This is a genomic window from Kineococcus sp. R86509, assembly GCF_042466365.1.
Taxonomy (GTDB): Bacteria; Actinomycetota; Actinomycetes; order Actinomycetales; family Kineococcaceae; genus Kineococcus.
Genome location: NZ_JAXHCE010000001.1, coordinates 4,805,752 through 4,862,662, shown reverse-complemented (window position 1 = coordinate 4,862,662; position 56,911 = coordinate 4,805,752). Strand labels below are relative to the sequence as shown.

The following is a 56,911-nucleotide window of genomic DNA, read 5'->3' as shown; positions in this document are numbered from 1 at the left end:
CTCTCCGCCGCCCAGCTGGGCATGGAGACCACCGGTCAGAACATCGCGAACGTCAACACCGACGGGTACTCCCGCCAGCGGGTGGACCAGTCCGCGAGCATCCTGAACCAGACCGGCCAGTTCTCGCAGAAGAACATCCCGGGCGACGGCGTCGTCGTCAACGGGATCACCCGCATCAACGACGCGCTCGCCACAGCGACGGCCCGCCAGGACTCGGCCGCCGCCAAGGAACAGGCGACCGCCAGCACCGTCTGGTCCGGCGTCGAGAACGCGCTGGGCGACACCGGTGCGTCCGGGCTGAGCCAGAACCTCGCCGACCTGTCCTCGGCCTGGAACGACCTCGCGTCCAAGAGCGGCACCGACGGCCTGGCCAGTGCTCAGTCGCTGGTCATCACCCGCAGCCAGACCGTCGTCGAGCAGCTGGGCGGCATGGACGACCAGCTCCAGGACCAGTACGACCAGCTGGGTCTCCAGGCCCAGACCCAGGTCTCGCAGGCGAACACGATCGCCACGAACATCGCGAAGCTGAACACCTCGATCCGCGAGACCCTGGGCACCGGGGCCTCCGCGAACGAGCTGATGGACCAGCGGGACCAGTTCCTGAACCAGTTGTCCGACCTGACGGGGTCGCGCGTCGTGAACCGGGACAACGGCACCGTGGACGTCTTCGTCGGCAACGCGACGATCGTCACCGGTGACTTCTCCTACGAGCTCGAGGTCAACGCCACCGACAGCACCGGCGCCGCCGTGAGCAAGGCCGACATCGGCAACCAGCTGGTGGCGTCCATCGGCGGCCAGACCGCCGGCCCGGTCGCGGGTTCGCTGAAGGCGACCCTCGACGGCGCGAACAAGACGCTCGTCGCCCAGAAGGCCAACCTCGACACCTTCGCCGACACCCTGGCGACCAAGGTCAACGCGGCCTACGGCGGCCAGTTCTTCAAGAACGCCGACACCAGCGCCACGGCCGGTGCCGCCATCCCCGCCTCCCAGCTGGCCGTGGGCGTCAACACGACGACCTTCCGGGACAGCACCGCCACCACCGGCGCCGGCTCCGCCGACCGCGTCTACGCCAAGGCCGTCTCCTCCACGTTCGCCGACGTGAAGTCGAACTGGCGCACCAACGTCACGAACCTCGCGGCGTCCACTCAGTCCGCGTCGAACCGTGCCGATCTGGCATCGCAGGTGTCGTTGAAGTCCGGCGCGGTCCGCGACGGGGTCTCCGGCGTCAACCTCGACGAGGAGATGACCAACCTCGTCGCCTACCAGCACGCGTACTCCGCAGCGGCCAAGGTCCTCACCACCATGGACGAGGCGCTCGACGCGCTCCTCAACATGGTCCGCTGACACCACTGACTGACGGGAGACACCACCATGCTCGGCCGAGTGACCCAACGCAGCATCGCCACCAACGCCCTCACCAACCTGCAGAACACGCAGGCCCGGACCGCGAAGCTGCAGGAACAGATCACCAGCGGGACCTCGCTCTCCAAGGGCTCCGACGACTCCGTGCGTGCCGCCGCGGCGCTGCGCCTGAACGACCAGATCGCGGTCAACACCGAGAACGGTCGCAACCTCACCGAAGCCCGCGGTTGGATGACGACGCAGGAACCTGCGCTGCAGAGCACCACGGACGCCCTGCAGAAGGTCCGGGACCTGACCGTCCAGGCCGCCAACGGCAGTCTCGACTCCAACGGCCTCAAGGCCATCGCCGCTCAGATCTCCGAGATCAAGAAGACCGTCATGGGTGACGCGAACACCCAGTACCAGGGCCGCGCGGTCTTCGCGGGCACGTCGGCCACCACCACGGCCTTCGACCCCACCACCTACGCCTCCAACGACGACGGGGGTGCGGTCATCCGCACCATCTCCGCCGGCACCAACATGACGGTGAACGCCTCCGGCAACGCGGTGTACGGAGCGCAGACCGCCGGTGGATCGACGCTCTTCGCCGAGCTCGACCAGCTCGCGACCGACATCGCCGCCGGCAACGTCAACAGCAGCACCGTGACACTGTCGACGATCGACAGCCGGATCAACCTGGCGACCAACGCGACGGCGGTCATCGGCGCCCGGACCAACCAGCTCGACCACGCCGAGGACGTCAACACCAACCAGCTGCAGTACCTGACCGCGCAGCTGGACGACGTCCAGGGCGTCGACCCGGCCAAGGCGTACCTCGAGTTCACCCAGCAGCAGGTCGCCTACCAGGCGGCCCTGCAGGTGACCGCGAAGTCGGTCCAGACCACGCTGCTCGACTTCCTCCGCTGACGCGGCGGACTCCACACCGCAGTGCGAGAACGTTTCAACCGACCCTCGTCCCCCGGAGTTCCTAGAGTGACCCTCATGACCGACGCGCCCGTGAACGCCCCCACGATCGAGTTCGTCTCGCCCATCATGGGTTTTGCCGATCACACCGCCTTCCACCTCGTCCCGTTGGACGAGGAGGGAACGTTGTACTCGTTGCGTGCCGCTGACGGCACGGGCGTCCGGCTCGTGGTCGTCGTCCCGGGGAAGTTCTTCCCGGGCTACGCCCCGGAGATCGACGACGACACGGTCGCGAAACTCGATCTGCGGGACGCCACGGAGGCTGCGGTCCTGAACGTGGTGAACGTCGGGGACGACCCGGCCAGGGCGACGGTCAACCTGCTCGCTCCCATCGTGATCAACCACCGCACGATGCAGGCCGCGCAGGCCGTTCTCGTGGGAACCGACCTCCCGCTGCGGGCACCCCTCCTGGTCGGCTGAGCTGCACGGATGCACGAACGCCCCGCCGGTTCTCCGGCGGGGCGTTCCTGCGTTTCCGGACGCCACGGACACCGAGACGGATTGCAACTTCTCCGCTACTGTCGGTAGTGGTCGAGACGCCGCCAGGAGTACTCGCGGCGACCAGGCGACGCCCGGGATCCGAGCCCGGGGACCTGACAGATGAAGGGATCCGTTGTGAGCATCGCTTCCGACACCAAGCCCAAGATCGAGTTCGTCGCACCCCTCATGGGGTTCGACAAGAACACGACGTTCGAGCTCGACGCCCTCGACGACGACGGCATGTTCTACACCATGCAGTCGACGTCGGACCCCAGCCTCCGGCTGGTGCTCGCCGACCCCACGCCGTTCTACCCCGACTACGACGTGATCATCAACGACGAGACGGCTCAGGCCCTGGACATCGAGTCCGAGGGTGACGGCGCCATCCTCACCATCGTGAACATGGCCATGGGCATGGAGAAGGCGACGATCAACCTGTTCGCCCCGATCGTGGTCAACCCCAAGTCCCACAAGGCGCTGCAGACCCTGCAGTACGGGACGGACGACAGCCCGCTCGACGCACCGCTCACGCCGCCCGCGGCCTGAGCACCGCTCCGCAACGGGTCGTTGCCTCCACGGTGTCGGTCATCGACACCGTGGAGCCGACGAGCCGAAACCGGCCCGCCTCGTAGAGTCGTGCCATGAACCTCGAACGACCGATCGCCCCGGAGCCGTACTCCCTGCTCCCCTCCATCCCCAGCTTCGCCCTGCACTCCTCCGACGTCACGTCGGGCACGCAGCTGGACGAGCAGCACGCGAGCGGCAACGTCTCGCCGCAGCTGGACTGGGACGGTTTCCCGGACGGCACCAAGAGCTTCCTGGTCAACTGCTTCGACCCGGACGCTCCGACCCCGGCCGGCTTCTGGCACTGGACGATCGTCGACGTGCCACTCTCCGTGACGAGCCTGCCCACCGGCGCGGGCTCGCAACCCGCTCCGCAGGGGGCGACCGTGCTCAAGAACGACATGGGTACCGCCGACTTCACCGGCGCCGCTCCCCCGCCCGGTGACCACCCGCACCGCTACGTCTTCGCCGTGCACGCTCTCGACGTCGAGAGCCTCGGCCTTCCGGAGGGTGCGACGCCGACCGTCGCGGCCTTCATGTCCCTCGGTCACGTCCTGGCCCGCGCGACGCTCAGCCCGGTCTACTCCCGGTGAGCGTCCCGGCGGAGGCTCAGCGCGTCGCCGGGGACCTCGAGCTCGTGCCGGCCGGGGAGAACGCCGACCTCGTGCTGGACGCCGTCCGGACGGCCCTCCCCGAGGGTTCGTGGGCGCTCAGCATCGACCCGGACCTCGCCGACACCCAGGCCCTCGTCGACGCGGCGCACGTCCCCCTCGACGGGTCCGCGAACTGCGTCGTCGTCGCCGGCAAGCGCGACGGGGCGGAGCGGGTCGCGGCGTGCGTGGTCCTCGCGACCACCCGCGCCGATGTGAACGGCGCGGTCAAGCGGCTCCTCGACGTCCGCAAGGCGTCGTTCCTCCCCGTGGACCGCGCCGTCGAGGAGTCGGGCATGGAGTACGGCGGCATCACGCCGCTCGGCCTACCCGGCGACTGGCGCGTCCTGGTCGATTCCGCCGTCGCGGCCCGCGACTGGGTCCTCATCGGCTCCGGGGTGCGGACGTCGAAGCTCGTCGTCCGCGGGTCCGACCTCGCCGCGCTGCCGAACGCCGAGGTCCTGGACATCGCGCTACCCGCCCGGTGATCGTGCGGGGGCCGAGGTCGGCCGCGGACGTCTGGGAGGACTACGCCCGGATCGAACGCTGGCCGACCTGGTCCCCGCAGATCACCTCGGTGACCGCGTCAGCGGACCGCATCGCCACCGGGGTCACCGGCACCGTCCGCTCGGGTCCGCTGAAGATCCCCTTCACCGTCCTCGCCGTCGACGAGGACGCCCGCACGTGGACGTGGCGCGCTGCGGGCATGACCCTCGACCACGGGGTCCTTGACCTCCCGGGCGGGTGCGGCACGACACTGCGGGCTCCCGCCCCCTACCGGCCGGTCGCGTGGCCGGCGCTGTGGCGGCTAACTCACCGACAACAACCGGGACACCGTCTCCACCGGTGACCGCCGACCCTCCAGCACCGCCACCACGTCCCGCACGAACGGCAGGTCCGGGTCGCGCCGCAGCAGCGCGGGCGCCGTGGCCACCCCCTCGGCGGTCCCGCCGGCCCGCCCCACTGCCTCCGCCAGCGGCAGACCCTGCCCCAACGCGACGCCCACCCGGTGGTTGCGGGACAACGTCGACGTGCTGGTCGCCACCAGGTCCCCGGCGCCGGCCAGTCCCAGGAACGTCTCCAACCGCCCACCCAAGCGACTCCCCAGCGACGCGGTCTCGGTCAACCCCAATGTCGTCACCGCGGCCCGAGCGTTCGCGCCCAGCCCGGCCCCCTCGACCATCCCGACGGCCAGCGCGACGACGTTCTTGAACGCGCCCGCCACGTCGACACCGATGACGTCGGTCAGCGGGTGGGCGTGGAAGGCGGGTGTGCTGCACCAGCCGGCCACCCGCGCTGCGACGGCCGGATCGGCGCAGGCCACGACCGTCGCGGCGGGTTGCCCGCGGGCGATCTCGAGGGCCAGGTTCGGACCGGACAACGCCAGGACGTGCACCGGGTCCAGGACGTCGGCGACGACCTCGGAACCGAACAACCCGGTCGCCGTCTCGACGCCCTTGGCGAGGTTCACGACGGGAACCCGGGGCAACTCCGGGAGCCACTCGAGGAGCCAGGACCGCAACTGCTGCAACGGAACCGCCAGCACCACCAACGACGCCCCGGCGACGACCTCGGCGACGGAGGAACTCGCCCGGATCCGGGGGGACAGCGCGATCCCCGGCAGGTACTCCTGGTTGGCCCCCGACCTGCGGATCCGCTCGGCGAGTTCCGGCCGCCGGCACCACAACCCCACGCTGGTGGCGTTAGTCGCGAGGATCCCGGCGACGGTCGTCCCCCACGCTCCGGACCCGAGGACGGCGACATGCATCCGCGTCACGCTACGCGGGGTGGATCAGCGGCGACGCAACAGGGCGTTCGGCACGACGGAGAAGGCGGCGTGACCACCCGGCCGCGCGGGGACGACCAGGGGCGACTCACCCTCGCTGGCCACCACCGTCGACCAGTGCGATCCGACGTTCACCATCCAGCTGAGGTGGACATCGCCGGAGTCGCTCAGGAAAGCCTCGAGGAGAACGGGCAGACCGGCTTCGCGGTACTCCCCCCGCTTCTCGTTCATCTCTCGCAGGGTGTTCCCGGGAGACCAGACCTCGACGGCCGCAGCCGGGACACCGACGTACACGTCGACCGACCGCAGTTCGTCGCCGTCGACGAGGACGTCCGGGATCCTCCCCCGGACCACGCTGCCGTCGGGGGCGAGCTCGACGGCCCAGTTGCCGGGCGCCGTCGCCACGACCCCCCACTGCCGCTCGAACTCGATCAGCAGACTGGTGGCGATGAAGTGGTGGGGATTGCCGCCGACCTTCTTGATCACGAACGCTCCGTCGACGACCTCGACCATCTCCAGGAAGCCGAAGGGCGCACTGAGCCAGGCGTCGACCGAGACGCCGAGCTGAGGCACACCGAGGCTCACCTGCTCAGGATATGGGGCAAGCCGGAAGGGGGTCTACGACCGCCGCGTCTCCCACAACGCCACCGCGCTCGCGGCCGCCACGTTGAGGCTGTCCACCCGCGGGTCCATCGGGATCCGCACCACCAGGTCGGCCCCGGACACCGCCCGCCGGCTCAGCCCGTCGCCCTCCGTCCCCAGCAGCAACGCCAACCGGTCCGGCGCGGCGAAGGAGCCGAGGTCGACGGAGTCGTCCGACAGCGCCAGCGCCGCGACGGTGAACCCCGCCCCGCGCAGCAGCGCCAGGTCCCCCGGCCAGGAACCGGCCCGGGCCCACGGCAGGTGCAGGACGGTGCCCATCGACACCCGCACGCTGCGCCGATACAACGGGTCGGCGCAGCGCGGGCTGACGACCACCCCGTCGACGCCGAACGCGGCCACGGACCGGAAGATCGCGCCGATGTTGGTGTGGTCGACGATGTCCTCGAGCACCACGAGCCGCGACGGCCCGGGCGGCAGGGACGCCAGCAGGGAAGCCACCGACCGGACCGGGGGCCGTTGCATGGACGCGATGGCCCCGCGGTGCAGGTCCACCCCGGTCAGCTCGGCGAACGCCTCGACGGGGGCCACGAACACCGTCGCGTCCTCCGGCAGCACGTTCACGAGGTCGGAGTAGCGGGCCTGCGAGAGCAGGAACGAGCGCGGCACGTGTCCCGCAGCCAGCGCCCGGCGGATCACCTCGACGCCCTCGGCGAGGAACAACCCCTCCGCCGGTTCACGGCGCGCGCGCAGCTGCACGTCCTTGAGGTGGGTGTAGTCACGCAGGAAGCCCGTGTGCTGCGGATCGGTGAGGTCTTCCAGGTCGATCTGTCGCATCAGGCTTGTTCACGAGGAGGGTAGACGCCAGAGGTACCGGCTTGAGCGTGCCTGACCAAGTGGTTCAGCGCCCGCTCCAGGCGACGGAACGAGGGGAGGTCAGCCGCCCGCAGGTCCGCCGGTTGCATGAGACGCGTCAAAGGCAACTGGTGGAGGGTGGGTTTGTAGCTTCGACCACCCATGAGATTCTTTCCGACCCACCCCTTCGCGTCCCTGGGCACTTCGGGGTCAGGAAGAGGCTTGGCGTCAGCCAGGGTCACCGGTCGAGTCTTGGCCACCTGCAATTCCTTACCGGAAAGCTTGTCGGCCACGGAGATCGCCAGTGTCTCGTACTCCCGGAAGAACAAGACGATGGCCGCAGGAAACGGCAGGTCCAGGCCGCGGATACGCGCAGCCAATCTCGGAGCGTCGTGACAGGGCTCCCCATCCTCCCAGTCGCTCGTGATGAGCAAGCCGGCAGGTCGCTTCGATCTGGCGTATTCGCAAGCAGTCTCCAGTTGCCCTGGCGCGTCGATCTTGAACCGGACAGGTGTCGGAACCGAGGGAAACACGGCTGCGCTGCCCTGAGCCTTCAGGACCCGGGACACCAGACTGGCGGCCGCAGCCACCTCGCCGTGCCCTTCGACGGTCACGATCAGTTCACCGCTCATGCGGGGGGACCGATGACGACGACGTCGTCCAGATCATCGATCGCTACCCCAGCCGGCGATGATCCACGCAGGCCACCCGCTCGCAACAAGCCGCCTGGCCCGAGCAACTGCCGACGGATCAGATCCTGCTCGCCAAGTCCAAGAGCAGATACAGACGTCACCAGGTCGTGTCGCTCGACAACGCGCACTTCATCAGCCTCAACCAGGTCGAGCAACTCAGGGCTGTGGCTGGTGACAACGACCGGCGTACTCATGGCCGCCTCTCTCAGGAAGTCCATGAGAAGCGGCAACAATCCGGGATTGATCGTCAACTCCGGCTCCTCGACTCCGATCAAGGATGGACGATCGTTTTGCAGCAGCGCGGTCAAGAGCGATGCGATGCGAAGAGTCCCGTCACTCTCCTGAGCGGCGTTGAACCTCCGCAGGCGACCCGGAGCGACTTCATGTACGAACTCAACCGTGTCGAAGCCGCCAGAAGTCACAACTTTGAGGTCGACGACATCAGGTAAGACCCGACTCAGGGCCGACACGAGTTGATCATGCCGCTCAGCACTCAACGACCGGATGACGGCAGCCCAGTTGCTGCCGTTGTCGTCCATGGGCGGCGTCTTCCCGACAGGCTGAGGACTCGCAAGCTCCCGAGGGAAGATGCTGTGAACTCGCACCTGGCGGAGAGCGTCGATGACACCGCGAACCTGCTGATGTGCGGAGATGCTCGGCATGATGAGCTCGTCAGCGACCACCGCAGGATCAAGGCCCGCCGGCACCCGTACAGCCCGCCCTTTGGACACCTCGAAGATCGGTGTCTCTACGCCGGCCGCGTCCCACTGGGACAGGTACTCACGTGCCACCCGATACGTTCCCCCTGTCGAGGCCGCGAGGGAGAAGCCGTAAGTACTCGACTGTCCATCGACCACGACTTCCACGTCGACGGACAAATTTCTTGGGCGCGAATACGTCGCGACGCGTCGCAAACGCTCGATCCCGAGCCGGCGGGCCACCGCGACGTCAAGCCCATCGGTCAAGGCATCACGCACAAAACGCAATGCGTCCAGAATGTTGCTCTTACCTGAGCCGTTGATGCCTACGAGGGCTGTCAGCGGCGTGAGACGAACATGCACGTTATCGCCGAGGCTGCGAAAGTTGGATACCCAAAGTTGCCTGATGTGACCACGGCCGTTGTCAATGGCCACGTCTCCTCCGTTCCCCGCCTGCTCAAGCATCGCCCCACCCTACTCAAGCAGCCGCTCGAGAACGCAAAAGCCCGCACACTGCGAATCGATGGGTACTTCTCGACTCGCTGTGCGCGGGCGTCGTACTCGACCTCGACTCAGAGGCGGAAACGGCCCACCAGCGCGCGGAGCTGCTCGGACACGCCCGACACCTCGTCGGCGGCGGTCCGGGTCGCGACGACCGAGCGGTCCGTGGCGTCCGTCGCCGCCGACACCCCGTCGATGCCGGAGGTGATGCGCTCCGCGCCGTGGGCGGCGTCACCGATGGAACGCGACATCTCCGACGTCGTCGCGGTCTGCTCCTCCACCGCGGACGCGATGGTCGTCTGCAGGTCGTTGATGCGCGCGATGACCTCGCTGATCGAGGAGATCGCGGTCACCGCACCGGTCGTGTCGGACTGGATCGTCGCGACCCGCTTGGAGATGTCCTCCGTCGCGCGGGCCGTCTGCTGGGCGAGTTCCTTGACCTCACCGGCGACGACGGCGAACCCCTTGCCCATCTCCCCCGCCCGGGCCGCCTCGATCGTCGCGTTGAGCGCCAGCAGGTTGGTCTGCTCCGCGATCGCGGTGATGACCTTCACGACGTTGCCGATCTCCGCGGAACTCTCCCCGAGCCGGGCGACGGTCGCGGTGGTGTCCTCGGCGACCTGGACCGCGTGCGCCGCAACGCCGGTGGCCTCAGCGGCGGAGGCGGAGATCTCGCGGATCGCCGCACCCATCTGCTCGGAACCGGCCGAGACGGCCTGCAGGTTCGTCGACACCGAGGAGATGTCACCCGAGACCGAGCGCACCTCGGACCCGGCCCGGTCGGAGGCCACGGCGGATTCCGACGACGCCTGGGCCAGGGCCCGCGAGGAACGTCCCAGGCTCTCGGCGCCGGCGGCGACGGAGGAGAACTCCTGACGCAGCCGGGCGATGGCGTGGTCGAGGGCGGCGGCCATGCGACCGAGCTCGTCGCCCCGCTCGATGCCGGAGGAGACGGTCAGGTCGCCCTGGTCCAGGGCCTCGGCGACCGCAGCGATCCGGTTGGCGTCACCGCGCACCCGGCGCACGACGCGCGCCGTGACGGCGATGCAGACGGCGAACCCGCCCGCGAGCAGAAGCAGGGTGGTCAGCAACGCGGTACGGGCCCGGTGCTGGCTCTCGGTCACGACGGCCTCGACGGAGGCGGAGGCGTGCTCGAGCAGCACCTTGGCGTCCTTGCGGAACGCCGTCTGCGCGGTGTTGTAGGCCGCCGCCGCCGCCGCACGGCTCGCGTCGTCCTTCGCGGTGAGGAGCGCACCGCCCTGCGTCGTCATCGTCGACAGCTGGGTCGCGAGGTCGGCGGACAGTTCGGCGTCGGAGCCGCTGGTGAGTCCCTGGAGCTTCGTCACCGCGGCGGCGCGGTCGGTGGTGGCCGTCTGCAGGTCCGGGGCCAACGTCGAGGCGCCGGGCAGGAACTGGACGCTCAGGGCGAGCGTGCTGACCTGCTCGTTGAGCAGTTCCACGGAGTGGACGGTGTCCAGACGGACGAGCGCGTCGTCACGCAACCGCTGGAACTGGTCGGCCTGTCCCTGCGCGGTCACCGCCCCGGTCACCCCGAGGGCGAGGGCCACCACGCCCATGCACCCTGCCGCCCCGACGATGCCAGAGGTCAGGGAACCACCCTTGCGCGGGGAACCCGCCATCACAACCGCCCACCTTCACCTGGCGCCCACCTGACGCCTCCACCGGGTTCATCGGCGGTTCGGGCGTTCGGGTGAAGCGTTTCGGCTCAGCCCGCGACGGGCGTCGGGACGACGCCGTCGGCGCTGGCGCCCAGCCCGCGCCGCGGCGACGGCGGCAGGTCGATGACGGCCCGCACCTCCGGGTTCGGGCGACCCAGCAGGAAGCCCTGCGCGGCGTCGCACCCCAGCCGGCGCAGCGCTTCCAGCTGTTCGTGCGATTCCACTCCCTCGGCGACGACGCCGACGCCCATGTTCTTGGCCATGCCGATGATGCCGGCGACGACGGCCTCGTCCTGACGGTGCCGGCCGAGGCCGGCGATGAAGTGCCGGTCGACCTTCACGTGGTCGATGGGCATCGACTGCAGGTGCTTCAGCGACGACACCCCGGCGCCGAAGTCGTCGACGGCGATGCGGACCCCCATCATCCGCAGCGCGTGCAGCGTCGAGAAACCCGCGTTCGCGTCGGCGACGAGGAGGTCCTCGCTCACCTCGACGAGCAGCGCGTTGCCCGCCGGACCAGTCGGTTGGTTCGCGGCCACGGCGTCGAGGAGTTCCGCGTTCGCCAGCTGCCGACGGGACACGTTCACTGCGATCGTCAACTGGCAGTCCTCGATCGTGGAGTACCACTCCTCGAGGGTCCGCCACGCCTCGGCGATGACCCACTTCCCGATCTCGATGATCAGCCCGCTGCGTTCCGCCACGGGAACGAAGTCGATGGGCTGCAACAGACCTCGTCGCGGGTGCTGCCAGCGCAGCAACGCCTCGACGCCCTGCACGTGGCCGTCGCGCAGGTCGATGATCGGCTGGTAGTGCAGCCGCAGCTGTCCCTGTTCGACGGCGAGGGCGAGGTCGTCCTCGGTCTGCATGGCGTCGACGGCCTGGGCCTGCATGCGTTCGTCGAAGAGTTCCGACCGCGCCTTGCCGCCCTCCTTCGCCCGGTACAGCGCGGCGTCGGCGCGGCGCAGCAGCTTCGACGCGTCGGCCTCGTCGCGGGCCAGGGCGATCCCGACGCTGGGCGTGATGTTGAGCTTGTGGCCCTCGCCGAAGTCGATCGGGCGGTCGGAGATGGAACTCACGACGCGGTCGGCGATGCGGCTCGCGTTGAGCTCGTCGGTCAGGTCTTCGCAGAGGACGGCGAACTCGTCCCCGCCGAACCGGGCGACGGTGTCCTCGGGGCGGACGGCGGTCCGCAACCGCTGCGACACCTCGACGAGGACGATGTCCCCGACGGCGTGGCCGTGGGTGTCGTTGACCGTCTTGAACCCGTCGAGGTCGAGGTATAGGACGGCGCAGGCCTTGGAACCACGACGGGCCAGCGCGTGCTGCAGCCGGTCGGTGAACAACTGCCGGTTGCCGAGGTCGGTCAGCGGGTCGTGCAGGGCCTGGCGCATGGCGGCGTCGAGCTCCACCTGCCGGCTGCGTCCCTCGGTGTCGAGGCGATTCGCGGTCTGCAGGGAGAGCACGAGCAGCAGGGCTGCGGCCACGATCCCGCCGGCGAGCGCCGTGAGGAGTCCGGAGAGGGTGGGTAGTCCGTCGACGGCGACCTGCACGAGGGCGACGACGCCGACGACGACGAGGGGGGAGACGACGGCCCACGGGACGACGCGGGTGCGTACGTCGTCTCCGGCCAGGTGCCGGGCCGACCAGGGCCAACGGCTCATCCTGCGTTCCTCCCCTTGTCCGGGCTTGAGGCACTTAACTGCACATCGTCACGGGTCGAACACGTTCTGTCTACTTCACCCGGTTGGCCGCGTCCTGTCGAGCCAGCCCGATCGGCCCTGCAGTCACCCGTACGGGTGCAGTTCAGGAGGGCAGAGGGGCGTAGCGCTGCTCGGGTCGGCCCGTCGCTCCGTAGCGCAGCCGCAGCGCGAGCCGGCCCTCGCCGTCGAGGGCGGCGAGGTGGCGCTGGGCGGTGGCGCGAGAGATGCCGGTGGCGGCGGCGACCTCGGCGGCCGAGAGGGGTTCAGCGGCCTCGGCCAGGGCCCGCAGCACGAGGTCGCGGGTCGCGCCCGCGGCGACGCTGGCGTTCTTGGCCGCGCCGGCCTCGGCGTGCAGGGCGCGCAGGGCGGCGTCGGCGAGGTCCTGGTCCAGCGGCTGGGCGTGCTCCACGGCAGTGGCGAGCACCCGCCGGTAGCGGGCGTAGGAGCGCAGCCGGCCGTGCAGCAGCGCCTCACCGAAGGGCTTCACCAGGTAGCCGAGCGCTCCGGAGCGCAGGGCCTGGCGGAACGTCTCGGCCTCCCCCGCGGCGGTGAGGACGAAGGCGTCGCAGTCGGGGGCGAGGTCGGGCAGCAGGTCGAGGCCGGACCCGTCGGGGAGGTAGACGTCGACGAGGGCGAGGTCGACGGGGGTCCCGGCAGCGCGGTGGTGCTCCAGCAGGACGCGGGCCTGGGCCAGCGATCCCGCGGTCCCGGCGACGTGGAACCCGGCGACGGCCTCGACGTAGCCGGCGTGCAGGGAGGCGACGCGGAAGTCGTCGTCGACGACGAGGACGCCGGGCATCAGCGGATCTCCTCGCTCGTCCGGGTGCGCGGGGCGAGGGTCAGGGCGCCGGGGAGGCGGACGACGAACACCGCTCCCCCCATCGCGGGGGCTGGGTCGGCCGGGGCGAGCCAGGCGTCCCCACCGCGGGTCCGGGCGACCTGGCGGACCAGTCCCAGCCCGATCCCCTGCCCCCCGTCCCCGGTCGTCACACCGGTCTCGAACACGCTGTCCCGCAGCGCTTCCGGAACTCCCGGGCCGGAGTCCGAGACGGCGAGCACGAGGTCGGTCCCGTCCTGGACGAGGTCGACCTCCACCCGGGCCTGCAGGCTACCGGCGGCGGCGCGGACGGCGTTGTCGACGAGGTTGCCCAGCACGGTCGTGACGTCGACGGGGTCGGCGACCCGGCCGGCGACCGCGACGTCGCCGAGGGCGAGCACGACCTGCCGTTCGCGGGCGTGCGCGGCCTTCGCCGCGAGGAACGCCTGCAGGTAGGGGTCGACGACGGTGTCGAGGCCTTCGACCCGTGAGCCGAGGGGCCCGGTCGCGAGCAGGGTCCGGACGTAGCCGGCGGCCTCCTCGGTGCGGCCGGTCTCGAGGAGGCCGGAGACCAGGTGCAGCCGGTTGGCGAACTCGTGACGCTGGGCGCGCAGGACCTCCCCGACGGCGCGCACGGCGTCGAGCTGACGGGTGAGCAGTTCGACGTCGGTGCGGTCGGCGACGGTGACGACGTGGCCGAGGAACCGGCCTTCCCGTTCGACGCGGCGGGCCGAGAGCAGCAGGGCCCGCTCGCCCACGACGGCGAGGCGCGGCAGCTGGGCGGGTGCGTCGAGGGTGGCGCGGACGGGACCGGGGAGTTCGGCGACGTCGCGGCCGGTGGGCAGCCCGCACCCCAGCAGCCGGACGGCCTCGTCGTTGGCGAGGACGACGCGACCGGCGGGGTCGACGGAGACGACCCCTTCCGCGATGCCGTGCAGGACGGCGTCGTGGCCCTGGAGCAGTCCGCCGATCTCCTCCGGTTGCAGACCGAGGGTCAGCCGGCGCAGCCGCCGGGCGAGGAACCCGGCGCCGAGCAGGCCGACGACGAGCGCGCCCGCGGCGACGGCGAGAGCGGGCAGGACCGCGTCGCGGGCCCGGTCGGCGACGGCCGCGGCCCCCACGCCCACGCTCACCTCCCCGACGACGCGGTCGGAGTCGAGGGCGTAGACGGGCACCTTGGCCCGGGCGGAGGACCCGAGGGTTCCGACCTCGTCGGTGACGACCTCGTTCCCCGCCAGCGCCTGGGTGGGGTCGGTGCTGACCCGCGCCCCGAGCAGACCGGGGTCGGGATGGGCGAGGCGCAGCCCACGGTCGTCGGTGACGACGACGAACAACGCCCCGGTGCGCCGCCGCACGTCCTCGGCCTCGCGCTGCACGGTGCCCGCGGCGAGGTCGGCGGCGGTGGCCGGCGGGACGTCGCTGGCGGCGGTCACGGCGGCGCGGACGGCGTCGTCCTCGGCCAGCGTCCGGGCGACGTCGAGGCTGCGGGAGCGGGACTCCTCCACCGCCTGCTGGCGCAGCAGGAGGAGGGACCCGCCGCAGCCGATGGCGAGGACGACCGCGACGAGGAGGAGCAGGACGGCCAGGACCTGGCGGCTGAACGGCCATCGTCGGGGGTCCACACCGCAGACCGTAGCCCCGGTCCGGGTCCGGGTCGAGCACAACGAGCACAACACGCGCAAGACGCACTCCGTGAGCGCAAGGCGCGCAACCCGCCCCGGGCGGCGTGCTCCCCCTAGCGTGGCCCGGGTCACACCAACCCCTGAAGACGGAGCAACGATGCTTGTCGCCCTCGGTTTCGGCATGGTCGCCGTGTTCATGGCGCTCATCCTCACCAAACGACTGACCCCGGTCGTCGCCCTGATCCTCGTCCCGCTGTTCTTCGCGGTCCTCGCGGGCAGCGGGGTCGGCGTCGGCGACGCGGTGATGGACCAGCTCAAGGAGTTCGCCCCCACGGCGGCCCTGCTGTTCTTCGCGATCGTCTACTTCGGCCTGATGATCGACGTCGGGTTGTTCGACCCGCTGATCCGGCTGATCCTGCGGATCTGCGGGAACTCCCCGGTGCGCGTCGTCATCGGTTCCGCCGTCCTCGCGGCGCTGGTGTCGCTCGACGGCGACGGGTCGACGACGTTCATCATCACCGTCTCGGCGATGCTGCCGCTCTACCTGCGCCTGAAGCTCTCCCCCGTCGTCCTGACCGTCGTGGCGAACCTGTCGGCCGGCGTCATGAACATCGTCCCCTGGGGCGGACCGACCGTCCGCGCCGCGACGGCGCTGGGGGTCTCGCCCTCGGAACTGTTCAACCCGATGGTCCCCAGCATGCTCGCGGGGATGGTCGCGGTGATCCTCATGGCCTGGGCCCTGGGCGTCGGCGAGAAGCGTCGCCTCGCCAAGGCCGGCCTCGAGCTGACCTTGGAGGAGACCGAGACGGTGGAGTCCCGGGAACTGGCGATGGCCGGGGGTGACGGCCGTCCCCGCACGGGTGGTGGCGGTTCGGCCGGTGGGTCCGCGGACGACGACGGGATGACCAGCGGAGCCCTGGACCCGAACCGTCCCACCCTGCGGCCCAAGCTCATCTGGTTCAACGCCGTCCTCACCGTCGCCCTGCTGGTCCTGCTGGGCATGGACGTCCTGCCGTTGCCGTTCCTGTTCATGGTGGCGGCCGCGCTGGCCCTGCTGGTGAACTTCCCCAACCCCGCCCAGCAGGTCGAGCGCGTCAAGGAACACTCCTCGAGCATCGTCTCGGTCGTCTCGATGGTCTTCGCCGCGGCGGTCCTGACGGCGGTGCTGTCGGAGTCGAAGATGGACACCGCGATGGCCACCTGGCTCGTCGACGTGGTGCCCGACGCGTGGGGTTCGCACCTGGCGGCGATCACCGCGGTGCTGAGCATGCCGCTGACGTTCTTCCTGTCCAACGACGGGTTCTACTTCGGGGTGCTGCCGATCCTGTCCCAGGCCGCGGCCGAGTTCGGCATCAGCCCCGTGGAGATGGCCCGGGCCTCCATCGTCGGCCAGCCCGTGCACTTCACCTCCCCGCTCGTCCCGGCGATGCTGCTGCTGATCTCGCTCGCCAAGGTCGACCTCGCCGACCACCACAAGAAGGTGATCTGGCGGGCCGTCGTCCTGTCCCTCGTCATGCTCGCCACGGCCGTCGCCTTCGGCGTCGTCCCGCTCGGCTGAAACCAGGAGAAACCCGTGGACCCCGTGGAGAACGAGATCGTGAAGAACGTCGTCGTCGCCGTCACCGACCGTCCGGAAGGGGCCGCCGCCCTGGCCTGGGCCCTGGAACGCGCCCGCGCTCTCGGCCTGGAACTGGAGGCGGTGCCGATCACCTCCGACGCGCCCTCCACCCCTGTGCACGCCTCGCAGGCGTTGCGCCGCAGCGTCGAGGCCGACGCGGCCGCGGCCGGGGTGTCCGCGCGCCTGCACGACCCGGACCCCGACGTCGCCGACCAGCTGATCGCCCTCAGCGCCGCCGGCGCCGACGTCGTCGTGCTCCCGGTGCGCCGGCGCTCGGCCACGATGAAGTTCCTGCTCGGCAGCATCGCGCAGCGGGTCATCGGGGAGGCGTCCTGCCCGGTGGTGACGATCAAGTCGTGAGGTCGAGCCGGGTGGGCCAGGCGGGGTGCGCGGTCAGCACCGGCCAGCCCGCCCGGCCCGGGGTCAGCTGCCCCAGGACCCGGGGGCCGCTCGCGCCGGTGCAGGTGGGCACGTTCCCCGGTAGGCCGTGCAGGGTGGCCCAGCCGAGCAGGGCGAAGGCCACGGCCTCCTTGTCGTCGGGCGGGCAGCCCAGCGCGTCGGAGGTCACGAGTTCCACGTCGTCGAGTTCGACGGCGAGCCGGCGCATCAGCTCGGGGTTGCGCACGCCGCCACCACTGGCGACGACGACGTCCACCCCGCGGAGGGCGTCCGCCACGGTCCGGGCCGTCAGCGTGGTGAGCGTCGCGACGAGGTCGGCGGTATCGAGCGGCCGCCGGCGGAACCCCTCGACGTAGCCCGGGTGGAACAGTTCCTTGCCCGTCGTCTTGGGCGGTTCCCGGCGGTAGTAGGGCTCGGCGAGGAGTTCCGCGAGCAGGTCCGGGTCGACGGTGCCCGCCGCGGCCAGCGCCCCGTCGCGGTCCATCCCGCCCGCCGCGGCGTCGACGAGGGCGTTGGCCGGACCGGTGTCCCACGCCCGGGTCGGCTCCCCCGGGGCGCAGACGGTGACGTTCGCGATGCCACCGAGGTTCAGCGCCGCCGCCGTCCGTCCCTGCTCGACGAACGGTGCCAGCAGCAACTCCTCCAGCAGCGGCACCAGCGGCGCCCCCTGCCCACCCGCCGCGACGTCGGCGGTCCGCAGGTCGGAGACCACCGGAACCCCGGTCGCCTCGGAGATCCACGACGGTTGCCCGAGCTGCAGCGTCCCCAGCACCGAACCGTCCTGCACCCAGTGGAACACCGTCTGCCCGTGGCTGCAGACGACGTCGAACTCCTCCACGACCCCGGCCGCGGCGGCGGCGAACTCCTGACCGATCCGCACGTCGAGGGCACAGACCTCCGCCATCCCAATCCGTCCCGGCGGCAGCGCCGACACGAGGTCGGCGCGCAACGCGTCGGAGTACGGCACGCTGCGCGACTCCCCCAGCCGGGCGTGCAGCACGTCCCCAGTGAGTGTGAACTCGACGACGGCGAGGTCGATCCCGTCGTGGGAGGTCCCGGACATCATCCCCAGGACACGCACTACGGCTTCCCCTCCAGCCGCCGCCGGTCGTCCGCGCCCCGGACAGTCCGCCCTGCCGCGTCGAGGGACTCGAGCACCGGCACCGCCACCCGACGCGAGGTGCCCAGCGCCCGCCGGGCGTCGCTCATCGAGAACGGTTGCGGCAACGCCCGCAGCGCCCCGACGGCCCGGTCCCGGAACCCCGGGGCCAGCACGATCCCCTCGGCGACCCGTTCCAGGCGACCCGCCCGGACGGCCGCGGCGAGTTCCGAGCGGCCCAACCGGAGTTCCCGCAGCCGCTCGACGTCGGGGGCCGCGAAGGGTTCCCGCGCCAGGTCGGCGAGGACGAGCTGGACCGAGCGCTCGACCGCGGGAGGCAGGTCCGAGGTCCGCTCCACCACGCGCCCGTCGTGGACCCGCAACGGCGACGACACGAGCGCCTCGACGAGTTCCAGGGCCGGAAGCCCCAGCAGCCGCCGGGCCTGCTCCAGCGTCGGGCCGGGCTGCAGGGGGTTCGCCGTCGCGACCTCGGTCACGACGGTGCGCAACCGGCGCCCGAGGTCCGCCCAGTACCCTGCGTCGACGTACCAGTCCCCGGTCACCGGCGCACCGGTCGGCGCGACCCCCAGGGAGCGCAGGTGCTCACCCCGCACCACCCGCCGCCGGCGCAGTTCCCCGGCTGCGTCCGGTCCCCGGACCCCGGCGAGGTCGGCGGCGCGCGCGGCGGCCGCCCCCCGGCGGTTCAGCGGCGGCGGGTCGACGTCCAGCGCCGTCCCCGCCCCGAGGACGGTGTGCCGGGCCGGGTCACGCAGCAGCAACCGGTCGCCGACCCGCAGCGGCAACGCCGTGCGCAACTGCAACCGCACCAGCACGTCCTCGCCGTCCCCGCTGCCGTCGACGCCCAGCGGCCGGGTCCGTACCGGGACGGCCGCGGACCCCACGTGCGCGACCAGCTGCGCGGGCAGGTCGGTGGGCGACTCGGTGCCCGGCAGCCGAACGTCGACGACGTCGGTGAGCCGGTGCGTCCCCGGGGTCAGTAGGGCGTCCCCGCGACCCACGTCGTGGCGGTCCACCCCCCGCAGGTTCAGCGCCACCCGCGCGAGCGCGTCGACCTGATCGACGTCGTGGTCCATGGACTGCACCCCGCGGACGTGCACGCGGCGCTCGCCGAGCTGGAGCTCGTCGCCCACCGCGATCCGACCGGCCGACAACGTCCCGGTCACGACCGTCCCCGCCCCGGTGATGGAGAAGCTGCGGTCCACCCAGAACCGCACGGGCGCCGCGAGGTCCGGCGCCGGCACCCGCGACAGCACGTCGGCGAGGACCCGGCGCACGTCGTCCAACCCGGCCCCCGTCACCACGCTGCACGCGACGGAGGGGACCTCCCCCAGGCTGGAGGCGCGCAGTTCGGCCAGGGCCCGGGCCCGCGCGGGTTCCGGGTCGGCGAGGTCGGCGCGGGTGACGACGAGCATCCCGTGCCGGACGCCCAGGGCGTCGAGCGCCGCGAGGTGCTCGGCCGACTGCGGCATCCACCCGCCGTCGGCGGCGACGACGAACACCACGACCGGGACGGGACCGACCCCGGCGAGCATGGTGGGGACGAACTTCTCGTGCCCGGGGACGTCCACGAACGCCACGGCCCCCGCCCCGGGCAGGTCGCTCCAGGCGAAACCCAGGTCGATGGTCAGACCGCGGCGCTTCTCCTCCGCGTAGCGGTCCGGGTCCCGTCCGGTCAGCGCCCGGACGAGGCTGGACTTCCCGTGGTCGACGTGCCCCGCGGTCGCGACGACGTGCATCGCTTGAGACATCACGTCAGCGCCAGGACGGCGGCCACCACGGCGTCGTCGGACTCCGGCGGTACGCACCGCAGGTCCAGCAACGTCCGCCCGCCCTCGACGCGCCCGACGACCGCGGGTTCCCCGAGTCGCAGGGGTTCCACGAACTGCGGGGGCAGCGACACCACCCACGACGGGAGTTCCACCCCGGGGGCGCCACCGCCGCCGACGACGGCGACCGAGGGGTCGGGACGGGCGTCGATCCCCTTGCCGGACAGCGTCTCCGCGACGGCGGTGCAGCGTCGTCGCAGGTCGTCGGCGTCGGCGTGCACAGCCCCCACGGTCGGGTTCCCGACCGAGCGCAGCGTCGCCTCGAGGGCCGCGAGGGTCAGTTTGTCGACCCGCAACGCGCGGGCCAGGGGGTGTCGTCGCAACCGCTCCACGAGCTCGGCGTCGCCCAGCAGCAGACCGGCCTGCGGTCCCCCGAGGAGCTTGTCCCCGGACGCCGTGACCAGGTCGGCACCGGCGGTGAGGACGGACTGCGCGTCCGGTTCGCGGGGCAGCAGCGGGTCCGGGGTGAGCAACCCCGACCCGATGTCCACGACCACGGGAACTCCCAGTTCGGCGAGCTCGGCCGCCTCGACACCCGCGGTGAACCCGGTGACGACGAAGTTCGACGGGTGGACCTTGAGGACGAACCCCGTGCGTTCCCCGATCACGGCCCGGTAGTCGGCGAGCGAGGTGCGGTTCGTCGTCCCGACCTCCCGCAACCGGGCGCCGGTGGACTCCAGCAGGTCCGGCAACCGGAAACCGTCCCCGATCTCGACGAGTTCGCCCCGGCTGACGACGATCTCCTTGCCCGCAGCCAGGGCCGTCGCGACCAGCGCGAGCGCCGCCGCGCCGTTGTTCACGACGTGCACGTCACCGGCGGCGGGGACCGCAGCCTGCAGCGCCGCCATCGTGCCCCGGCCCCGCCGGGCGCGGCGGCCGGTCGCGAGGTCCATCTCGACGTCGGTGGCCCCGGCCGCGGCGACGACGGCCTGCACCGCGGCGTCGGAGAGCTGCGCGCGGCCCAGGTTGGTGTGCAGGACCGCGCCGGTCGCGTTGAGGACGCGGCGCAGGGTCGTCCCCGCCGCGGGCAACCCCGCCAGCACGAGCCGGACGACGTCCTCGGCCGGCGCTTCCCCGGTGCGGACCCGCTGCTGCACCTCCCGCACGACGTCCTTGACGACGTCGCGCCCCAGGGTGCGCACGGCCGCGTCGACCCGCGGATCGGCGAGGACGGCGTCGGTGCGGGGGACGGTCCGGCGGTGATCGGGCAGCACGAGGCAGAACCTACCCCGGGGCTGCGTGGCGGAGGCGGATGGGAATCGAACCCACCTGACCGAGGTGCTCGGTCACGTCGGTGTTGAAGACCGCGGGGGCCACCAGGCACCCGTACGCCTCCCCGGCAGCACGCGAGCACACCCTGTCATACCGTGGGCCGCGTGACGACGACGGACGCGGCGGTTCGGCTCACCCAGTACGCCCACGGCGGGGGGTGCGCGTGCAAGATCCCGCCCGGCGAGCTGGAACGGATGGTCGAGGGCCTCACCGGGCCCGCGACCGGTGACCTCCTCGTGGGGGTCGGCGACGACGCGGCCGTCGTGCGCATCGCGGGTGGGCAGGCGGTCATCGCGACCGCCGACTTCTTCACCCCCGTCGTCGACGACGCCTACACCTTCGGCCGGATCGCGGCGACGAACGCGCTGTCCGACGTCTACGCGATGGGCGGGACACCGCTGGTCGGGGTCAACCTCCTCGGCTGGCCCCGCGACGTCCTGCCGCCCGAACTGGCCCGGGAAGTCCTGCGCGGCGGGGCCGACGTGGCCGCGGCCGCCGGCTGCCACCTCGGCGGCGGCCACAGCATCGACAACCCCGAGCCCCTCTACGGGATGAGCGTCACCGGCCTCGGCGACCCCGAGCGGCTCCTCCGGGGCGACGCGGCCGTGGCCGGTCTCCCCCTCACCCTGACGAAACCCCTCGGCCTCGGGGTGCTGAACAACCGCCACAAGGCGACCGGCGAGGTCTTCGAGGAGGCGGTCGCGGTGATGACGACGCTGAACGCGGACGCGTCCCGGGCGGCGCTCGCCACCGGCGCCCGCTGCGCGACCGACATCACCGGTTTCGGCCTGCTGGGCCACCTGCACGAGGTCGCGCGCGCCAGCGGGGTCACCGCCGTCGTCGACGCCGCCGCCGTGCCCTACGTCGACGGGGCCCGCCGGTCGTTGGCCGACGGCTTCGTGCCCGGCGGCAGCCGCCGCAACCTCGACTGGGTCCGCCCGTTCCTCTCGGCCGAGGGTTTCGACGAGGAGGAGCTCATCCTGCTCGCCGACGCCCAGACCTCCGGAGGTCTGCTGGTGGCCGGTGAGGTGCCCGGCTACCCGGTGGTCGGTGAACTGGTCCCCGCCCGGGCGGGGACCACGCTCGTGGTCCGCTGATCAGCGCGGTGCGCTCGTGGGAACGTCGTCCTTGCCCTTGAGGTAGAGGAACCAGTAGGCGGCGCCGACGAACACACCTCCGCCGATGGCGTTGCCCAGTCCCGCGAAGATCCAGTTCCGGACGATGCTGCCCCACCCGATGCCGGGAACCCCGGCCCAGTGGGCCGCGGGGAGGAAGAACATGTTCGCGACGACGTGGTCGAAGCCGAGCGCCACGAACGCGGTGATGGGGAAGAAGATGGCCAGGACCTTGCCGGCGACGTCCTCGGCGGCCATGGCCATCCACACCCCGAGGCAGACCAGCCAGTTGCAGCCGATGGCCCGCAGGAAGATCGTGAGGTCGTCCTCGGTGACGGCCTTGCCGGTCGCGATGGCGGCGAGCCGGGTGAAGGACGCCGTCCCCTCGGCGCCGATGACCCCCGTCTGCACGGCCAGCACATAGGCCACGAAGAGGGACCCGAGGAGGTTGGCGAAGAGCACGACGCCCCAGTTCAACCCGAGCCGCCCGAGGCTGACGCGGCGGCTGAGCAGGGCGATCGGGACCAGGGCCATGTTGCCGGTGAGCAGTTCGGAACCGGCGACGACCACGAGGATGAGCCCGAGGCTGAACACCGCCCCCGTGAGCAGGGTCGTCACCCCGCCCCAGATCTTCGGGTCGAGGCCGGCGGTCACGTCCACGGCCAGCAACCCCGCGAAGGCGATGTAGGCCCCCGCGAGGAAACCGCCCACGAGCATCTTCGAGACGGGGAGGTGAGCTTTCTTCTCGCCGCTGGCGACCGCCGCGACGGCGATCTGGTCGGGTGTCTTGAACGCCATGCGAAGCTCCTCGAGGTTTCAGGAGGCGCGCTGACGTGCCTCCAGGCGTTCCCGCTGGGGAACGACGACGTACTTGGGGTCCTTGGTCGAGGCGACGCCCGCCTCGAACACGGCCATGCGGGTCAGGAACGAACCGGCGAGCAGGCTCGCGCCCGCGGCGGCGGACACGATCCGGGACCGGCGACCGAGCACCGCGCCGACTGCTCCAGCGGCGGTCAGGATGCGGGCGGCCCGGAGGAACTTCCCGGGCCGGCCCAGGTGGAACGGTTCGCTGACGAGCCCGTGAGCGGTCTCCATCCGGTGCGCGGCAGCGAGTTCCACGGTGGCACCGATCACCGCGACGCGCGCGGCAGGACCGGACTGGCTCAGCGGGGCGAGCAGCAGTCCCGCCCCGGCACCCGCGCCGAGGGCACTGCCACCGAAGACGAAGGGGAGTTCGCGGAACGGTTCGTGCCAGCTCGGCACGGCGGTGTCGGCGAAGAGCACCGCCGTGTAGGTGGCCAGCAACGGGGCGGTGAGGGCCGCCCCGACCCCGAGGACGTGACCTGCGGGCGGGGCGAGCCTGCGTGCCAGGCCGAGGACGCCGCGTGGGGGCAGGAGCGGGGCCGCCTCGAAGACGGCGGCGGCTCCGGCCAGCGGGCCGTAGGCGGTGAGGATCCACGTCCCCACCGACATCGGCGACGTCGGCTTGGCGACCCGCAGCATGTTGTAGAAGCGCTCGGGACGACCGAGGTCGGAGATGAGGAAGTAGGCACTGGCCCCGACGGCGCCGAGGGCGGTGAACCGGTAGGCGCGTCGGGCCGCGAGGTCGCCCCGTGCGGTGGCCACCGCACCCAGCATCGAACTGCTCGCCGCGAGACCCCCCGCGAACAGGTAGTAGGCGATCTCGTGGGTCCACACCGGGGGTTTGAGCACCGCGCGGCCGTAGTAGGAGCGGAACTCCGCGTCGGGGACGACGGCGTTGACGTCACCGCGCCGACCCTTGCGCTTCTCCCGCTTTCCCATCTCGGCCCCGAACATGCGCGCCGCCTGACCGCCGATGGGGTCGGTACCGGGCACGTGCTCGAACCCCGGCTGACCCGGTTGGTGCGGCGTCTCCTGCGACGGTTTCGGGTTCACCCGCGCCGCCCCACCGAGGCGGCGAGGACACCGAGCACCATGAACCCCGCGGCCGCAGCCATGTGCTTGTACATGGAGGGCAGGTCGCGGGTGGTGACGACCGGGTCCGGCGGCAGGCCGTAGACCTCGGGTTCGTCGAGGAGGAGGAAGAACGCGCCGTCCCCGCCCACCCCGTCCTCGGCGTTCTCGCCGTACAACCGGGCCTCGGTCACCCCGACGTCGTGCAGTTGCTGACGACGACGCTCGGCGCGTTCCCGGAGTTCGTCGAGGTCACCGAACTGGATCGACTCCGTGGGACAGGCCTGCGCGCAGGCGGGCGTCTGGTCCTCACCGAGGCGGTCGTAGCACAGCGTGCACTTCCAGGCCCGGCCGTCGCTCTCCCGCTTGTCGATGACGCCGTAGGGGCAGGCCGAGACGCAGTAGCCGCACCCGTTGCAGACGTCCTCCTGGACGACGACGGTCCCGAACTCCGTGCGGAACAGCGCGCCCGTGGGGCAGACGTCCAGGCACGCGGCGTGCGTGCAGTGCTTGCAGACGTTGGACATCATCAGCCACCGGACGTCCTGGCGGCCGTCCCGGTCCGGCAGCGGCGCGGGCGCCAGCATCCCCGGCATCCCCAGGAACTGACCCGTGCTCTTCTCGGCCGGAGCCGCGGGTGCAGCGTTCGTCGGCGCAGCGGAGGACCCGCAGGAACCTCCGCAGCCGCCACCACCTCCGCCGTGGGAGGAGTTCTGGTAGGCCCGGTCCGCGAGCGGCTGACCCCCGGGGACCCCGGTCCCCAGCCGCGCCGCCTCGGCGAAGGCGTCGAACCCGGCGGCCACGGTCTCCTGCTGCAGCGCGTCGACGACCGGTCGGGACTGCTCGATGAACGCCACCGCCCGCCAGGAGTCCGCGCCGAGCCCGCCGGTGTTGTCGTAGGACATGCCGAGGAGGTCGAGGCCGTCCTCGGGGACGGCGTTCCACTCCTTGCACGCCACTTCGCACGCCTTGCAGCCGATGCAGACCGAGGTGTCGGTGAAGAACCCCTTCCGCGGCGGCGGCGCCTCGTGGCCGGCGTCGCGCGCCGGGTCGTCCAGGCGGCCGTACAGGCTGCCGGCGAGATCGTCCAGGGCGGTCATCGGTCCTCGTTCCCGGGGTCGAGCCCCTCGGCGGGGTCTGGATCGAGCACCCTCGGCTCGCTGCCGTCGTGGCGCACGCTCAACACCCGTTCCACTTCCCGGTCGTCGTGCCCGACGCCGACGTTGTCAGCACCCGTCTGGGCCAGGTCGGCGACACCCCGTCCGCCGCGGGCGATGAGGTCGGAGGTCCGCGCCACCGAACCCGACGCCATCGTCACCCCGCCCCGGACGCGGTAGGTGTCGATGAGGTCGAGCACCGCCGGACCCCGCGGACGGCGACCCGGGACGACGTCGCAGGTGCCGGCCTTGAACTCCTGGATGTGCACGTTCGGGTCCAGGGTGAGGTGCATCAGGTCGTTCACGACGTCTCCCGTCGTCAGGCCACCCTGGCCCCAGTGGTAGGGCAACCAGATCTGGTGCACGAGCTGGTTCTGCACCTTCAGCGGGGTCAGCCGGTCGGTCACCAGGACACGGGCCTCGACGACCGCGCGGGCGGTGACGACGTGGGCCCAGCCGAGGTGCTCCAACCCGCGCAGGCGGGCCAGTTCCGGGGAGACCTCCATGAACAGCGCCGGCTGCAGCTCCGCGAGGTAGGGGAGGTAGCGGCTCATGCCGCCGGCGGTGTGGTGCTCGGTGAGGCGGGAGGTGATCCAGACGAACGGGAACACCTGACTGCCCAGTTCCGGCGGCGAGGGGTGCACCTCGTTGAGGTGGTTGGTGTAGATCTCCCGCGCGGGGTTCGCCTGCTGGGTGTAGACGGCGTTGCGGAAGGGCGACTCGGCCGGTTCGTAGTGCGCCGGCAACGGGCCGTCGACGACGCCCTTGGGCGCGTAGAGCCAGGCCTTGCCGTCGCTCTGCATGATGAACGGGTCGTCACCGGCGATGGCCTCCACCCCGGTCGCCCCCTGGGGGGGACGGTAGGACGGCGGTTTCGTCGCCTCGAAGTCGGGGACGTCGTCCCCGACCCAGCGCCCGGCGTCCGCGTCCCACCACACCAGGGCCTTGCGCTCGCTCCACGGCTTCCCGTCCGGGTCGGCGGAGGCGCGGTTGTAGAGGACGCGACGGTTCATCGGCCAGGCCCAGCCCCACTCGGGGGCGTGCAGCGACTGCTCGCGTCCGGGCTTGCGGCGGGCGGCCTGGTTGACGTCGTCGGCGTAGACCCCGGAGTAGATCCAGCACCCGCTGGACGTCGACCCGTCCGCCTTCAGCGCCGTGTAGCCGGGGAGCAGGCCGTCCGGCCCGTACCCGTTGATCTCCTTCAGCACGTCCGCGGAACTGGGTTCCTGTTCCTCCCCGTGGGTGGGGTAGTCCCACGCGACGTTCAGGAGCAGCTGGTCGCGGGGGTCGGTGGAGTTCGCGAGCTTCTCCCGCATCCGGCGGCCCAGGTGGTAGAAGAACCAGAGTTCGCTCGTCGCGTCGCCCGGTGGGTTGACCGCCTTCTCCCGCCACTGCAGCAGCCGCTGCGTCTGGGTGAAGGTGCCCTCCTTCTCCACGTGCGAGGCCGCGGGGAGGAAGAACACCTCGGTGCGGCACTGCTCGGTGACGATCTCCCCGGTCTCGACCTCGGGCGCGTCCTTCCAGAACGTCGCGCTCTCGATCATGACCAGGTCGCGCACGACCATCCAGTCGAGGTTCGCCATCCCCAGGCGCTGGGCCCGACCGTTGGCGGAGCCGACGGCGGGGTTCTGCCCGAGCAGGAAGTACCCGAAGATCTTCCCGCCCTCGATCATGTCCATGACCTGGCTGTAGGTGCCGTGGTCGCCGGAGATGCGGGGCAGCTCGTCGAAGAGGTAGTCGTTCTCGGCCGTCGCCGCGTCACCGAAGTACGCCTTCAGCAGGCTGACGGTGTAGGCGTCGGCGTTGGCCCAGAAACCCTTCTGGTTGTCGCCCTTGATGGCGTCGACGTACTCCGCCAGGCTCGGGTGCCGTTCGGCGTGCGGCATCTGCAGGTAGCCGGGCAGCAGGTTGTAGAGCGTGGGGATGTCCGTGGACCCCTGGATCGACGCGTGGCCCCGCAGCGCCATGACGCCACCGCCGGGGCGGCCCATGTTCCCCAGCAGCAGCTGCAGGATCGCGCCGGCCCGGATGTACTGCACGCCCGTCCCGCGCTGGGTCCAGCCGACGCTGTAGACCAGCACGCCCGTCTTCTCCCGGCCCGAGTTCGAGATCCACGCCTCGGCGAGCTCCTCGAAGAGGTCGGTGGGGATGCCGCAGACGTCGGCCACCATCTCCGGGGTGTAGCGCGCGAAGTGCCGCTTCATGACCTGCCACACGCAACGCGGGTCCTGCAACGTCGGGTCGCGCTGGATGCTCTCGTGGTCCACGGCCGCGCCGCCGGCGCCCAGGGAGTGCCCCGACTCGCTGTCCTGCGACTCGGCGGTCTCCTCCTGCTCGTCCCCGTGCTCCTCCGCTCCCGCGTACTGCCAGGACTTGGTGTCGTAGGAGCGGGTCTCGGGGTCGAACCCGGAGAACAGCCCGTCGAGCTCCTCGGTGTCCTGGAAGTCCTCGCTGACCAGGTGCGAGGCGTTGGTGTAGGCCAGGACGTACTCGCGGAAGTCGCGCTCCTGCACCAGGACGCGATTGATGATCGCCCCGAGCAGGACGATGTCGGTGCCCGAGCGGATGGGCAGGTAGGTGTCCGCGAGCGCGCTCGTGCGCGTGAAGCGGGGGTCGATGTGGAACACCTTGGCCCCGCGCGCCTTGGCCTCCATCACCCACTGGAACCCGACCGGGTGGCACTCGGCCATGTTCGAGCCCTGGATGACGATGACGTCGGCGTTGCTCAGATCCTGCAGGTCACCGGTGGCTCCACCGCGACCGAACGAGGCACCCAGACCGGGCACCGTGGCGGAGTGTCAAATGCGAGCCTGGTTCTCGACCTGGATCGCACCCATGGCCGTGAACAACTTCTTGATGAGGTAGTTCTCCTCGTTGTCCAGCGTGGCACCACCGAGGCTGGCGATCCCCATCGTCCGGTTCAGCCGGCGGCCCTGCTCGTCACGGTCCTGCCAGCCGCGGCGACGGGCGTCGATCACCCGGTCGGTGATCATGTCCATGGCGGTGTCGAGGTCGAGGTCGGACCACTCGCTCGCGTAGGGCGCGCGGTAGCGGATCCTCGTCTGGCGGGAGTCGCCGTTCACGAGCTGCTCGCTGGCCGAGCCCTTGGGGCAGAGGCGACCGCGCGAGTGGGGGCTGTCGGGGTCGCCCTCGATCTGGACGACCTTCTCGTCCTTCACGTAGACGCGCTGACCGCAGCCGACGGCGCAGTAGGGGCAAACGGACTTGGCGACCCGGTCGGCCGTGACCGTCCGGGGGGTCAGTGACTTCGAGCGGTTCGACTGCGACGCCGCACCGCGCCCCAACGGGTCGTCACCGGTCAGCTGGCGGTAGACCGGCCAGCCCTCGAGGAACGTCTTGATGCCCACGAACGGGAGGTTACGCCCGCGATCTCGAGATGCGCACCCCGACGCGTCGTACCAGCGTGTCCGCCATGTCCGTACCCACCATCATGCTCAACGACGGCCGCGAGATCCCCCAGCTCGGGTTCGGCGTCTTCCAGATCGACCCGACCGAGACCGCGCAGGCCGTCAAGACCGCGCTCGACCTCGGCTACCGCCACCTCGACACCGCGCAGATGTACGGCAACGAGGCCGAGACCCTCCAGGGCGTGCTCGACTCCGGCGTACCCCGCGACGAGGTGTGGATCACCAGCAAGCTGAACAACGGCTTCCACGAACCCGACGAGGCGCGCCAGGCCATCGACGACTCCGTCGCCAAGCTCGGCGGACCGATCGACCTCTACCTCATCCACTGGCCGCTGCCCACGCTCTACGGCGGCGACTTCGTCTCCACGTGGAAGGTGCTCGAGGAGGCCCGGGCCGACGGCCGGCTGAAGTCGATCGGCGTCTCGAACTTCCAGGTCAACCACCTGCAGCGCCTCGCCCAGGAGACCACCGTCGTCCCGGCGGTGAACCAGATCGAGGTGCACCCCTACTTCGGCAACGAAGCGGTGCGCCGCTACTGCGGTGAGCACCAGATCGGGGTCGAGGCGTGGTCGCCCATCGCCCAGGGCAAGGTCCTGGACGACCCGACCATCACCGACGTCGCCCGGCGCCTCGGGAAGTCCCCGGCCCAGGTCGTGCTGCGCTGGCACATCGAGCGCGGCGACATCGTCTTCCCCAAGTCGGTGACGCCGTCGCGGATGGAGGAGAACTTCTCGCTGTTCGACTTCGAGCTGGCCGAGGAGGACCTCGCCCTGATCTCCGCCCTGGACCAGGGCGACGCCGGCCGCACCGGTGGCCACCCCGACACCATGGACTACGTCCCCAGCTGACCCCGTGGAGGGATCTCGATGACCGTCCAGTCGTCCCCGCCGGTGCTCCGGCGCGTGGCCCTGCCGGGGTTCCTGGCGTTCCTCGGGCTGACGGCCGTCCTGCTCCTCTGGGCGAAGTGGTCCCCGTACACGGCGAGGACGGAGGAACTGCTCGGTACCCGTGACTGGAGCGGTTCCTCCGTCCTGGCCGGGGCCGGCATCGAACCCGGCACCGGCCCGAGCCTCCGCGCGGGCTGGGAGTTCACCGAGGTCTACGCCCTCGCCGTGTGGAAGGCCGTCGTGGCCGGGCTCGTCGTCGCGGCGGGGGTGCAGACGCTCGTGCCCCGGAGGTGGCTGCTCTCGCTGCTGCAGCGCCGGCGGGACACCTCCAGCGCCGTCGTCGGCGGGTTGCTGGCGACGCCGTCGATGATGTGCTCCTGCTGCACCGCCCCGGTGGCGAACTCCCTGCGGCGCAGCGGGGTACCGACCGCAGGCGTGGTGGCGTACTGGCTGGGCAACCCGCTGCTGAACCCGGCGGTCCTGGTGTTCCTCGCTCTGGTCGCGCCCTGGCAGTGGGTGGTGACCCGGCTGGTCGTCGGCCTGCTGGTCGTGACCGGGGGCTCCGTCCTGGTGGCCCGCCTCGCCGGGGAACGCGTCGCGGCGCAGGCCGGCGAGGCCGTCACCGAGCACGACGGTGGGCCCCGGCGCTTCCTGCCCGTCCTGGCGCGGATGGCTCTCGTCCTCGTCCCGGAGTACCTCCTCGTCGTCTTCGCCGTGGGCACCTTCGCCGGCTGGCTCTTCCCGCTCGGGGAGTCCGCCCGCTCGTGGGGGGTGTTGCCCGTCCTGCTCGCCGTCGTGCTCGGCACCCTGCTCGTCATCCCCACCGCGGGCGAGGTGCCCATCACCCAGGGCCTGGCCGCGGCGGGTCTCGGACCCGCGGTCGTCGGCGCGCTGCTGATCACCCTCCCCGCGATCAGCCTCCCCTCGGCCGTCATGGTCCTGGGGGTGCTGCGGCGCCGCGTCGTCCTCTGGACCGCGGCGACGGTCGCTGCCGGCGGTCTCCTGGGGGCCGGGCTCCTCTCCCTCACCACCTGAGCGCTCGACGGCGGGCGCATCAGGCAGGATCGAGCCGTGCCGACCGACGACGACCGTCCCCTGCCGCTCTCGGGCCTGCGGGTCCTGGAGCTCGGCAACTACATCGCCGCCCCCACGGCGGGGAGGTTGCTGGCCGACTTCGGGGCCGAGGTCGTCAAGGTCGAGCGCCCCCGCACCGGTGACGAACTGCGGAACTGGCGCCTCTACGCCGGGGACACGTCGATGCTCTACCGGACGGTGAACCGCGGGAAGAAGTCGATCGTCGTCGACCTGCGGACCCCCGAGGGCCGCGACGTCGTCCGTGAACTGGTCCGCGCCTCCGACGCGCTGATCGAGAACTTCCGGCCGGGGACCCTGGACCGGTGGGGGCTCTCGGCGGCGGACCTGCACGCGGAGAACTCCGACCTCGTCGTGGCCAGGATCTCTGCCTTCGGGCAGACCGGTCCGATGGCGGCCCGCCCGGGATTCGCGGCCGTCGCCGAGGCGTTCGGCGGACTCCGCGCGCTGGTCGGCGAGGCCGACCGCCCGCCGTCGCGCACCGGGGTCTCCATCGGGGACTCCATCGCCGGTCTCTACGCCGCCTTCGGGGTCGTCATGTCGCTGCTGCAACGGGACCGGCGCTCCGCCGCGGGCGCACCACCGCTCGGTCCGGTGGACCAGCACGTCGACGTCGCCCTCAACGAGGCCGTCCTGTCGATGATGGAGTCCCTCGTGCCCGACCACTCCGCCTACGGGGTGACGCGGCAGCGGGTCGGCGGGCGCATGGAGGGGATCGCGCCGACGAACGCCTACGAGTGCCTCGACGGCAGCGTCGTGATCGCCGGGAACGGCGACTCGATCTTCACCCGGTTCATGACCGCCATCGCCCGTCCCGACCTCGCCGACGACGCGGACCTGGGGAGCAACGCGGCCCGGTGGCAGCGTCGGGACGAGCTCGACGAGGCCATCACGGCGTGGACCTCGACCCGCACCCGGGCGGTGGTCCTCGACGTCCTCGACGTCGCCGGCGTCCCGGCCGGCCCCATCTACGAGGCCGCCGACATCCGCGCCGATCCGCAGTACCGCGTCCGGGGCATGGTGCAGGAACTCCGCGTGGACGCCGGACGGGGTCCGCAGCCGGTGGACTTCCCGGGGATCGTGCCGCTGCTCGGGGCCACGTCCTTGCCGGTGCGCAGCGTCGGCCCCGACCTCGGCGAACACACCGTCGAGGTCCTGACGGGCGTCCTGGGGTGGTCCGCGGAGCGTGCGCAGCAGTTCGCGGCGACGGGGGAACTCTCGTGAGCACGGTGGAACTGCGTGACGTGACGTTGCGGGACGGCCTGCAACTGGTCGGCCGTGCACCGAGCACCGCGCGCAAGGTGGAGATCGTCCGGGCCCTGCTCGCCCTGGGGGTCCCGAGCCTGGAGATCGGCTCGATGGCGCGCGGCGACCTCGTCCCCACGCTGGCCGACACCCTCGAGGTCGTCGACGCCCTGACCCCGGAGGAGTTGCGGCGGTGCTGGGTGTGGGTCGCCACCCCGGGTCACGTGCGTCGCGCGGCCGAACGCGGCGTCGTGAACTTCCAGTACTGCCTCTCGGTGTCGGACGCCCACAACCGCGCGAACCTCGGACGCAGCACCGAGCAGAGCCTGGACACCGTGCCGGACGGGATCGCAGCCGCCGGGAGCGGGCGGATCCAGTTGTGCCTGGCCACGAGCTTCACCTGCCCGTTCGACGGTCCCGTCGACCCCGACGAGGTCATCCGCATCGCCAACGACCCGCGGACCGCCGGCACCCAGGACATCGTCGTCTGCGACACCCTGGGTCAGGCGACCCCGGCGGAGGTCGGCTCGCTGATCTCCCGGGTGCGGACCGAGACCCCGGAGCGGCGGATCGGTTTCCACGGCCACGACACCTGGGGCCAGGGGGTCGCGAACGCGCACGCGGCCGTCGCAGCCGGCGCCGGTTTCGTCGACGCCACCCTGGGGGGCCTCGGCGGCTGCCCGTTCGCGCCCGGGGCGAGCGGCAACACGGCCACCGAGGACCTCGTGTTCGGTCTGCGGCCGGACTGGCTCACCCCGCAGACGTTCGCGGAACTCGTGCAGTTGTCCGAGTCGGTCCTGGCCGAGCTCGGCGAACCCGGCGCCTCGAAGTCGGCGCAGGGTGCGCGCTCGACCGCCGGAGCCTTCCCGTGGACGCTCAGCCCCAGGCCGTAGCGGGCACGAAGGGCGTCCGGTGCCAGCGGACCTCCTCGACGGTGGCACCCCGGCGCGGCCCGCCGTGGGCGACGACCCGGGCGTCCACGAGGCTCCGGTCGGAACCCAGCAGGACGACGGCCAACGCGGCCGCCTGGCCAGGGCAGGCGAAACTCCCCCACCGCGAGGCGACCTGACCGGACTCGTCGACGAGTTCCACGTCGCACGCCTCCCCCGCCCCCGGGCTGTCCAGGTGCGCCCGCACGTCCCGCACGGAGTCGACGTGCACCGGCAGGACCATCACCAGTCCACTGCCGTCCCGCACGTACAGGCGGGGGTGCGAGGTGGTCGTGTCCTCGAGAACCACGTCGAGGGGCCCGCGTCCGATGCGCTGCTTCGCCATCATCGTCCTCCTGGAAGCTGGTGCGCCCGCGACGTCGCAGGCGCAGTCACGACGATGGCACCGGGGGCCGGGGACTTCCCGTGCAGAACCTGACAAGTCCCTGATCGTCCTGGCTCGGCAGGAGGGGTTCCTGACGGTTCACCGAACCCGTACCGACACACCCTGCAGTGCACCCACATCCACTGCACTGCAGGCAATACGAACTTGTTCGAACCGCTCGAACACGGTAGACTCAGGACATGACAGCGGCACTCGCGGAGCGAACGGAAGAGACCCCCACCGGGGTCGCCTTCGGCCTCCCCGGCAAGTACCGCCGCTTCGCCGACGCCGCCCACGCCCTCTTCTACCTCGGCGTCGCCGAAGCCGTCACCATGGTCCACGACTCCCCCCACCCCGACCTCGACCAACTCCAAGACCGCGGGGTCACCATCACCGGAACCGGGTTCGACCGCTGGGAGGCCGCCGTCGACCTCGTCGCCGAGGAGTACTCCCGCGACGAAGGCATGGACGTCGACCGCGCCCGCGCCACCATCCACAACGCCTGGCGCCGAGGCCACGACCACGCCACCCTCTGGCAAGCCGTCGCCGACGCAACCGTCACCCGCTACCAGGCCCGCACCATCGAAGACCACGCCGAACGCCTCAGCGCCCGCACCGCCACCCTCACCGAAGAGATCGACCCCGACGGTCGCGTCATCGACACCACCGCCGAGGAGGGCGAGAAGCTCCTGAAGGGCGAGGAGTACGTCACCGCTCTGCAGGACTACCTCACCGACGCCGTCCACCACGCCCAAGCAGGACTGACCGGACGGAAGCTCAGCATCAAGTGCTCCCGGAAAGTCCGGGCTCTCACCCCTGGCTACGAATCCGTCGTCCTGGAGAAGAACGACGACCCCCGCGGACTGGGACACACCCCCTGCGAGGACGGTCTCCACAGCCACCTCGGATTCGTCGCACCCACCGCCTTCGCCCTGCGACTGGTCGCCCACACCAACGCCGCCGCCGATCAGGCCGCCGACGCGGCCAAGAAGGCCGGCCTCCTCGACACCCGCTCCCACGGGCAGCGCGTCCGCGACGTCATCATCGACATGCTCACCGACGCCATGAACCGCGCCGTCCCCGCCCTCTCGGATCCCAGCGCACCTGCCACCGCTGATTCACCCGCAGTGATCGGGCGTACCCACCGGCCGGCGACGTCCGTCCAGGTCCACGTCCGCATCGACGCCACCACCCTTCTCCGCCTCGACGACGACGAAGCCACCATCGACGGCCTCGGATCGGTCCCCGCCCACGTCGCCCGCGAACTCGCCACCACCACCGGCGCGATGTGGCGCAAGGTCATCGAATCCCCCGGCACCCGAGACGTCATCGACATCGGCGCCAAGGCCTACGCCATCACCGACACCATGCGCCGCTTCATCACCGCACGCGACGAGTACTGCACCGCGCCCGGCTGCCACGTCCCCGCCGTCAACTGCGACCTCGACCACGCCATCCCCTGGCCGGAAGGCCAGACCACCGCGAACAACCTCCGCGCGTACTGCCGAGGCCACCACCGCTTCAAGACCCAGTACGTCTTCGAAGCCACCAAGGCCCACCACGCCAGGATCAACGCAAGGCTCGGGAAGCCGGGAGAACTCTGGCCCGGGCTTCCAGACGAACCACCGTTCTGACCCCCACCACGAGTCACCCCCGCAGCCGGCAGGCTGCGGGGGCGCAGAGTTGCGTGCCCTGGCTGCGACGTCCCTCAGGGCAGGACGAGGAGATCCTCGTGCGGCACCACGGCGGAGGTCACGGCCGGCGCCTCGATCCCGGCGGCACCGAACCACCCCCGCGCCCACTCCTGCAGCAGCGGCGAATCCGCCAGCCGCCAGGGGGTCGGTTCCCGCTCGACGGTCCACCCCCGGGCGGCGAAACCTGCCACGCAGAACTCGACCGCGTCGGGGCCGAGACCGTGCGAGCGCTGGTCTGCGTCGAAACCGGCGGCAGCCTCGGGGGCGGGGGGTTCCGTGGTGGCCCCGCCGGTGACGGTCAGCACGAACAGGACCGCGGGGCGGGGTGCGAGGGCGGACAACCCGTCGAGGAGGGTGTCGGCCACCGCCGCGGACAGCACGTCCAGCAGGGCGGAACCCACGACCAGGTCGGCACCGGTGAGCACCGACCGCAGCGCGTCCGGGTCGCCGAGGTCCGCCCGCGCCGTCCGCACGGACGTCGCGGCGGGGACGGGGGTCGCGAGCGCCCGCTGCAGGAGTTCCTCGTCGTGGTCGACGAGGAGCCAGTGCTGTTCGGCGTCCACCCCGAGTTCCGCCAGCCGCGGGGCGAGGTGGCGCAGGGTGGAGCCCGAACCCGCACCGAGGTCGACGATGCGCAGGGCTGGGCGGTCGGCGAGCGCCGGGACGAGCAGTTCCTCCAGGCGGGCGGACCGGGTCGCGTGGTCGAGAGGTTCCCGCAGGGCCAGCCAGTCCGGGTCGAAGTTCTCCAGGTCGCTCACAGGACACCTTCCACGATCCGTGCGGTCTCGTCCCAGGTCGGGAGCGAGCGGGTTCGTGCCGCTGAGCGCAGCCGGTACCGCAGCGACGCATCGGAAGCCCACTGCTGCAGGGTCTCCGCGACGTCCGCGGGCCGCCGGGGCACGACGATCCCGGCGTCTCCCACGAGTTCGGGGAGTTCCCCGGCGTCGGCGACCAGCGACGGCACCCCGCGCCGGAGACCTTCGGCGACGGCCATCCCGTAGGGTTCCGCGCTCGAGAGCAGGACGTGCAGGTCGGCCCGGTCCCACTCCGCCTGCAGGGCGTCGCCGCGCAGCGGGCCGAGCAGGGTCGTTCCGGGGAGGGAGAAGTCCTCGACCACGGTTCCGGCGCAGCGCAGCGACCAGGGTGGGCCGAGGGCCGCGACGGCCTCGGCGACCACCCGCTGCCCCTTGCGCTCGCCCACGGTCCCGACGCAGAGGAGCCGGTGCGCGCCGAGGGCCGCGGACGTCGGTGCGGGCGAGGTTCCCGGTTCGGCGACGACCGCGTACACTCCCGCGACCTCCAGGGCCCGGGCGTGGGAACTGCGGCTGGTCACCACGACGGCGTCGACCAGGCGCAGGGCGCGGACCTCCTCGCCCAGGTGGGAACCCGCGGGTCGATCGTCGGCACGCAGCAGGTGGAGGAGCAGGACCAGCCGCAGCCGCCGCGCGTGCGCGGCGAGGACGTCGGGCTGCTCCGTGGCGACCAGCCCGTCCAGCAGCGCCGTGGACCCGTCGGGGAGACCGGCCAGGGAGGCGTGCAGGTCCCCGACGACCACGTGCTCCAGGGTCCCGCGCGCCAGGAGTTCACGGTCGTAGCGGTTCCCGCCGGTCGGCGCCGAGAGGTCGGGCGCGAGCAGGAACCTCATGACGACATCAGAGGGTTCGCTCGTAGGAACCCCACGCGACGTCGGACTCGCGCAGCAGTACCTCGATGCTGTCCAGACCCGTCCCGAGCCGGTCCGCGAGCCGGTCGGCGACCCAGGCGCAGAGGAACTCCGTCGTCGTGTTCTTGCCCGCGAACTCCGCGACGTCGTCGAGGTTGCGGTACTCCACCGACGCGAGGACCGATCGCAGGGCCCCCGCGGCGATCCCGATGTCCACCACGAGGCCGTCGGCGTCGAGGACGGCCCGTCGGAACGTCGCCTCCACGACGAACGTCGCCCCGTGCAACCGCTGGGCCGGGCCGAACACCGCCCCGGTGAAGCTGTGGGCGATCATCATCCGGTCGCGGACGGTCAACGAGTACACGGTCAGGGGCTCCTCAGTAGCGGAAACGGTGGCAGAGGGCGTCGCCGCCGGGGGCGGCGAGGGCGGGCAGCACGGTGGCGGCCTCGTCGAAAGGGGTCTCGCCGTCCAGCAGCACGTCGAACCGGTCGTCCGTCAGCAGGTCGAGGGCCAGCGCGAGCCGGCGACGCGTCGTCCAGCGCGGCGCGCGGGCGGGGGGTACCCGACCGACCTGGCTGGCCCGGATCGTCAGTCGCCGGGAGTGGAAACCCTCCCCCAGCCCGACCTCGACGGAGCGGTCTCCGTACCAGCTGAGTTCGGCCAGCAGCCCCTCCGAGCCGAGCAGGCCGAGACCGGTGGTCAGGCCCGCCCCGGTCCCGCTGGTGTGCAGGACGACGTCGCGTTCCCGGCGGGCGTCGTCGGGGGCGACGAGGCGGAAACCCAGGTCGTCGGCGGTGCGTGAGCGGTCGGTGCGGACGTCGACGGCTTCGACGTCGGTGCCCGGAACCCGGGCCGCGAGCGCCGCGACGAGCAGGCCGAGGACGCCCGCACCGACGACGCTGACCCGGTCACCGATGCCGACGCCGGCGTCCCACACGCCGTTCACGGCGGTCTCCAGCATCCCCGCGAGGACGGCCCGGCCGGTGGGGACGCCCGCGGGGACGGGCAGGACGGCCGAGGCCGGGACGACGTAGCGGTCCTGGTGGGGGTGCAGGCAGAACACGCTGCGCCCCAGCAGGTCCTGCGCGCGGGACCCGGCGTGCACGACGGTCCCGACCGAGAGGTAGCCGTACTTCACGGGGTAGGGGAACTCCCCGGCCTGGAACGGCGCGCGCATGACGTCGTGCTGGCTCTCGGGGACCCCGCCCGCGAGCACGAGGGCCTCGGTCCCGCGGCTGACGGCCGAGAACTCGGCGCGGACCTCGACGTCGGCGACACCGAGGACGGGCAGGAGCTCGTCGCGCAGTTCCGCCCGGCCCGGACCGGTGACCCACAACGCGCGGGCGACGCTCACGGGACCTCCTCCAGCTTCGCGGTGACGAAGTCCCGCACGGCGCTCTCCCAGCGCGGGGGGTCGACGTTCCACTCCTTGGTGTGGCGGGCGGTGGAACTCGCGACGTAGGTGATGAGGTCGGGCCGCGCCGCCGCCAGGCGTTCCGAGGGGCCGTGGGGCACGTAGTCGTCGGCGTCGGAGTGCAGCAGCAGCACGGGTAGCACGAGTTCCTCGGCGCGACGCACCCAGTCCATGGCGCGGAGGTCGACCGGTCCCCGGACCCCCACGAGCCGCCGACCGACGGGATGCGCGAGCAGGCGCAACCCGTAGCGCCCCAACCGGACCGGGATCCCCCGTTGCCGCGCCTGGTTGTCCAGCACGTCGTACCAGTCGACCACCGGCCCGTCGAGGACGAGCGCGCAGACCTTCTCGGCCAACGGCGAGCGGGCGACGAACTGCAGCAGGATCGCCCCGCCCATCGACCAGCCCACGACGAGCAGACGCCGGGCGCCGGAGTCGATCGCGTGCTGTGCCACCGCCTCCACGTCGTTCCACTCGGTGTCGCCGAGGCCGTAGAGGCCCGGTTTCGCGGCCGGGGCGTCGGCGTCGTTGCGGTAGCTGGGGACCAGGCACGGGATGCCCAGTTCGTGCAGGACGGGGAGGGCCCGCAACGCCTCTTCGCGGGTGGCGCCGCGGCCGTGGACGAGGACCGCCCAGACGTCGCTCTCGCCCCGCGAGGCGGTGGGGACGAACCAGCACGGCAGGTCCCCGACCTCGCCGGGGACGACGAGGTCCTCGTGGGCGAGACCGAGGGCCGTGCTCGGGTCGCCCGAGTAGTAGTACTGGTTCCAGCGCGCCGACCCGGGCCGTGGGACCCCCCTGTCCACGCCGAGCAGTTCCCGCGTCACCCGGCCGTCGGTCACGTCGAGGACGTCACCCACGCGGAAGTGCCCCCGGCCGCCGTCGGTCCAGACGCCGTAGCGGCCCGGGACGACGGTGTCGACGGTCTGCTCGAGGACGACCCGGTGGGGTCCGACCTGCAGGACCTCGACGTCGTCGGGTTTGTGCGGGCGCGGGGTGACCACGGCGCGGGCGAAGGACACCGCGACGCCCGTCAGCCCGGCACCGACCGCGGTGACGGTGAGCGCCGCCGCGAGCGGGACGAGGCGGGAGGCCTTCACCGTCCTGCCCGCCAGGCGGCACGGATCAGGGGGACCTGCAGGGGCAACCGGGCGATCGTGACCGCGCGGGCGCGGGGGGACCTCGCGTCGAGGGCCATCGTGACGTTGGCGGGCCAGACCGCGACCAGGAAGGCCGCAGCGACCGTGCCGCTCGCGCGGCGGGTCCGCGGGAGCGCCAACCCGGCCGCCAGTCCGAGCTCGACGACGCCGGAGGCGAGGGTCCAGGTGCGGGCGCTGCCCGGCAGCGCACGTGGGACGATCTCGTCGAAGTGCGCCGCACGGACGAAGTGGGCGAGGCCCGCGACGCCGAACATCGTCGCGACGGGGACCCACCTGCGGGACGGGACGGCGCTGATCACACCGGCGATCCTGCCCGACGTCCCCTAGGGTCACCGCGTGGACCCCAACACCTGGACCGTCGTCGTCTTGACCGAGGAGGCGTTCGGTGACGTCGACGCCCGCAACGTCGCCGAGCTGCACGCGGACGCCCGCGCCGCCGGGGACGACGTGCGCCACGTCGTCCTCGTCCCCGCCGACACCCAGCGGAGCCTGCTGGCGGGCTTCCTCGACCACCTGAGCCTCGGTGAGCTGAAGGAGGCGTTCGCGGAGGTCCGCGAGGGCCGCCACCCCGACGGGGCCCGGGCGGACGCCGAGACGGCCCTGGCGGCCACGCTGGCCGCGTTGCGCTCGCTGGGGCTGACCGCGGAGGGCCGCACGACGGACGACGACCCGCTGCCCGCGGTCCGGGACGCGCTCTCGGACGGCCCCGACGCCCGCGAGCTCGTCGTGGTGACCCGTCCGCACGCGGTGGAGGACACCCTGCACACCGACTGGGCCTCGAGGGCGCGCGACGAGTTCGGGGTCCCGGTCCTGCACGTCTACGCGGGCACGACCAGACTCGGGTGACGGAACACCGCCGAGCACGGGGAGGTTGAACGGGACATGACTGCGCACACGCCCGACACCACGAGCAAGACCTACAACGTCACCAAGTCCGACGCTGAGTGGCGCGCGGAACTCGACCCGCAGGCCTACCACGTGCTGCGCCAGGCCGGTACGGAGCGGCCCTTCACGGGTGAGTACGAGGACACGACGACCGAGGGCGTCTACGCGTGCCGCGCCTGCGGGTCGGAGTTGTTCACCAGCAACGAGAAGTTCGCCTCGCACTGCGGCTGGCCGTCCTTCTTCGACCCCAAGGACTCCACCGCGGTGGAACTCCTCGTCGACGACACCCTCGGCATGCGCCGCACCGAGGTGCGCTGCGCGAACTGCGGTTCGCACCTCGGTCACGTCTTCGAGGGCGAGGGCTACCCGACCCCGACCGACCAGCGCTACTGCATCAACTCCATCAGCCTCAGCCTGCGTCCCGCGCAGGCCTGAGGCAGGCTGACCCCATGAGCGACGAGATCCCGGAACTGGACCCCGACCTGCAGGCGGCGGACTCCTCGTTGGACCAGGAGACGGAGCGAGACCAGGCCGACGACCTGTCCAGCGACACCCTCGAGGCCGACGACCAGGACGACACCTGGGAGCCCGACCAGCACCTGTCGAACGCGACGGCGGAACTCATCGTGGACGGTGACCGCAACGAGGAGACCCTCGACGAGCGGTTGGCCCAGGAGGTCCCGGACGTCGACGCCGTCCGTGGTGGCGACGCCGACTCCGACCGGGACTACCGCCAGGTCTGACTCTCCTGCAGGCGGACTCGTCAGGGCAGGGCGTTGACGAGTTCGCCGAGGGCGACCTTCGGGCCGGTGAAGAACGGCAGTTCCTCCCGCACGTGGCGACGGGCCTCGGTGGCGCGCAGGTCGCGCATGAGGTCGACGATGCGGTACAGCTCGTCGGCCTCGAAGGCGAGGATCCACTCGTAGTCGCCGAGGGCGAACGCGGAGACGGTGTTCGCGCGGACGTCCTCGTAGCTGCGGGCCGCGAGACCGTGGTCGCGCAGCATCGTGCGCCGCTCGCCCTCGGGCAGCAGGTACCACTCGTAGGACCGCACGAACGGGTACACGCAGACGTAGTCGCGGGCCTGGTCGCCGGACATGAACGCGGGCACGTGGCCACGGTTGAACTCCGCCGGCCGGTGCAGGCCCACGACGGACCAGACGGGTGCGAGGTGGCGCCCCAGGCGGGTGCGGCGCAGGCGGCGGTAGGCCTCCTGGACGATCTCGACCGTCGGGCCGTACCACCAGAACATGAGGTCGGCGTCGGCGCGCAGACCCGCGACGTCGTAGAGCCCGCGGACGACCAGGCCCTTGCCGGTGAGCTCGTCGAGCAGGTCCTGGACCTCCTGGGTCAGGGTTGCACGCTCGGCGTCCCCGAGGGGCGTCTCGACGGCGAAGACCGACCACATCGTGTAGGCGATGGTGTCGTTGATCGTGTCGGCGTTGGGTGCTGCTGTGTGCTGCTCGGTCATGCCCGCATCCTCCCTCAGACCATCTGCAGCTGCGCACGCACCTCGGCGGCGGCACGGGTGGCCGCACCGATGCAGGCGGGCACGCCCACGCCGTCCAGGACGGAACCGCAGAGGGCGAGGCGCCCGACGCCCGTGAGCGCCGAGCGCACCGCCGCGACGCGGTCCACGTGGCCGACGGCGTACTGCGGCAGCCCGTCGTACCAGCGGACGACGTCGTGGTCGAGCGGGTGCAGTTCCCGGCCCAGCAACCGGGAGGCGTCGGCGACCGCCCAGCGGACGACGTCGTCGTCCTCGGCCTCCAGGGCCTCGGTCTCCCCCGCACGTCCCGAGGAGACCCGCAGGACCGCGACGTCGCCGCTCTGGTCCCCGACCCAGCCCCACTTGTTGCCCGACAGCGTCAAGGCCTTGGCGCGCAGCCCTTCCAGCGCCCCGACGGCGGGCGGGACGAGGACGCCGGACCCGGTCAGCCCGGCCAGTTCGACGGCGGGGACCGCGAGCGCCGTGATGACCATGCTCGCGGTCTCGACGTCACCCAGCAGGGCGGCGGCCGCGGGGACCGGTCCCGCGAGCAACCGGGCGGCGGCGGGCGCGGGGACGGCGAGGACGACGGCGTCGGCGGGGGTCGCGTCGACGAGCCAGCCGTCGGGGGTGCGTTCGAGGCGGTGCACGGGGGTGGAGGTGGCGATCGTGACGCCGCGCTCGGCCAGCTTCGTGGCCAGGGTGCGCGGGAGGGTGGCGAGGCCGCCGAGCAGGCCGGCGAAGACGGGGGCCGGGTTCGCGACCGGGGGTTCGGCGATGGCCTCCAGCAGGGATCCGCCGCGGACGGCGTGCTGCCAGAGCGCGGGGACGGTGGCCTGCAGGGACAGCTTCGAGGCGTGGCCGGCGTAGACCCCACCGAGCAGCGGTTCGACGAGGCGGTCGACGACGGCCCGACCGACCCTCGCGGCGACGTAGTCGGCGACGGCGACGTCGTGATCCAGCGGCGGGGCGGGCAGTCCCGGTTCGGCCCGGACCCGCTCGACGTCGGCGGGGTCGAGGAAACCCTCGACCGTGGCGGCGGAGCGGGGGACGCCCATCAGGGTGCCGGCGGGCAGCGGGTCGAGGTGGCCGGGCGAGCGCAGGCTCGCGCGGGTGGTGGCGGGGTGGACGAGTTCCCCGCCCAGACCCACGTCGTGGATCAGGGCGACGCCCTCGGGACGTCGCGCGAGCATCGACTCGGCCCCGACGTCGACGGTGACGCCACCGATCTCGCTGCCCTGCAGCACGCCTCCGACGACCGGCGCGGCCTCGCGGACCTCGATCGTGAACTCGTCGTGGCGGCTGAGTTCCCAGGCCGCGGTGAGACCGGAGATCCCGGCCCCCACGACGACGACGTGCGGACGGGTCAGTTCCGCCACGCGTGGACCTCCTCGACGACCCGGGCGAGGACGGCCGGGTCGGCGGTCGGCGGGACGCCGTGGCCGAGGTTGACGATGTGCCCGGCGCCGGCCCGTTCGCCCTCCGCCAGGATGCGGTGCAGGTCGGCGCGCAGCACCTCCCAGGGGGCGAAGAGCAGGGCCGGGTCGAGGTTGCCCTGGACGGCGACGGGACGACCGGCTCCGGCGGCGCCGCGGGCGGCCCCGACGTCGAGGGGGAGGCGGAAGTCGATGCCGAGGACGTCGACGCCACCGTCGATCGCGGCCATGGCGCCCAGGAGTTCCCCGGTGCCGGTGCCGAAGTGGGTGCGCGGGACCCCGAGGTCGCCCACGGCGGCCAGCGCGGTCGCGGAGTGCGGGGCGACGAGCCGTTCGTAGTCGGTCAGCGGGAGCGCCCCGACCCAGGAGTCGAAGAGCTGGACGCCGGAGGCGCCGGCGAGGACCTGGGCGCGTAGGAACGTCCCCGCGATCTGGGCGAGGCGGGCGGCGAGGTCGTGCCACAGCTCCGGGTCGGCGTGCATCAAGGCCTTGGTGCGCAACAGGTCCCGGGACGGACCACCCTCGACGAGGTAGCTGGCGAGGGTGAACGGGGCGCCGGCGAACCCGACGAGGGGCGTGTCGCCGAGCCCGGCGACGGTCAGCCCCACGGCGTCGGTGACGTGCTGCAGGGCGTCGAGGGAGAGTTCCGGGATCCGGTCGAGGTCGGCACGGGTGCGGAAGGGCTGCGCGATCACGGGTCCGGTGCCGGGGACGATCTCGACGTCGACACCGGCGGCCTCGAGCGGCACGACGATGTCGGAGTAGAAGACGGCGGCGTCCACGTCGTAGCGGCGGACCGGCTGCAGGGTGATCTCGGCGACGAGTTCGGGGATGCGGCAGGACTCCAGCATCGTCGTCCCGGCACGGGCCTCGCGGTACTCCGGCAGCGAGCGACCGGCCTGGCGCATGAACCAGACGGGCGTGCGGTGCGGGGTGGTGCCCCCGCGGGCGGCGTGGAGGTAGGGCGAGTTCTCGAGCGGCACGCGCTGATGGTCCCACGGCGTGGCTGACGCCCCCGCGGGGTCGGGGTGCCTAGGCTCCGTGCCGTGAGTGCGCACCGGACCCCGGGAGCGCCCGGTGCTCCGCCGGCCTTCGAGGCCGCGGTGGCCGCGGTGCGCGCCGTCCGCCTGCGCTCGGAGCTGGTGCTGACGGAGGTCCCCGCCCCGGCGCGCATCGCGCCCTACGCCCTGGCCGTGGCCGGTGACGTCGTCCTGGACGGTGACGAACTCGCGACCGGACGTTTCATCCTGTTGCACGACCCGACCCGGCCGGCGGAGTGGGACGGCGACTTCCGCGTCGTGACCTACGTCCGCGCGGACCTGGAGTCGGAGCTCGGTGAGGACCCGATGCTGGGGCAGGTCGGGTGGTCCTGGCTGGAGGACGGTCTGGCCTCGGCCGGCGCCCAGGCCACCAGCGTGGGCGGCACGGTGACGCGGGTGCTGTCGGAGGGCTACGGCGCTCTGGCCGAACGGCCCGCGTCCGTGGACGTGGAACTGCGGGCGTCGTGGACGCCGACGGACCCGACGGACATCGCGGCGCACCTGCACGCGTGGGAGGTCCTGGTGTGCACGGTGGCGGGTCTGCCGCCGCTGCCCGAGGGCGTCGTGTCCCTCGGTGGCCGCACGCACTGAGACACGGGCACTGAGACGCACGCACTGAGACACGCGTCACCAAGTGTTCAAGGAACCCCCCGGATGGGCCGATCACCTTCTCGAATGATGGAGGCGTTCCGCAGTGGGCGGGCGCCGATCGCCTGCAGGAGGACGACGGTGACGGCACTCGTCGAACGCCCCGGGATGGCTGTACCTTCCCGGCTCGGCCGCTTCGCGGCTCTGGTCGCTGTGGCGGATCCCGCCGTCCGCGAGTCCGTGACCCGCACGCTGCGGATGCTCGGCGCCGTGAACGTCGAGCACGCCACGAGCGTCGCCCAGGCCCGCGCGATGGCCCGCACCGGCCCGCGCGCCCTGTTCATCGCCGACGCGGGACTGCCCGACGGCTCCGGCGCCCAGCTCGTCTCCGAGCTGCGCGCCGCCGGGTGGAACCGCTGCGTCGTGCTCTCCAGCAACGCCGACCCGTTCGCGGTCCGCGGTGCGGTCGCCGCCGGCGTCCGCTGCTACCTCGTGACGACCCGCCCCGAAGGGGTGGGCTTCGAGGGACGCACCGGGGAGAACGGCGTCGACAGCCTCTCCGAGCGTGAGGTCGAGGTGCTCCAGCACGTCGCCGACGGCCGGTCCAACAAGGACACCGGCGCCCTGCTCGGCCTGTCCGCGCTGACGGTGAAGAGCCACCTGGCCCGCATCGCCCGCAAGCTCGGCACGGGCGACCGCGCCGAGATGGTCGCGATCACCCTGCGGGCCGGCGTCATCCAGTGACGCGCCTGGAGGGGGGCTGAGCACCCCTCCTCGTCACGCCGCCCGCCTCCGGTGGGCGGCGTTCGGCGTTCTCCCCCTCCTCGACCCGGCCGGTCGCCGCACCCCCGATCGTGCGACGGCTCAGCTGAGCGGTCACGTACGGTGGTGCCGTGACCGAGACGCCGACGAAAGAGGAGCCTGAACAGGCCGGGCCCGAGCTCCCGATGCTGTCGGTCCCCGCCGACGGCCTGCCGCCCGTCGTGACCGACGAGGCCGCGCTCGCGCAGACCGTCGCCGCGTTCGCGGCCGGCACCGGCCCGGTCGCCGTCGACGCCGAACGCGCCTCCGGCTACCGCTACGGGCAGCGGGCGTTCCTGGTCCAACTGCGCCGTGAGGGTTCCGGCACCGCCCTCATCGACCCCGACGCGCTGCCGGACCTGTCCGCCCTGGGCGAGGTCCTCGCGGACGTGGAGTGGGTGCTGCACGCCGCGAACCAGGACCTGCCCTGCCTGGCCGAACTCGGCATGCGCCCCACCCGCCTGTTCGACACCGAACTCGGTTCCCGCATCGCGGGTCTGCCCCGCGTGGGTCTGGGCGCGGTCGTCGAGGAACTGCTCGGCCTGCGACTGGCCAAGGAGCACTCCGCGGTCGACTGGTCGACCCGCCCGCTGCCCGTCCCGTGGTTGACCTACGCCGCCCTCGACGTCGAGGTGCTCGTCCAGGTTCGTGACGTCCTCGCTGAACGCCTCGCCACGCAGGGGAAGTTGGACTGGGCCCTGGAGGAGTTCGCCGCCGTCGCCAACGCCCCGACGCCCGTCGCACCGGCGGAGCCGTGGCGGCGCGTCTCCGGTCTGCACGCCGTGCGTTCACGGCGCCAGCTCGCCGTCGTGCGGGCGCTGTGGTCGGCTCGCGACAGCGAGGCCCGCCGACGCGACACCTCCCCGGGCCGGTTGCTGCCCGACTCCGCGATCGTCGCCGCCGCCCGCGCCACCCCCCGCACCGCGCAGGCCCTCGCCTCGACGTCGGGGTTCACCGGCCGTGCGGCGAAGACGAAGCTGCAGGTGTGGGCCGACGCCGTCGCCGAGGGGCTGGCCCTGCCGGAGTCGGAGCTCCCCGCGCACGCTCCCCGCAGCGACGGTCCGCCGCCGCCGCGGGCGTGGGCGGCGAAGGACCCGCTCGCCGCGGCCCGGCTCAACGCGGCCCGGGCCGTCGTGACCGCGCTGGCCGAGGAACACGCCCTCCCGGTCGAGAACGTCCTGCAGCCCGACGCCCTGCGCCGGGTGGCGTGGGCTCCCCCGCAGCCGCTGGACGCCGAGGGTGTCCGGGCGGCGCTGGCCACGCGCGGTGCCCGCGCCTGGCAGCTCGACCTGGTGTCGGGACCCGTCGCGGAGGCCATGGCGCAGGCCCGCGTCCCCGAACCGGACGCGGAACCCGTCCCCGACGCTGGTTGAGCTCGACACCGCTCCTCTTGCCGAGCGGCCGTTCGTGCGTCATCGTCGACACCGCGTCACGACGAAGTGGTGCGTCAACGGCGACGGAGGTGGACGTGGAACGCCTCACCCTGGACGAGCAGCTCTCCGCAGCGGCGATGGCCCGGCACTGGGTCTGTGACCACTGCCCCGACGAGCACCTGCCCGCCGCGCGGCGCTGGATCGCCGAACTGCTGACGAGCGAACTGGTCCACAACGCCTTCTCGCACGGCCGGGGCCCGGTCGTGCTGTCGTTGACCCACGACGAGGAGGGCATCCTCGTCGGCATCTCCGACCACGAGGAACGCGTCCCCACGTTGCGCGAGCAGTCGCCGGGAGCCACGGAAGGTCGGGGCATCGCTCTCGTCGACGCCCTCGCCACGACCTGGGGCGTCTACGGCAGCGACGGCAGCGAGACCGACGAGGCCTCCGGCGACTGGCCGAGCCCCCAGGAGCGCTCCGGCGGCAAGACCGTCTGGTTCCACCTCGCCACCGGTTGAGCCGTCTGCGCCCGTTCGGGGGACGCCGAGTCGGGCGCAGGCGTGGTTTCGCCTACCGTCTGCCACGTGAGCACCGATCAGCCGCGCCCCATCAGGGCCCTCCTACGACGCTGCGTGCTCGCCGCCAGCGTGCTCGGTGACCTCGACGTCGACCTCGACGACGAGGGTGTCCGGATGCCCGGCTGCTCGCCGTTGCAGTGGTCGGACCTGGCCCGCACGGCCGCCGGCGCCGGTGAGGAGGTCGCCCGGTTGCGGGTGGCCGACCTGCTGCACGCCCACCTGGAACTGCACCGCGGTGAGGTCTGGACCGTTCCGCTGGCGATCCCCGTCGGGGCCGACCGCCACCCCGCCTACGGCTGGACGCACACCCCCCAGCTCGGGGGCGCGCTCGACCTCGGCCTCGGCGTCGTGGTCCGCGACGAGAGCGGCGGACGGGTGCGGGAACGGACGCTGCCGGTCCCCGTCGCCTCCGCCCGCGCCACCGGCCGCTCCTCTCGGCTCAGCGACGTCGACCTGGCCCGCCTCGAGGACATCGGCGCCCTCGTCGCACGACGACTGGTCCGCGACGCCGGCAGCCGGGGACTCGGCGCCACCGACGGTCTCCTCCGCCCCGTCGCCGGCTGCGACGTCCCGACCCTGCTGGCGTCGCGGACCCTGCGCGAGCACCTCGTCGCCGGCCCGGACCGGGCCGTCGGGAACCTGCTGCGCGCCGTCGCGATCCCCGACCGGACCCGCGGCTGGTTCGACCTCGCCCGCATCGACCCCGCCTACGTCGGTGCCGCCTGGATGGCCACCGACGCCGCGGACCGGGGCTTCCGCAGGCCGGTGCTGGTGACGCTGGACGAGGTGGCGCTCGCGCCGAGCAGCCCGCGGCTCGTGGAGCGGGTCCTCGCCGACTGAGGGGTCCGTGCGCGATGCTGCGGGCATGGCCACGATCAGCGCTGTCGTCCGCCCGGTGTCCGGAACCGCCACGGCGGTGGGGAGCAGCGGCGGCCACTGCATCGTCGTGGACCGCCCCGACGGGGCGGCCGGCGGGGCGGGACTCGGGTTCAACGGCGGGCAGCTGCTCGCGTTGGCGATCGCGGGGTGCCTGGCCAACGACCTGCGCTACGCCGCAGCCGACCCGGAGGACCCGCACCTGGACGCGGTGCGGGTGCTCGCCGACGTCGACGTCGTGGAGGGTCGCGTGGTGGGGGCACGGGTCCGGTTCGAGGGCGGTGGCGCGGTCGCGGAACTCCTCCGGGCCGCCGTCGCGGACTCGACGGTGCTCGCCGCGGTCCGCAGCGGGTTTCCGGTGGAGGTGATCGACGCGTGAGCGTCCTGCTGGTGCCCGGGGGTCCCTTGCTGGACCCGGCCTACCTCCCCTTCGAACTCCCCGGCGAACGCGTCCTGGTGGCCGACCTGCGGTTCGCGCCGGCACGGCGCTGCGACCAGCTCGTCGACGCGCTGGAGGAGTTGCGGGAGGCGCACGGGATCCCCGTGGTCGACCTGGTGGCGCACTCGGCGGGGGCGAACCTCGCCGTCCGCTACCTGGAACGCTTCGCCCACCGGGTCGCACGGTTGGTGCTCGTCACCCCGAGCGTGTTCGCCGTCGGGCTGCCGGTGTCGGCGGAGACCCGGTCACGGACGGCGGAACTCAGCCGTGACGAACCCTGGTTCGAGCAGAGCTTCGCTGCGCTGCAGCGGGTCGGTGCGGGCCACGGCGAGCCGGACGACTGGGACGCCGTGGGGCGGTTCACCGGTTCCGATCCCGCGGAGGAACCCGACCCGGTGCTGGCGGCGGAGTTCACCGCCCCGGGTGCGTTCGACCCGACGACCACCCGCGCGGCTGTCGCAGGTTTCGCCGGGGAGGTGCTGGTGCTGGCCGGGGAGTTCGACGTCGGCGCTCCCCCGGCCGTCCTGCGGGAGTTCGCCGGGCTGTTCCCGCGGGCCCGTTTCGTGGAACTCCCCCGGGCCCGGCACTTCCCGTGGCGCGACGACCCCGCGGGCTTCGCGCAGGTGGTGCGGAGTTTCCTGGCGCCGGAGGAACCGGAGGACCTCCCGGGCGGGCGCAACCTCGGGGCGGTCCGGATCGGGCGCACCGTCCGGAAGGCGACGGGCACGCAGACCCCGACCGTGCAGGCCCTGCTCGGCGACCTGCACGCGCAGGGGTTCCACCGCGTCCCGCGTCCGCTGGGGATCGACGAAGCGGGCCGGGAGGTCTGGGAGTACCTGCGGGGCAGCACCATCGGTACCCAGGAACCTTGGCCGGACTGGGTCTTCGGTGACGCGCTGCTCACCGACGTGGGGCACTGGCTGCGGGAGTTCCACGACGCCTCGGAGCAGTTCTGGAGCGAGGACGGCCGGATCCTGGGCCACCAGGACCTCGCGCCCTACAACGCCGTCGTCGACGGTGAGCGTCTGGTCGGGTTCGTCGACTGGGACCTGGTGGCCCCCTCCGTCCCGTTGCGCGACCTGGCGTTCGTCGCGCTGCGGTGGGTCCCGCTGATGGGGCAGGACGGTCGCACCCCGGAGCAGCGGTGGCGGCGGTTGGGGACCCTGCTCGCCGCCTACGGCTGGAGGGGCAGCGAGGAGGAGGTGCTCGACGCGGTGCGGGTTCGCGCCCAGGACCACGCCGACGGCCTGCGCCAGGCCGCCCTCGACGGGTGGGGTCCGGCCGTGGAACTCGTGGCGGAGGGGGTGGCTGACGAGTTCGACCGTGCCGCAGCGGGTCTGGCGGGGTTGTTGTGAGCATCGAGGAGGTGCTGGCCGCGGCGCGGGTCGGACTCGACCGGCTGACCCCGGAGCAGTTGTGCACCGAGCAGCGGGCGGGGGCGCTGGTCGTCGACACCCGCACCCCGGCCCACCGGGTCGAGCAGGGGGAGTTCCCGGGCGCGCTGGTCATCGACCGGACGGTGCTGGAGTGGCGACTCGATCCGACCTGCCCCTTCCGGATCCCGGAGGCGACCGGACCGGACCTGCGGGTGGTCGTGGTGTGCCGGCACGGCTACAGCTCCAGCCTGGCCGCGGCGTCGCTGCGGGCGGTCGGTCTGCACCGGGCCACCGATCTCGAGGGCGGGGTGCAGGCGTGGCTCGCCGCGGGGTTCCCCGTGCACCGGGGTCCGGTCCGCGAGGTGACGTAGAGTCGCGTCATGCGCACCAGGCGTCACGCTGCGATCGTCGGTGGACTCGTCGTGGCCGGCCTGCTCGCCACCGGGGTACCGGCGCAGGCCGTGAGCACCCCGTTCGCCTACACCGGCACCGTCCGCGCCGCGGGCGCCGACCGGTACGAGACCGCGGCCGTCGTCTCCCGCGGTTCCTTCGCACCCTCGCCCGGGTCGGCACTGTTCCTGGCCAGCGGTGAGTCCTTCGCCGACGCCCTCGCCGCCGGCCCCGCCGCCGCCGGCCTCGACGGTCCGCTGCTGCTGACCGCCGCGAGGGGTCTCCCCCGACCCACGATCGACGAGCTGAAGCGGCTCGCGCCCGCGTTCGTGCACGTCGTGGGTGGGCCGGACCGCGTGCCCGACGCCGTCCTCAGCGCCGTGCGGGCACTGCTGCCCACCGCGACCGTCGACCGCACCGCGGGGGCGGACCGGTACGCGACGGCCACCGCGATCGCGACGCGCTTCTTCCCCGCGAACCAGACCTCCTTCGTCCTGGCCCGCGGTGACGCCTTCCCCGACGCCGTCTCGGGAGCGGCCCTGGCCGGCGGGCGGGGCGAACCGCTGCTGCTGACCGCGCCGAAGGCCCTCCCGTCGACCGTCACCGCCTGGCTCAACGCCTCCGACCGGGCCCGCGCCACCGTGATCGGCGGGGTCGACTCGGTCTCGGACCCCGTCGCGGACCAGGTCGCCCTCTTCCTCACCGACGCCGACCCGGTCGCGCGGCTCTCCGGTGCGGACCGCTACGACACCGCCGCCGTCGTGGCCCGGACGACCTTCCCCGACGCGGAGGTCGCCGTCCTGGCGACCGGCCGGAACTTCCCCGACGCCCTCGCCGCCGTGCCGGCGGCCGCGGTCAACGGCGCACCGTTGCTGCTGGTGCCGGGCGACTGCACGCCCGCCGCCACGGCCGACTACCTCTCGGGCGCGACCTCGCTCGGCGCGACGATCGTCGTGGGCGACGAGTCGGCGATCTCCGAGGAGTCCTTCGCGGGGACCTGCTGACCGCCGAGCGCCACCGCCTCGACCAACGTCCGGGCGACGTCCTGCGGGGCGAGCCCGGCCTCGTCGAGGAGGGCGTCGCGGCTGCCGACGTCCAGGAAACGTTGCGGGAGAGCGAAGGTGTGCACGGTCGTCGGGTCGTCGCGCCCGCGCAGCGCCGCCGCCAGCGCCCAGCCGACACCGCCGACCTCGCCACCGTCCTCGAGCACGGCGACGTGGCCGTGGCTGCGGGCCAGCTCCAGCAGCGCCTCGTCCACCGGCACCACCCAGCGCGGGTCGACGACGGTCACGCCGACGCCGTGGGCCCGCAGCCGGGAGGCGACGTCGAGGGCGCGAGGTACCAGCGAGCCCACGGCGACGAGCAGGACGTCGTCCCCCTCGGCCCACGAGGGCCCCTCGAGGACGTCGGCGTGCCCGGCGCGGGCGATCGCGGGGATGTCGGCGGGCACCTTGCCCTTGCTGTAGCGCAGGACCGTCGGCGCGTCCTCGACGGCGAGCGCCTCGCGCAGTTCCTCGCGCAGGGTGGCGGCGTCACGCGGGGCGGCGAGACGCAGGCCCGGGACGAGGCGGCACAGTCCGAGGTCCCACACGCCGTGGTGGCTGGGACCGTCGGGGCCGGTGACCCCGGCGCGGTCGAGGACGAAGGTGACCCCGGCCCGGTGCAGGGCGACGTCGAGCAGCAGCTGGTCGAAGGCGCGGTTGAGGAAGGTGGCGTAGAGGGCAACGACGGGGTGCAGACCGCCGGCGGCCATGCCGGCCGCGGAGGTGACCGCGTGCTGCTCGGCGATCCCGACGTCGACGACGCGGTCGGGGTGGGCGCGGGCGAACGCGTCGAGACCCACCGGGCCCTGCATGGCGGCCGTGATGCCCACGACGTCGCGGCGGACGTCGGCGATCGCGCGGATCTCCTCGCCGAAGACGCTGGTCCAGGAGGAACCCGAGGTGGCCTGCGCCTCCCCCGTCTCGGGATCGATGATCCCGACGGCGTGGAAGCGGTCGGCGTCGTCGGCGAGGGCCGGTTCGTAGCCGCGCCCCTTCTGGGTGATGACGTGGACGATGACGGGGCCGCCGAAGGACCGCGCGCGGCGCAGGGCGTGCTCGACGGCCTCGGTGTCGTGGCCGTCGACGGGTCCGACGTACTTGAGACCGAGGTCCTCGAAGAGCCCCTGCGGGGCGACGATGTCCTTGATCCCCTTCTTGACGCCGTGCAGCGTCTCGTAGGCGAGGCGGCCGGGGGTGCCACCGCGTCGCAGCGACTGCTTGCCCCAGTCCATGAGCTTCTCGTACTCGCGGGTCGTGCGTAGGGTCGCGAGGTGGGAGGCCATCCCGCCGATGGTCGGGGCGTAGGACCGTCCGTTGTCGTTCACGACGACGACCACGGGACGGCGTGAGGTGGCGATGTTGTTCAGCGCCTCCCAGGCCATGCCACCGGTGAGGGCGCCGTCACCGATGACGGCGACCACGCGACGCCCGTTCTCCCCCTGGCTCTCGCCGCGCAGCTCGAAGGCCCGGGCGAGCCCGTCGGCCCACGACAGCGACGTCGAGGCGTGCGAGTTCTCAACGACGTCGTGCGCGCTCTCCGCGCGGGAGGGGTAGCCGGAGAGGCCGCCCGCCTCACGCAGGTGGGCGAAGTCCTGGCGGCCGGTGAGCAGCTTGTGGACGTAGCTCTGGTGGCCGGTGTCGAAGACGAGGCGGTCGCGCGGGGAGTCGAAGACGCGGTGCAGACCGAGCGTCAGTTCGACGACGCCGAGGTTGGGTCCGAGGTGCCCGCCGGTCCTGCTCACGGCGGCGACGAGGAAGTCGCGGACCTCCTGGGCCAGCGCGGGCAGGTCCTCGGCGGGCAGGGCCTTGAGGTCCTCGGGCCCCTTGATCGTCTCGAGCAGCCCCATGCGGGGTGGCCTCCTGTGTCGCGGGGTCGAGCGTGAACGGACTGAGCGAGTGTAGGAGGACCCCTCCCCGACGTCGGCCCGCACTCGCCCGTTCGGACAGAGCGTTCACAGGCGCGGCACGAACCTCTTCCCTCGCAGTGCCTGCTCGAGCAGGTCGACCGCGCGCGCCACCCTGCGCAGCCGCAGTTCCTCGCGGTCGAGCACGTCGAAGACCTGCGGCCCGACCTCGGGGGGCAGGTCGGCGGCGAGGTCCCGGCGGGCCGTGCTGCGGGCACGGACGACGGCCTCCTGCTGAGCGCTGACGTGGTGGCCGACCAGCCAGGCCAGCAGCAGGGGGTGGTGGCGGACGGCGGCGTAGGAGCGGAACTCCGGCGGGGCCTGATCGAGCAGCCAGGAGGAGGTGGCGACCTGCCAGTCGTCCACCTCGGGGGGCGGGACCTCCTGCGGCCAGCCCGGCGGGCCGTGCCGCGGACGTCGTTCGAACATGCGTTCGATGCTACGACGTCGTGGCGAGGAAGCGGACTGTCATGTCTCAGGACATCGGTGACAGTTCCGAATCGAGGAGTCGGTGACACTCCTCGGTCCTCCGAGCTCCTGCTGCCGTCCGGCCACCACGCAGCGCAGACCTCCTCCTGCACCGGGTGAGCGCGGGGCTGTCAGCGACTCACCCGCACCACCCCGATCTCACGGTCACGGACGTCACGGCCACGACAGTGTCCGCACTGGTCGTGGGCTCCGGCACACCAGTCACCACCAGGCTCGACTGCTCCCTGCGCGAGACACCCGCACAACGCCACGATGACCTGGTAGACGACCCCCAACCCTCCATCGACCTCACCCCCGCAGCCACCCGCGCCCTGACTCGACTTCAACCCTCAACCGGCGGACGACGCGGCCCTCTCTGTCAGCCTGGAGTGAGACAGCACCCGCTGTCTTGACTCTGACCCGAGGGTGGTGAAGGAGTCTCCGATGAGCGTGACCAACCCCCTCCTCACGGTGCAGGCTGAAGCAATGGGCAGCGCACCTGATCCAGAGATCCCCGCCCGTGCCCAACGCAGGACCTGCACCGCGAAGTACAAGGCGCAAGTCCTCACCGAGTACGACGACGCGGACAAGACCACCCGCGGAGCCATCCTGCGCCGCGAAGGCCTCTACACCTCCCTCATCCCCGCTTGGTGTGAACAACGCGACACCGCCGCCCTCCACGCCCTGAGCCGGGCCCCAGGGCGGGCCAAGGCCGACCCGTTGGAACGAGAGAACGCCCGCCTGTCCAGGGAGAACGAACGCCTTGCCGCGGACCTGGCCAAGGCACAGGCGGTGATCGTGGTCCAGGGAAAACTCTCTGCGCTGTTGGACACTCTCACGACCAGCAGCCCGACCACCGACCGCGAGGCCGACAGATGATCGAGGCTACCTGGCCGAACTCACCCCGGTCATCGGAGTGACGACCGCTTGCCGCGCTCTGGGACGAACACGCAGCCGGCGCTGCCGGGAGGTGCATCGCCGGCCGCCACTGCAGGGCCCTCGCCGCGAATCGGCCGGTGGGGCCTCAACTCCGAGCCCTCAGCGCAGGCGAACGCCAAGGCGTCCTGGACGTCCTGCATCCACCGCGCTTCGTCGACTCCGCTCCTGCAGAGATCGTCGCGACGTCACTGGACGAAGGAACCTACCTGTGCTCCGAAACCAGCACGTACCGGTTGCTGCGCAGTCGAGGTGAGGTCCCCGAACGTCGCCGCCAGGCCACTCACCCGGCGCGGGTGAAGCTTGAACTGGTCGCGACCGCGCCGAACCAGGTGTTCCTGGGACATCACGAAACCCACGGGACCGGTGAAGTGGGGTTGCTTCCACCCCTACACGATCATCGACGTCCACTCCCGATACATCGTCGGGTGGATGATCGATCCACGAGAGTCCTCGACGCTGGCCGAGCCGTTCCTGGCCGAGACCATCACCCGTCACGGCAACGACCGGGATCAGTTGACGATCCACTCCGACAACGGATCCTCGATGGCGTCTCGTCCGACGGCGTTCCTGCTGGCCGATCTCGGGGTGACGAAGTCGCATTCGCGTCCGCATCGTTCCAACGACAATCCCTACTCCGAGACCACGTTCGAGACGTTGGAGTACCGCCCGGACTTCCCGGCCCGGTTCTCCAGCCTGGAGCGCGCCCGCAGCCACGGCAGGCAGTTCTTCACGTGGTACAACACCGAGCCCCGCCACTCCGAGCTGGGGATGCTCACCCCCACTGACGTTCACCACGGTCGTGCCGGGGAGGTTCGAGCCCGCCGCTGCGCGACCTTGACCGCTGCCTACACTGAGCACCCCGAACGCTCTGCCCGGCACCCGCGACTGCCGACGCCACCCTCGACGGTCTACATCAATCGGCCGCCGGTGGACTCAACGAATCAAGCCTCTGCGTGACTCGACGAGGTTGACGGTTTTCGTGTCGGCGTCGGTACGTTGCGGGATCCGCGAGGACCTGTCCCCCACGCACATGATCGAGCTGCTACTGGCCGACTTGCTCGTGGCCGACTTGCTGTTGGTCGACCTGCTGCTGGTCGACGCTGATGGTCTCACTACCCAGTGTCGCGGTGATGATCTGCTCGGCGACGACTGTGCGGACCCCGATGGTGACCCGCTCGACCGGGGCGACACGCAACGTGAACTCAGGAACTTCTTCGTGCAGCACGATGATCAGGTCACTCTCGCCCTCACCGTCACCCGGGAAGTGCGCCGGTACAGCCGCGGTCAAATCGCTGACCATGGTGTTGGTGGAGGTGGCTGCGGAGGTGGCGGCAAGAGTGTCCGCGGAGGTAGCCGGGGGGAAAGGCTCGTGACTGATCACGAGCTGCTCGATACGGACCGGAATCTCGATCGTTCGGGTGGTCGTCACGATCCGCTTGCTGAACCGAACCCGTTCCGTCGCGTAACGCGCACAAGAGATGAGCAGCCGCTCAGCGTGCAGAACGACATCGACAGTCGAGTCGACGTCGCCAGGAACGAGAGCAGGAAAATCATCGCCCTGGGCGGCGGCCACGGTGAACTGGTCAGTGGGAGCGGTGATGGTGGGTTCACCGGCGGGATTGCTGTTCATCCTGGTTCCTGACCTCGAGGCCGCTCGGTGGGCACTTCAACCCTGACATGCAGGGCCTCGCAGCGCAGGGTCCTGAAGAGCTGGAACAGAGAAAGCTGAGTGGCCATCAGCCCTGATGGTCCTGATGGCCACCGCAAGCGCGTTCAGCGCTTGTTGTGCTTGCCCGTGGTCCCGGTAGCGGTGTCTGCCACGCCGGCGGTGTTGCCGGTCTTGACACCGGCGTCGGCGTCGAGGTCGATCTGCTCTTCGCGCAGCTCGGCCTGGACGGTCTCGGTGCCCTGAACGGTCTCGGTGCCCAGCTGGACGCGCTCGACGGCGACGACGTCCTTCTCGGCCACGGCACGCTC

Annotated in this window: 56 protein-coding genes, 1 tRNA gene and 2 pseudogenes (2 of these 59 running past the window's edge); 28 read left to right on the top strand and 31 right to left on the bottom strand. The window is 72.1% G+C overall.

Features of this window, described 5'->3' with window-relative positions; translation table 11 throughout:
- The 7 genes from flgK to SJY07_RS23745 all read left to right on the top strand — a co-directional run.
- Positions 1–1,344, top strand: the 3' portion of a protein-coding gene (flgK, locus tag SJY07_RS23775; RefSeq protein ID WP_380161785.1) for a flagellar hook-associated protein FlgK. It extends 39 nt beyond the left edge of the window; 1,344 of the gene's 1,383 nt are visible here — the last part of the coding sequence; its start codon lies off the left edge, out of view; it ends in the stop codon at positions 1,342–1,344.
- Between the two features lie 39 nt (positions 1,345–1,383).
- Entirely contained in the window at positions 1,384–2,268 is an 885-nt protein-coding gene (gene flgL / locus SJY07_RS23770; protein ID WP_380161784.1) for a flagellar hook-associated protein FlgL, read from the top strand.
- A 75-nt stretch (positions 2,269–2,343) separates the two neighbouring features.
- A complete protein-coding gene (locus SJY07_RS23765; protein ID WP_380161783.1) occupies positions 2,344–2,745 on the top strand; it encodes a flagellar assembly protein FliW in 402 nt (133 codons plus the stop codon).
- 195 nt (positions 2,746–2,940) lie between these two features.
- Positions 2,941–3,351, top strand: a complete 411-nt coding sequence (locus SJY07_RS23760; protein ID WP_380161782.1) for a flagellar assembly protein FliW — start codon at positions 2,941–2,943, stop codon at positions 3,349–3,351.
- A gap of 95 nt (positions 3,352–3,446) precedes the next feature.
- Positions 3,447–3,962, top strand: a complete 516-nt coding sequence (locus SJY07_RS23755; RefSeq protein ID WP_328291755.1) for a YbhB/YbcL family Raf kinase inhibitor-like protein — start codon at positions 3,447–3,449, stop codon at positions 3,960–3,962.
- Positions 3,959–4,507: a YbaK/EbsC family protein gene (locus tag SJY07_RS23750; protein ID WP_380161781.1), complete on the top strand. Its 549-nt coding sequence runs from the start codon at positions 3,959–3,961 to the stop codon at positions 4,505–4,507. Before SJY07_RS23755 ends, SJY07_RS23750 begins: the two co-directional genes overlap by 4 nt.
- 2 nt (positions 4,508–4,509) lie before the next feature.
- Positions 4,510–4,869: an SRPBCC family protein gene (locus SJY07_RS23745; protein ID WP_380161780.1), complete on the top strand. Its 360-nt coding sequence runs from the start codon at positions 4,510–4,512 to the stop codon at positions 4,867–4,869.
- Here SJY07_RS23745 and SJY07_RS23740 read toward each other — a convergent pair.
- From SJY07_RS23740 to SJY07_RS23700, 9 genes are all read right to left on the bottom strand, one after another.
- Complete coding sequence (locus SJY07_RS23740; protein ID WP_328291758.1) at positions 4,828–5,787, bottom strand: NAD(P)H-dependent glycerol-3-phosphate dehydrogenase; 960 nt, start codon at positions 5,785–5,787, stop codon at positions 4,828–4,830. The two genes, SJY07_RS23745 and SJY07_RS23740, sit on opposite strands and share 42 nt — an antisense overlap.
- Before the next feature lie 24 nt (positions 5,788–5,811).
- The gene (locus SJY07_RS23735; protein WP_380161779.1) at positions 5,812–6,390 is read right to left on the bottom strand and encodes a Uma2 family endonuclease; all 579 of its coding nucleotides are present in this window, start codon (positions 6,388–6,390) and stop codon (positions 5,812–5,814) included.
- A 33-nt stretch (positions 6,391–6,423) separates the two neighbouring features.
- On the bottom strand, positions 6,424–7,242 hold the full coding sequence (locus SJY07_RS23730) for a TrmH family RNA methyltransferase (RefSeq protein ID WP_380161778.1): 819 nt from the start codon (positions 7,240–7,242) through the stop codon (positions 6,424–6,426).
- Positions 7,242–7,892 (bottom strand): hypothetical protein, encoded by a 651-nt coding sequence (locus tag SJY07_RS23725; RefSeq protein ID WP_380161777.1) that lies wholly within the window; start codon positions 7,890–7,892, stop codon positions 7,242–7,244. Before SJY07_RS23725 ends, SJY07_RS23730 begins: the two co-directional genes overlap by 1 nt.
- Positions 7,889–9,115, bottom strand: a complete 1,227-nt coding sequence (locus SJY07_RS23720) for an AAA family ATPase (RefSeq protein WP_380161776.1) — start codon at positions 9,113–9,115, stop codon at positions 7,889–7,891. Before SJY07_RS23720 ends, SJY07_RS23725 begins: the two co-directional genes overlap by 4 nt.
- A 107-nt stretch (positions 9,116–9,222) precedes the next feature.
- Positions 9,223–10,791 (bottom strand): methyl-accepting chemotaxis protein, encoded by a 1,569-nt coding sequence (locus SJY07_RS23715; RefSeq protein WP_380161775.1) that lies wholly within the window; start codon positions 10,789–10,791, stop codon positions 9,223–9,225.
- Positions 10,792–10,877: 86 nt separating this feature from the next.
- Positions 10,878–12,491: a putative bifunctional diguanylate cyclase/phosphodiesterase gene (locus SJY07_RS23710; protein WP_380161774.1), complete on the bottom strand. Its 1,614-nt coding sequence runs from the start codon at positions 12,489–12,491 to the stop codon at positions 10,878–10,880.
- A 142-nt stretch (positions 12,492–12,633) separates the two neighbouring features.
- A complete protein-coding gene (locus tag SJY07_RS23705; protein WP_380161773.1) occupies positions 12,634–13,329 on the bottom strand; it encodes a response regulator in 696 nt (231 codons plus the stop codon).
- Positions 13,329–14,969 carry an ATP-binding protein gene (locus tag SJY07_RS23700; RefSeq protein WP_380161772.1) on the bottom strand — a complete coding sequence of 547 codons (1,641 nt, stop codon included), beginning with the start codon at positions 14,967–14,969 and terminating at the stop codon, positions 13,329–13,331. The genes SJY07_RS23705 and SJY07_RS23700 overlap by 1 nt, the downstream gene beginning before the upstream one ends.
- 157 nt (positions 14,970–15,126) lie before the next feature.
- Between SJY07_RS23700 and SJY07_RS23695 the strand changes: the two genes are divergently transcribed.
- Both SJY07_RS23695 and SJY07_RS23690 read left to right on the top strand, forming a co-directional pair.
- A complete protein-coding gene (locus tag SJY07_RS23695) occupies positions 15,127–16,527 on the top strand; it encodes an SLC13 family permease (protein ID WP_328291764.1) in 1,401 nt (466 codons plus the stop codon).
- Positions 16,528–16,542: 15 nt separating this feature from the next.
- Positions 16,543–16,947 (top strand): universal stress protein, encoded by a 405-nt coding sequence (locus SJY07_RS23690; protein WP_380161771.1) that lies wholly within the window; start codon positions 16,543–16,545, stop codon positions 16,945–16,947.
- Here the strand turns inward: SJY07_RS23690 and SJY07_RS23685 are convergent.
- From SJY07_RS23685 to SJY07_RS23670, 4 genes are all read right to left on the bottom strand, one after another.
- Positions 16,937–18,067, bottom strand: coding sequence for an anhydro-N-acetylmuramic acid kinase (locus tag SJY07_RS23685; RefSeq protein WP_380161770.1), 1,131 nt, complete (start codon positions 18,065–18,067; stop codon positions 16,937–16,939). The genes SJY07_RS23690 and SJY07_RS23685 overlap by 11 nt on opposite strands.
- Positions 18,067–19,842, bottom strand: a complete 1,776-nt coding sequence (gene selB / locus SJY07_RS23680) for a selenocysteine-specific translation elongation factor (RefSeq protein WP_380162508.1) — start codon at positions 19,840–19,842, stop codon at positions 18,067–18,069. The genes SJY07_RS23685 and selB overlap by 1 nt, the downstream gene beginning before the upstream one ends.
- An 11-nt stretch (positions 19,843–19,853) precedes the next feature.
- Positions 19,854–21,143 (bottom strand): L-seryl-tRNA(Sec) selenium transferase, encoded by a 1,290-nt coding sequence (gene selA, locus SJY07_RS23675; protein ID WP_380162504.1) that lies wholly within the window; start codon positions 21,141–21,143, stop codon positions 19,854–19,856.
- 29 nt (positions 21,144–21,172) lie between these two features.
- Positions 21,173–21,268 (bottom strand) — tRNA-Sec (locus SJY07_RS23670).
- A gap of 40 nt (positions 21,269–21,308) precedes the next feature.
- On the opposite strand from SJY07_RS23670, the gene selD reads away from it, so the two are divergent.
- Entirely contained in the window at positions 21,309–22,301 is a 993-nt protein-coding gene (gene selD, locus SJY07_RS23665; protein WP_380161769.1) for a selenide, water dikinase SelD, read from the top strand.
- Here selD and SJY07_RS23660 read toward each other — a convergent pair whose 3' ends face one another.
- From SJY07_RS23660 to fdh, 4 genes and pseudogenes are all read right to left on the bottom strand, one after another.
- The gene (locus tag SJY07_RS23660; RefSeq protein WP_380161768.1) at positions 22,302–23,117 is read right to left on the bottom strand and encodes a formate/nitrite transporter family protein; all 816 of its coding nucleotides are present in this window, start codon (positions 23,115–23,117) and stop codon (positions 22,302–22,304) included.
- 18 nt (positions 23,118–23,135) lie between these two features.
- Positions 23,136–24,137 (bottom strand): NrfD/PsrC family molybdoenzyme membrane anchor subunit, encoded by a 1,002-nt coding sequence (nrfD, locus tag SJY07_RS23655; RefSeq protein ID WP_380162502.1) that lies wholly within the window; start codon positions 24,135–24,137, stop codon positions 23,136–23,138.
- A 95-nt stretch (positions 24,138–24,232) separates the two neighbouring features.
- Positions 24,233–25,354 carry a 4Fe-4S dicluster domain-containing protein gene (locus SJY07_RS23650; protein WP_380161767.1) on the bottom strand — a complete coding sequence of 374 codons (1,122 nt, stop codon included), beginning with the start codon at positions 25,352–25,354 and terminating at the stop codon, positions 24,233–24,235.
- Between the two features lie 188 nt (positions 25,355–25,542).
- Positions 25,543–28,779, bottom strand: a pseudogene (fdh, locus tag SJY07_RS23645) (formate dehydrogenase); the annotation flags it as partial.
- 65 nt (positions 28,780–28,844) lie between these two features.
- On the opposite strand from fdh, the gene SJY07_RS23640 reads away from it, so the two are divergent.
- From SJY07_RS23640 to SJY07_RS23625, 4 genes are read left to right on the top strand one after another with little or no spacing between them, the layout of a single operon-like run.
- Positions 28,845–29,687: an aldo/keto reductase gene (locus SJY07_RS23640; protein ID WP_380161766.1), complete on the top strand. Its 843-nt coding sequence runs from the start codon at positions 28,845–28,847 to the stop codon at positions 29,685–29,687.
- An 18-nt stretch (positions 29,688–29,705) separates the two neighbouring features.
- Entirely contained in the window at positions 29,706–30,761 is a 1,056-nt protein-coding gene (locus SJY07_RS23635) for a permease (RefSeq protein ID WP_380161765.1), read from the top strand.
- A gap of 36 nt (positions 30,762–30,797) precedes the next feature.
- Positions 30,798–32,042 (top strand): CaiB/BaiF CoA transferase family protein, encoded by a 1,245-nt coding sequence (locus SJY07_RS23630; protein ID WP_380161764.1) that lies wholly within the window; start codon positions 30,798–30,800, stop codon positions 32,040–32,042.
- Positions 32,039–32,956 carry a hydroxymethylglutaryl-CoA lyase gene (locus SJY07_RS23625; RefSeq protein WP_380161763.1) on the top strand — a complete coding sequence of 306 codons (918 nt, stop codon included), beginning with the start codon at positions 32,039–32,041 and terminating at the stop codon, positions 32,954–32,956. The genes SJY07_RS23630 and SJY07_RS23625 overlap by 4 nt, the downstream gene beginning before the upstream one ends.
- Here SJY07_RS23625 and SJY07_RS23620 read toward each other — a convergent pair.
- Positions 32,940–33,338 carry a hypothetical protein gene (locus tag SJY07_RS23620; protein WP_328291777.1) on the bottom strand — a complete coding sequence of 133 codons (399 nt, stop codon included), beginning with the start codon at positions 33,336–33,338 and terminating at the stop codon, positions 32,940–32,942. The genes SJY07_RS23625 and SJY07_RS23620 overlap by 17 nt on opposite strands.
- 239 nt (positions 33,339–33,577) lie before the next feature.
- Between SJY07_RS23620 and SJY07_RS23615 the strand changes: the two genes are divergently transcribed.
- Positions 33,578–35,011 carry an HNH endonuclease signature motif containing protein gene (locus SJY07_RS23615; protein ID WP_380161762.1) on the top strand — a complete coding sequence of 478 codons (1,434 nt, stop codon included), beginning with the start codon at positions 33,578–33,580 and terminating at the stop codon, positions 35,009–35,011.
- A 74-nt stretch (positions 35,012–35,085) separates the two neighbouring features.
- Here SJY07_RS23615 and SJY07_RS23610 read toward each other — a convergent pair whose 3' ends face one another.
- The 6 genes from SJY07_RS23610 to SJY07_RS23585 are packed head-to-tail and all read right to left on the bottom strand — an operon-like array spanning position 35,086 to position 39,563.
- Positions 35,086–35,829 carry an SAM-dependent methyltransferase gene (locus SJY07_RS23610; protein WP_380161761.1) on the bottom strand — a complete coding sequence of 248 codons (744 nt, stop codon included), beginning with the start codon at positions 35,827–35,829 and terminating at the stop codon, positions 35,086–35,088.
- On the bottom strand, positions 35,826–36,716 hold the full coding sequence (locus SJY07_RS23605; protein ID WP_380161760.1) for a glycosyltransferase family 4 protein: 891 nt from the start codon (positions 36,714–36,716) through the stop codon (positions 35,826–35,828). Before SJY07_RS23605 ends, SJY07_RS23610 begins: the two co-directional genes overlap by 4 nt.
- Positions 36,717–36,723: 7 nt before the next feature.
- Positions 36,724–37,098 (bottom strand): 6-pyruvoyl tetrahydropterin synthase family protein, encoded by a 375-nt coding sequence (locus SJY07_RS23600; protein ID WP_380161759.1) that lies wholly within the window; start codon positions 37,096–37,098, stop codon positions 36,724–36,726.
- Positions 37,099–37,111: 13 nt separating this feature from the next.
- Positions 37,112–38,089, bottom strand: a complete 978-nt coding sequence (locus SJY07_RS23595) for a zinc-binding alcohol dehydrogenase (RefSeq protein WP_380161758.1) — start codon at positions 38,087–38,089, stop codon at positions 37,112–37,114.
- A complete protein-coding gene (locus SJY07_RS23590; protein ID WP_380161757.1) occupies positions 38,086–39,249 on the bottom strand; it encodes an alpha/beta fold hydrolase in 1,164 nt (387 codons plus the stop codon). Before SJY07_RS23590 ends, SJY07_RS23595 begins: the two co-directional genes overlap by 4 nt.
- A complete protein-coding gene (locus SJY07_RS23585) occupies positions 39,246–39,563 on the bottom strand; it encodes a hypothetical protein (protein WP_380162500.1) in 318 nt (105 codons plus the stop codon). Before SJY07_RS23585 ends, SJY07_RS23590 begins: the two co-directional genes overlap by 4 nt.
- Positions 39,564–39,645: 82 nt before the next feature.
- Here SJY07_RS23585 and SJY07_RS23580 point away from each other — a divergent pair, with 82 nt between their 5' ends.
- Genes SJY07_RS23580 through SJY07_RS23570 form a run of 3 tightly spaced genes read left to right on the top strand, consistent with a single transcriptional unit; the run spans position 39,646 to position 40,937 of the window.
- Positions 39,646–40,155 (top strand): hypothetical protein, encoded by a 510-nt coding sequence (locus tag SJY07_RS23580; protein WP_380161756.1) that lies wholly within the window; start codon positions 39,646–39,648, stop codon positions 40,153–40,155.
- A 36-nt stretch (positions 40,156–40,191) separates the two neighbouring features.
- Positions 40,192–40,629 (top strand): peptide-methionine (R)-S-oxide reductase MsrB, encoded by a 438-nt coding sequence (msrB, locus tag SJY07_RS23575; protein ID WP_328291786.1) that lies wholly within the window; start codon positions 40,192–40,194, stop codon positions 40,627–40,629.
- A 14-nt stretch (positions 40,630–40,643) separates the two neighbouring features.
- Entirely contained in the window at positions 40,644–40,937 is a 294-nt protein-coding gene (locus tag SJY07_RS23570) for a hypothetical protein (RefSeq protein ID WP_380161755.1), read from the top strand.
- 20 nt (positions 40,938–40,957) lie between these two features.
- On the opposite strand, the gene hemQ is transcribed toward SJY07_RS23570, so the two are convergent.
- The 3 genes from hemQ to hemE are packed head-to-tail and all read right to left on the bottom strand — an operon-like array spanning position 40,958 to position 44,102.
- Positions 40,958–41,665: a hydrogen peroxide-dependent heme synthase gene (gene hemQ, locus SJY07_RS23565; protein WP_380161754.1), complete on the bottom strand. Its 708-nt coding sequence runs from the start codon at positions 41,663–41,665 to the stop codon at positions 40,958–40,960.
- Between the two features lie 14 nt (positions 41,666–41,679).
- Positions 41,680–43,062 (bottom strand): protoporphyrinogen oxidase, encoded by a 1,383-nt coding sequence (gene hemG, locus SJY07_RS23560; RefSeq protein WP_380161753.1) that lies wholly within the window; start codon positions 43,060–43,062, stop codon positions 41,680–41,682.
- Positions 43,050–44,102 carry a uroporphyrinogen decarboxylase gene (hemE, locus tag SJY07_RS23555; protein ID WP_328291790.1) on the bottom strand — a complete coding sequence of 351 codons (1,053 nt, stop codon included), beginning with the start codon at positions 44,100–44,102 and terminating at the stop codon, positions 43,050–43,052. The genes hemG and hemE overlap by 13 nt, the downstream gene beginning before the upstream one ends.
- Positions 44,103–44,165: 63 nt before the next feature.
- Here hemE and SJY07_RS23550 point away from each other — a divergent pair, with 63 nt between their 5' ends.
- From SJY07_RS23550 to SJY07_RS23510, 9 genes are all read left to right on the top strand, one after another.
- A complete protein-coding gene (locus tag SJY07_RS23550) occupies positions 44,166–44,750 on the top strand; it encodes a DUF3000 domain-containing protein (RefSeq protein WP_328291791.1) in 585 nt (194 codons plus the stop codon).
- A 138-nt stretch (positions 44,751–44,888) separates the two neighbouring features.
- Entirely contained in the window at positions 44,889–45,491 is a 603-nt protein-coding gene (locus SJY07_RS23545) for a response regulator transcription factor (RefSeq protein WP_328291792.1), read from the top strand.
- 149 nt (positions 45,492–45,640) lie between these two features.
- Positions 45,641–46,921, top strand: coding sequence for an HRDC domain-containing protein (locus SJY07_RS23540; protein ID WP_380161752.1), 1,281 nt, complete (start codon positions 45,641–45,643; stop codon positions 46,919–46,921).
- A 95-nt stretch (positions 46,922–47,016) separates the two neighbouring features.
- Positions 47,017–47,439: an ATP-binding protein gene (locus SJY07_RS23535; protein ID WP_328291794.1), complete on the top strand. Its 423-nt coding sequence runs from the start codon at positions 47,017–47,019 to the stop codon at positions 47,437–47,439.
- 66 nt (positions 47,440–47,505) lie between these two features.
- Positions 47,506–48,339, top strand: coding sequence for a hypothetical protein (locus SJY07_RS23530; RefSeq protein WP_328291795.1), 834 nt, complete (start codon positions 47,506–47,508; stop codon positions 48,337–48,339).
- Between the two features lie 25 nt (positions 48,340–48,364).
- The gene (locus SJY07_RS23525) at positions 48,365–48,754 is read left to right on the top strand and encodes an OsmC family peroxiredoxin (RefSeq protein ID WP_380161751.1); all 390 of its coding nucleotides are present in this window, start codon (positions 48,365–48,367) and stop codon (positions 48,752–48,754) included.
- Entirely contained in the window at positions 48,751–50,169 is a 1,419-nt protein-coding gene (locus SJY07_RS23520; protein ID WP_380161750.1) for an alpha/beta fold hydrolase, read from the top strand. The genes SJY07_RS23525 and SJY07_RS23520 overlap by 4 nt, the downstream gene beginning before the upstream one ends.
- Positions 50,166–50,561, top strand: a complete 396-nt coding sequence (locus tag SJY07_RS23515) for a rhodanese-like domain-containing protein (protein WP_328291798.1) — start codon at positions 50,166–50,168, stop codon at positions 50,559–50,561. The genes SJY07_RS23520 and SJY07_RS23515 overlap by 4 nt, the downstream gene beginning before the upstream one ends.
- A 9-nt stretch (positions 50,562–50,570) precedes the next feature.
- Positions 50,571–51,584: a cell wall-binding repeat-containing protein gene (locus SJY07_RS23510; RefSeq protein WP_380161749.1), complete on the top strand. Its 1,014-nt coding sequence runs from the start codon at positions 50,571–50,573 to the stop codon at positions 51,582–51,584.
- Here SJY07_RS23510 and dxs read toward each other — a convergent pair.
- Entirely contained in the window at positions 51,494–53,470 is a 1,977-nt protein-coding gene (gene dxs, locus SJY07_RS23505) for a 1-deoxy-D-xylulose-5-phosphate synthase (RefSeq protein WP_380161748.1), read from the bottom strand. The two genes, SJY07_RS23510 and dxs, sit on opposite strands and share 91 nt — an antisense overlap.
- 105 nt (positions 53,471–53,575) lie before the next feature.
- The gene (locus SJY07_RS23500; protein WP_328291801.1) at positions 53,576–53,956 is read right to left on the bottom strand and encodes a hypothetical protein; all 381 of its coding nucleotides are present in this window, start codon (positions 53,954–53,956) and stop codon (positions 53,576–53,578) included.
- A gap of 483 nt (positions 53,957–54,439) precedes the next feature.
- On the opposite strand from SJY07_RS23500, the pseudogene SJY07_RS23495 reads away from it, so the two are divergent.
- Positions 54,440–55,891, top strand: a pseudogene (locus SJY07_RS23495) (IS3 family transposase).
- Between the two features lie 85 nt (positions 55,892–55,976).
- Here the strand turns inward: SJY07_RS23495 and SJY07_RS23490 are convergent.
- Complete coding sequence (locus SJY07_RS23490; RefSeq protein ID WP_380161747.1) at positions 55,977–56,564, bottom strand: YsnF/AvaK domain-containing protein; 588 nt, start codon at positions 56,562–56,564, stop codon at positions 55,977–55,979.
- A 143-nt stretch (positions 56,565–56,707) separates the two neighbouring features.
- On the bottom strand, positions 56,708–56,911 hold the end of the coding sequence (locus SJY07_RS23485; protein WP_380161746.1) for a DUF2382 domain-containing protein. Its footprint extends 711 nt past the window's final position; 204 of the gene's 915 nt are visible here — the last part of the coding sequence; its start codon lies beyond the right edge, outside the window; its stop codon occupies positions 56,708–56,710.

Coding starts and splice junctions, on each gene's coding strand:
- SJY07_RS23720 (WP_380161776.1), bottom strand. CDS start 9,115: ATGCTTGAGCAGGCGGGGAACGGAGGAGACGTGGCCATTGACAACGGC.
- SJY07_RS23640 (WP_380161766.1), top strand. CDS start 28,845: ATGTCCGTACCCACCATCATGCTCAACGACGGCCGCGAGATCCCCCAG.
- nrfD (WP_380162502.1), bottom strand. CDS start 24,137: ATGTTCGGGGCCGAGATGGGAAAGCGGGAGAAGCGCAAGGGTCGGCGC.
- SJY07_RS23605 (WP_380161760.1), bottom strand. CDS start 36,716: ATGAGGTTCCTGCTCGCGCCCGACCTCTCGGCGCCGACCGGCGGGAAC.
- SJY07_RS23705 (WP_380161773.1), bottom strand. CDS start 13,329: ATGCCCGGCGTCCTCGTCGTCGACGACGACTTCCGCGTCGCCTCCCTG.
- SJY07_RS23725 (WP_380161777.1), bottom strand. CDS start 7,892: ATGAGCGGTGAACTGATCGTGACCGTCGAAGGGCACGGCGAGGTGGCT.
- SJY07_RS23740 (WP_328291758.1), bottom strand. CDS start 5,787: ATGCATGTCGCCGTCCTCGGGTCCGGAGCGTGGGGGACGACCGTCGCC.
- SJY07_RS23765 (WP_380161783.1), top strand. CDS start 2,344: ATGACCGACGCGCCCGTGAACGCCCCCACGATCGAGTTCGTCTCGCCC.
- SJY07_RS23570 (WP_380161755.1), top strand. CDS start 40,644: ATGAGCGACGAGATCCCGGAACTGGACCCCGACCTGCAGGCGGCGGAC.
- SJY07_RS23615 (WP_380161762.1), top strand. CDS start 33,578: ATGACAGCGGCACTCGCGGAGCGAACGGAAGAGACCCCCACCGGGGTC.
- SJY07_RS23755 (WP_328291755.1), top strand. CDS start 3,447: ATGAACCTCGAACGACCGATCGCCCCGGAGCCGTACTCCCTGCTCCCC.
- SJY07_RS23500 (WP_328291801.1), bottom strand. CDS start 53,956: ATGTTCGAACGACGTCCGCGGCACGGCCCGCCGGGCTGGCCGCAGGAG.
- SJY07_RS23585 (WP_380162500.1), bottom strand. CDS start 39,563: ATGTTCGGCGTCGCGGGCCTCGCCCACTTCGTCCGTGCGGCGCACTTC.
- SJY07_RS23525 (WP_380161751.1), top strand. CDS start 48,365: ATGGCCACGATCAGCGCTGTCGTCCGCCCGGTGTCCGGAACCGCCACG.
- SJY07_RS23730 (WP_380161778.1), bottom strand. CDS start 7,242: ATGCGACAGATCGACCTGGAAGACCTCACCGATCCGCAGCACACGGGC.
- SJY07_RS23660 (WP_380161768.1), bottom strand. CDS start 23,117: ATGGCGTTCAAGACACCCGACCAGATCGCCGTCGCGGCGGTCGCCAGC.
- dxs (WP_380161748.1), bottom strand. CDS start 53,470: ATGGGGCTGCTCGAGACGATCAAGGGGCCCGAGGACCTCAAGGCCCTG.
- SJY07_RS23695 (WP_328291764.1), top strand. CDS start 15,127: ATGCTTGTCGCCCTCGGTTTCGGCATGGTCGCCGTGTTCATGGCGCTC.
- SJY07_RS23710 (WP_380161774.1), bottom strand. CDS start 12,491: ATGAGCCGTTGGCCCTGGTCGGCCCGGCACCTGGCCGGAGACGACGTA.
- msrB (WP_328291786.1), top strand. CDS start 40,192: ATGACTGCGCACACGCCCGACACCACGAGCAAGACCTACAACGTCACC.
- hemQ (WP_380161754.1), bottom strand. CDS start 41,665: ATGACCGAGCAGCACACAGCAGCACCCAACGCCGACACGATCAACGAC.
- selB (WP_380162508.1), bottom strand. CDS start 19,842: ATGCACGTCGTCGCGACCGCGGGGCACGTCGACCACGGGAAGTCCAGC.
- SJY07_RS23635 (WP_380161765.1), top strand. CDS start 29,706: ATGACCGTCCAGTCGTCCCCGCCGGTGCTCCGGCGCGTGGCCCTGCCG.
- SJY07_RS23715 (WP_380161775.1), bottom strand. CDS start 10,791: ATGGCGGGTTCCCCGCGCAAGGGTGGTTCCCTGACCTCTGGCATCGTC.
- SJY07_RS23510 (WP_380161749.1), top strand. CDS start 50,571: ATGCGCACCAGGCGTCACGCTGCGATCGTCGGTGGACTCGTCGTGGCC.
- SJY07_RS23620 (WP_328291777.1), bottom strand. CDS start 33,338: ATGGCGAAGCAGCGCATCGGACGCGGGCCCCTCGACGTGGTTCTCGAG.
- SJY07_RS23650 (WP_380161767.1), bottom strand. CDS start 25,354: ATGACCGCCCTGGACGATCTCGCCGGCAGCCTGTACGGCCGCCTGGAC.
- SJY07_RS23490 (WP_380161747.1), bottom strand. CDS start 56,564: ATGAACAGCAATCCCGCCGGTGAACCCACCATCACCGCTCCCACTGAC.